Source organism: Pseudomonas sp. B1-22 (assembly GCF_050474425.1).
GTDB lineage: Bacteria > Pseudomonadota > Gammaproteobacteria > Pseudomonadales > Pseudomonadaceae > Pseudomonas.
This window is the reverse complement of the sequence record NZ_JBCHVH010000003.1, coordinates 281,109-338,779: the sequence shown is the minus strand read 5'-3', so window position 1 is coordinate 338,779 and position 57,671 is coordinate 281,109. Positions and strand designations below refer to the sequence as shown.

Here is a 57,671-nt window from a genome sequence, read left to right as displayed (position 1 = left end):
ACCGGCCTGTACTCGTCCACCGCGATCCTCGCCGCCCTCGCCCACCGCGACGTCAGCGGCATCGGCCAACACATCGACATGGCGCTGCTGGACGTGCAGGTCGCCTGCCTGGCCAACCAGACCCTGAACTACCTGACCACCGGCAACCCGCCGCGCCGGCTGGGCAACGCGCACCCGAACATCGTGCCGTACCAGGACTTCCCCACCGCCGACGGCGACTTCATCCTCACCGTCGGCAACGACGGGCAGTTCCGCAAGTTCGCCGAGCTGGCGGGCCACCCGGAGTGGGCCACCGACGAGCGCTTCGCCACCAACCAGGCGCGCGTGGCGCATCGCGATGTACTGATCCCGCTGATCCGCCAGTCCACCGTGATGCGCACCACCGCCGAGTGGATCGCCGTGCTGGAACAGGCCAGCGTGCCCTGCGGGCCGATCAATGACCTGTCGCAGGTCTTCGCCGACCCACAGGTGATCGCCCGTGGCCTACGCGTGGAGCTGCCACACCCCCTGGCCGGAACCGTGCCGCAGGTAGCCAGCCCGATCCGCCTGTCCGAAACGCCGGTTCAATATCGCAACGCCCCGCCGACCCTCGGCCAGCACACCCAGGAAATCCTCGAACGCGTGCTGGGCCTGGACTCGGCCGCCATCGGCAAGCTGCGCGACGGCGGCGTCATCTGACTTTCCCGCTCCACGGTAAAACGCCTACGACCGACCATCGGCGCCGGCTCCGGCGAGCGCCCAACGATCCCCGCAACGACGCCCGCGCCAGGGTTTTCACGGCCCCTGGCGCGGGCGCGACGGGGAGCCTGGGCGCGACCGATTGCGCGAACGCGACCAAAAGCCTTTGGCTTGTCATCCGCCATGGCTATAATCCGCAGGTTTCATTCACGGCCGGCGCAGCCCGGCCGTTCCCGCCACCCATCCGAGGGGCGCTGCAGCAGATCGATTCGCTTCGATTTGTCAGGCTCGGATGGGGCGCGTCACGGTCGGCATCCGCCGGTCGCCAAACGCATCAACGGCGCCCATTCGCAGACAACGAATGGAGAGTTACGCATGAGCGCTGTCATGACGCCTGCCGGTTTCACCGACTACAAAGTCGCCGACATTTCCCTGGCCGCCTGGGGCCGCCGTGAGCTGATCATCGCCGAATCCGAAATGCCGGCGCTGATGGGCCTGCGCCGCAAGTACGCCGCCAGCCAGCCGCTGAAAGGCGCGAAGATCCTCGGCTGCATCCACATGACCATCCAAACCGGCGTGCTGATCGAGACCCTGACCGCGCTGGGCGCCGAAGTGCGCTGGTCGTCCTGCAACATCTTCTCCACCCAGGACCAGGCCGCCGCTGCCATCGCCGCCGCCGGCATCCCGGTCTTCGCCTGGAAAGGCGAGACCGAGCAGGAATACGAGTGGTGCATCGAGCAGACCATCCTCAAGGACGGCAAGCCGTGGGACGCCAACATGGTGCTGGACGACGGCGGCGACCTGACCGAGATCCTGCACAAGAAATACCCGCAGATGCTCGAGCGCATCCATGGCATCACCGAAGAGACCACCACCGGCGTGCACCGCCTGCTCGACATGCTCAAGGCGGGCACCCTGAAAGTCCCGGCGATCAACGTCAACGACGCGGTCACCAAGAGCAAGAACGACAACAAGTACGGCTGCCGCCACAGCCTGAACGACGCCATCAAGCGCGGCACCGACCACCTGCTGTCGGGCAAGCAGGCCCTGGTGATCGGCTACGGCGACGTGGGCAAGGGCTCCGCCCAGTCCCTGCGCCAGGAAGGCATGATCGTGAAGGTTTCCGAAATCGACCCGATCTGCGCCATGCAGGCCTGCATGGACGGCTTCGAGCTGGTCTCCCCGTACAAGAACGGCCTGAACGATGGCACCGAAGCCAGCGTTGACGCCGCCCTGCTGGGCAAGATCGACCTGATCGTCACCACCACCGGCAACGTCAACGTCTGCGACGCCGGCATGCTCAAGGCGCTGAAGAAGCGCGCCGTGGTGTGCAACATCGGTCACTTCGACAACGAGATCGACACCGCCTTCATGCGCAAGAACTGGGCCTGGGAAGAGGTCAAGCCGCAGGTGCACAAGATCCACCGCACCGGCGCCGGCGCCTTCGACCCGGCCAACGACGACTACCTGATCCTGCTGGCCGAAGGTCGCCTGGTGAACCTGGGCAACGCCACCGGCCACCCGAGCCGCATCATGGACGGCTCCTTCGCCAACCAGGTACTGGCGCAGATCTTCCTGTTCGAGCAGAAGTACGCCGACCTCTCCGCCGAGAAGAAAGCCGAGCGCCTGACCGTCGAAGTACTGCCCAAGAAGCTGGACGAAGAAGTGGCGCTGGAGATGGTGAAAGGCTTCGGTGGTGTCGTCACCCAGCTGACCAAGCAGCAGGCCGACTACATCGGCGTAACCGTGGAAGGCCCGTTCAAGCCGGACACCTACCGTTACTGATCGCAGCCGCAAGCTGCAGGCCACGGACTGCCAGCGGATACCCGCTGGCAGTCCGCCGCTTGAAGTTTGCCGCTGAGAAGAGAGCCTTCTCCTATGTCTCAAGAACGCCGCTTCAGCTTCGAGTTCTTCCCCGCCAAGACCGAAGCCGGCCACGAAAAACTGCTGGCCACCGCGCGCCAGCTGGCCGCGTACAAGCCTGACTTCTTCTCCTGCACCTACGGCGCTGGCGGCTCGACCCGCGACCGCACCCTGAGCACCGTGCTGCAGCTCGACGGCGAAGTGCAGATCTCCACCGCCCCGCACCTGTCCTGCGTCGGCGACACCAAGGCCGAACTGCGCGCCCTGCTCGCCCACTACAAGGATGCCGGCATCCGTCGCATCGTCGCCCTGCGCGGCGACCTGCCCTCGGGCATGGGCATGGCCAGCGGCGAGCTGCGCTACGCCAACGAGCTGGTGGAGTTCATCCGCGCCGAAACCGGCGATCACTTCCACATCGAAGTTGCCGCCTATCCGGAAGTTCACCCACAAGCGCGCAATTTCGAGGATGATCTGGCGAATTTCGTGCGCAAGGTCAAGGCCGGCGCCGACTCTGCCATCACACAATACTTCTTCAACGCCGACAGCTACTTCCATTTTGTCGAGCGTGCGGAGAAACTCGGTGTCAGCATTCCGGTCGTACCGGGTATCATGCCAATCACCAACTACACCAAACTGGCCCGCTTCTCCGACGCCTGTGGCGCGGAAATCCCCCGCTGGATTCGCAAGCAACTGGAAGCCTACGGCGACGACATCGCCAGCATCCAGGCCTTTGGCGAGCAGGTGATCACCGAAATGTGCGAACGCCTCCTTGAAGGCGGCGCACCCGGACTGCATTTCTACACCCTGAACCAGGCTGAACCCAGCCTGGCGCTCTGGAACAACCTCAAGCTCCCCCGCTGAGGATCATTGCTCCGGGCTTACCGTCCGCGATCCCGGCCAGCGCAACGCCGGCGTATCGTGGGCGGAGTGCTTCCAGCCCCAGGCTGAGCGCTCGCCCCGAGCTTGAAATCACGCGCCCTCGAGCCGGCAGGTCGCCGGCCTACAGGAACCCCGCATGTCCTTTACTTCCCTCGGTCTCTCCGAGGCCCTGGTTGGCGCCGTCGAAGCCGCTGGCTACACGCGCCCCACTCCGGTTCAGGAACGCGCCATCCCCGCCGTCCTGCAAGGCCGCGACCTGATGGTTGCCGCCCAGACCGGCACCGGCAAGACCGGCGGCTTCGCCCTCCCGGTGCTCGAGCGCCTGTTCCCCGAAGGTCATCCTGACCGCGAACACCGCCACGGCCCGCGCCAGGCCCGTGTGCTGGTCCTGACACCGACCCGCGAGCTGGCCGCCCAGGTGCATGACAGCTTCAAGGTCTATGCCCGCGACCTTCCGCTCAAGAGCGCCTGCATCTTCGGCGGCGTCGGCATGAATCCCCAGGTCCAGGCCGTTTCCAAGGGCGTGGACATCCTGGTCGCCTGCCCCGGTCGCCTGCTCGACCTGGCCGGCCAGGGCAGCATCGACCTGTCTCACGTGGAAATCCTCGTTCTCGACGAGGCCGACCGCATGCTCGACATGGGCTTCATCCACGACGTGAAGAAGGTCCTCGCCAAGCTGCCGCCCAAGCGCCAGAACCTGCTGTTCTCGGCGACCTTCTCCAAAGACATCGTCGACCTCGCCAACAAGCTCCTGCACAACCCGGAGCGAATCGAGGTCACCCCGCCGAACACCACCGTCGAGCGCATCGAACAACGCGTGTTCCGCATCCCCGCCGTGCAGAAGCGCGTCCTGCTCGCGCACCTGGTGACCGTTGGCGCCTGGGAGCAGGTGCTGGTGTTCACCCGTACCAAGCACGGCGCCAACCGCCTCGCCGAGTACCTGACCAAGCACGGCCTGCCGGCCGCCGCGATCCACGGCAACAAGAGCCAGAACGCGCGCACCAAGGCCCTGGCCGACTTCAAGGCCAACGACGTGCGCATCCTGGTCGCCACCGACATCGCTGCCCGCGGCCTGGACATCGACCAGTTGCCCCATGTGGTCAACTACGAGCTGCCCAACGTCGAGGAAGACTACGTCCACCGCATCGGTCGTACCGGCCGCGCTGGCCGTACCGGTGAAGCCATCTCCCTGGTGGCTCCGGACGAAGACAAGCTGCTCAAGGCCATCGAACGCCTGACCAAGCAGCGCATCCCCGATGGCGACATGCAAGGTTTCGATCCTGACGTCGTGCTGCCGGAAGTCCAGCAGCCCGAGCCGAAGGAAGCTCCGCAGCGCCAGCCGCGCAAGGACAAGGCCAAGCGTGGCGAGCGCAAGGAGCGCAGCAAGGAAAAATCCCAGCAGCCGCAGGCCGAAGAGCAGCAGAACGCCGCTCCCGCTACCGGTGAAGCCGCTGAGGGCGATAAGCCCGCCGGCAAGCGCCGCCGTCGTGGCGGCCGTGGCAAGAAGAAGGGCGAAGGCCAGGGCGGCGACGCTCAGCCCAATGCCAACGCGCAACCGCGCCAGCCGCGTCAGCCCCGCCAGGAGCAGCAGGGCCAGGGTCGTCAGCAGCAGCCCAAGCCAGCTCGCGCGCCGCAAATCGACGGCAATCGCGATCCGGAAGAATTCCTCGACGACGACTTCGACAACTTCGGCAACCGCGCCGACTATGTCAGCCCGTTCCCGGACAAGGACCAGCAACGCGGCCAGCGCCGCCGTGGCGGCCAGGGTCAGGGACAAGGCCAGAATCAGGGCCAGCAGCGCTCCCGTGGTCAGGGTGGCCAGGGCGGCGGCCAAGGCAACGGTCAGAGCCGTGGCCAGGGTCAAGGTCAGGGCCAAGGCAAGGCCGCGAAGAAGCCTAACGGCGCTGGTCGCAGCCAGGGCCAGGGCGGCAACGGCCAGGGCAAGCAGGGCCAGCAACGCAAGCGCGGCGGCAAGGCTCCGGCCTCCCGCATGAACGACGCCCCGCTGCGCGAGCCGAGCGAGTACGGCGCCGCCAAACCGACCCGTCAGCCGGTGGTGATCAACAAGCGCGACCTGGTTCGCGGCGACCGCTTCCCTACTGCCGAGCAGCTGGAAGAGCTGGAACCGCGCCGCAAGACCGAGCGTCCGGCGCTGCTGACGCGCAACCGCGACTGACGCTGTACGCTGTACGCTGTAGAAGAAACCGCCCTTCGGGGCGGTTTCTTTTTGCGCGCGATTCCGGCAATGCCCAATCCTGTAGGAGCGCCCCATGGGCGCGATCGCGGGCATGGCCCGCTCCTACAATTCCCGTCGTCTCCAGTGCTATCGGTGAACGTAGGAGCGGACTTCGTCCGCGATCAGTTCCGCGCGAGGGATCATCGCGGACGAAGTCCGCTCCTACGAGAGCCAATCCAGCCCCGCCGATTAAGCACAAAAAAGCCGCCCGAAGGCGGCTCTTTCAGCGAGGCTGAGACCTCACAGCACCTGCCGCAGAAACGCCTGCGCGCGCGGATCCCTGGGCTGGGCGAAGAACTGCGCGGGCGATGCATCTTCCAGCAGTTTGCCGTGATCGAAGAACAGCACCCGGTCGGCCACTTCGCGGGCGAAGCCCATCTCGTGGGTCACGCAGACCATGGTCATGCCTTCCACGGCCAGGGTTTTCATCACGTCCAGCACCTCGCCGACCATCTCCGGGTCGAGCGCCGAGGTGGGCTCGTCAAACAGCATCACCTTCGGGTCCATGCACAGCGCACGGGCAATCGCCACGCGCTGCTGCTGGCCGCCCGAAAGGCGCGAGGGGTATTCGTTAGCCTTCTGGCCAATACCGACCTTCGCCAGCAGCGCCTTGGCCTTTTCCTCACGCTCGGCCTTGCCGCGCTTGCGCACAACCTTCTGCGCCAGGCACAGGTTCTCCAGCACCGTCATGTGCGGGAACAGGTTGAAGTGCTGGAACACCATGCCGACTTCACGGCGGTAGGCGTTGATGTCGGTCTTCGGGTTGGCCAGGTCGAGGCCGTCGATGCTCACCGAGCCGGAATCGAACTCCTCAAGGCCATTCAGGCAACGCAGGAAGGTGGACTTGCCGGAGCCGGACGGGCCCAGGACCACCAGCACTTCACCCTTGGCCACGGAGGTGCTCACATCGTCGACGGCACGGACGGTGTGACCACGGGTGTCGAAGACCTTGGTCAGGTTGCGAACTTCAATCACTTTGGCCGAGCCTCCGTTCCAGACGGCCTGCCAGGTGCGACAGCGGCAGGTTGATCACAAGGTAGAGCGCCGCGACGCAGAACCAGATTTCGAAGGTGGAGAACGAGGTGGTGATCGCCTCGCGGCCGCTCTTGGTGAGCTCGGTGATAGCGATCACCGAGACCAGCGAGGTGTCCTTGACCAGGCTGATGAACTGCCCGGCCAGCGGCGGCAGCACGCGCTTGAAGGCCTGCGGCAGGATAACGTGGCGCATCGACTGCGCGGCGTTCAGGCCCAGCGAACGGGCGGCTTCATCCTGGCCACGGGCGATGGACTGCACACCGGCACGGACGATCTCGGCGACGTAGGCACCGGTGAACAGCGCCAGTGCGGCCACACCGGCGAACTCGCGGGAGAGGTTCAGCACGGTGCCGATGAAGAAGTAGAAGATGAAGATCTGCACCAGCAGCGGCGTACCGCGCACCAGCTCGACGTAGACGGTCGACAGGTCGTGCAGGGTCGGGTTCTTCGACAGGCGGCAGAGACCGGCCAGCAATCCAATGAACAGGCCGACGGCACCGGAGATGAAGGAGATCCACAGGGTGGTCCACAGACCCCAGGCCAGCGGCCCGGCCGCCCAATGGCGCTGCATGCCGACCACATCGCCCTCGGCGACATCGTCGTTCTCGGCGAACTGCAGGCTGTCGGTGGCCACGCTCAGCACCTGCTGCTGGCCATCCTCGCCCTGCAGGGTGACGCGCGCGTCGTGCCCGCTCTGCTCGATCTTCTCCACCCGCGAGATGTTCTCGGCCCGCTGCGGCTCCTCCGCCTGGTAGGCGAAGTACTGCGGGACGCGATTCCAGCGCCACTCGTAGGAAATCAGCGAGGTGGAGTACCAAAGCCCGAAGCCGATCAGCAGGATGATCAGGCCGGTCAGCCCATGCCAGGGCCAGGTTGCGCGTTTCGTTCTAGCCACGAATCTCTACCGTGAAAATGCGAACGCGCAGGCCTGGGGCCTGCGCGTCGGGTGAACCAGCATCAGACGTGGATTATTCCATGTCCTTCAGCCAGTCGGTGCTCTTGAACCACTTGTCATGCAGACGATCGTAGGTGCCGTCTTCGTGGATTTGCTTGAGGAAGTTGTTGATGAAGTTGATCGAGTCGTAGTCACCCTTCTTCAGGCCGAAAGCCAGCGGCTCGTAGGTGAACGGCTGGTCCAGGAAGACCAGCTTGCCGGCGCCGAACTTGTTGACGGCCACGACGTTGTAGGGCGAGTCGTAGATGAAGGCGTCGGCCTTGCCGTTGACCACGTCCATGACCGCTTCGGGCTCGTTGTCGAAGCCGTGGTACTGGGCCTTGGACAGCTGCTTCTTGGCGACGAACTCGCCGGTGGTGCCGATCTTGGAGGTGATGCGGTACTTCGCATCGTTCAGGTCCTTGTAGGACTTGATGGTGCCTTCCAGGTCCTTGCGGATCAGCAGGGTCTGGCCGACCACGATGAAGGGATCGGAGAAGTTCAGGCGCAGGTTGCGTTCCTGGGTCAGGGTCATGCCCGAGCCGATCATGTCGAACTTGTCGGTCAGCAGGGCCGGGATGATGCCGTCATAGCTGGTGGAAACCAGTTCCAGCTTGACGTTCATGGCCTTGGCCATGGCCTTGAGCAGGTCCACTTCGAAACCCACGATCTGACCGCGCTTGTTGGTCATCTCGAACGGCATGTAGGTCGGGTCCATGCCCACGCGCAGGGTGCCGCGCTTGGCCGCTTCATCGATGGCGCCAGCCTGCGCCGAGGCCACGCCCACCAGGGCGCAGACGCCCATGACCAGCGATGCCAGGTACTTTTTCATCCCCAAACTCCCAAGCAAATAAAAGGTCTTCTTGTTGTTCCAGAAATCGAGTCGCGCATCCATGACGGCGGGCAATACGGCGCACTGTGCAGCACAAGGGTGCGAAGACTACCCCATGCGCCTGATTTCTCGATCATTTCTGGATAGCCGGCGCAGGGTACCAGCAGCGCCGCGCGGGGAAAACCAGGAAACTCGCCAACCGCCCTCGTCCACGTAGGGACGAGGGCGGGCGAGGATCAGGACTGCGCGGCGGGCAACGACAGCGGAGGCTGTTCGGCCACCGGCGCCAGCGGCACCGCCGGCGCGTGGCTGTCGGCCCGCAGCGACTGCTGCCATTGGCCGATCCACTGCTCCTTGTTGCCCTGCCAGAGCGCCAGGTGCAGGCGCGACAGCGCAACCGGGTCGCTCAGCAGCGCCAGGCGGCGGTTGCCGTCGAGCTGCTCGGGGTCGGCGTCCAGCGCCTTCTCGACCAGCGCGGTGCGGGTCGATTCGATGGCGGCGGAATGGCCGTGGCGGGCCGTGCCCATGGCGCAGGCCAGGGCGTTGAGCACAGGGTCCACGGCTGCACGGACGAAGCCGTCCTTCAGCGCCTGCCAGCGGTTCTGGTAGGTGTACTCGTCGGTGGCACGCAGCTCGCGCGGGGTGTCGTATTCCTCGGGAATCAGGAACAGCTTCTCGTCACGCGAGGCCAGGCCCAGCTTGACCCGGCTGCTGATCACCGAGACCGGGATCGACAGCATCAGGGCACCGACGATGGGCGACAGCCACCACAGGAAGCGCGGGTTCAGCCACGCCACCAGCAGCGCCCAGCACAGGCCCAGCAGGGTCTGCAGGCCGTGACGGCGGATCGCTTCGCTCCACGGGGTGTCGTCGTCGTCACGCTGCGGCGACTTCCACTGGGCCTCCCAGCCGAGGAACGCGGCCAGCACGAAGCGGGTGTGGAAAAGCATGCGCACCGGGGCGAGCAGCACCGAGAAGAACATCTCCAGCAGCATGCTCAGGGTCACCTTGATCACGCCACCGTACGCCTTGGCGCCCTTGGCCCAGATCAGCATGACGCTGAGCAGCTTGGGCAGGAACAGCAGGGTCAGGGTGGTGGAGAACAGGGCGATGGCCTTTTCCGGGTGCCACTGCGGCCAGATCGGGAACAGCTGGCGCGGCTCCAGGAAGTACTGCGGCTCCATCAGCTGGTGCACCGCCAGCAGCGCGGTGGACAGCACCAGGAAGAAGAACCACAGCGGCGCCGACAGGTAGGACATCACGCCGGTGAGGAACACCGCGCGGTGCACCGGGTGCATGCCCTTGACCAGGAACAGGCGGAAGTTCATCAGGTTGCCGTGGCACCAGCGGCGGTCGCGCTTGAGCTCGTCCAGCAGGTTGGGCGGCAATTCCTCGTAGCTGCCTTCCAGGTCGTAGGCGATCCACACGCCCCAGCCAGCGCGGCGCATCAGCGCGGCCTCGACGAAGTCGTGGGAGAGGATCGCACCGGCGAAGGAACCCTTGCCCGGCAGCGGCGCCAGGGCGCAGTGCTCGATGAAGGGTTTCACCCGGATGATCGCGTTGTGGCCCCAGTAGTGCGATTCGCCCAGTTGCCAGAAGTGCAGGCCGGCGGTGAACAGCGGGCCGTACACGCGGGTGGCGAACTGCTGCATGCGCGCATACAGGGTATCCATGCCCGACGCCTTGGGCGCGGTCTGGATGATGCCGGCCTCGGGATTGGCCTCCATCAGGCGCACCAGCTTGGTCAGGCAGTCGCCGCTCATCACGCTGTCGGCGTCCATGACGACCATGTACTTGTACTGGCCACCCCAGCGACGGCAGAAGTCGTCGATGTTGCCGCTCTTGCGCTTCACCCGGCGCCGGCGGCGACGGTAGAAGATGCGGCCGAAGCCCTTGGCTTCGTTGCACAGCTCGATCCAGGCCTTTTCCTCGGCCATCGCGATGTCCGGCTGGTTGGTGTCGCTGAGCACGAAGAAGTCGAAGCGATCCAGCTCGCCGCTGGCGGCGACCGACTCGTAGGTCGCCCGCAGGCCGGCGAAGACCCGCGGCACGTCCTCGTTGCAGATCGGCATGACGATCGCGGTGCGCGCCTCGGCGGCAATCGGCTCATTGCCGGCGCTGCTGCCGGAAATCCGGTAGCGGTCGCGGCCAGTGAGCAGCTCCCAGAAGCCCATCAGGGCGGTCCAGAAACCGGCCGACACCCAGCAGAACAGGATGGCGAACAATGTCAGCACACCGAACTGGATCAGGTACGGCAGCACCTGCACCAGGGTCTGCAGCCAGGTCTGGCGGTTGATCTCTTCCAGATCGACGAAGGCCCAGCCCTGATAGGGCAGGATGCCTTTCATGTAGTAGGTGGCGACGCTGGTCTGGCCCAGCATCAGCAGCACCAGGATGAAACGGCGCCAGGAGCCGACCCGCTGCCAGCGCGCCTTGGGTAGGTCGCGAACCGGCCTGGACGGGTTGCTGCGGCCGATCAGGCGGCGCCAGCCGCGAATCAGTGGGTTGGTGCGCCAGGGTTCGGGGATGACCTTGGTGCGCTGGATCGGCGGCGCGGCCTTGAGGTAGGTGCGGCCGTTATCGTCCATACCCAGCATCCGGGCATCGTCCAGTTCCTGACCATAGCCGTGGCGCAGGCGCGCCCCGACCGAGGCCAGCGCAACATCGTCGCTCTGGGCATCATCGCCAGCGAGCTGCTCGTGCAGCTCGCTGAAGGAACCGGCCCGGGCCAGACGCTCGCGCTCGGCCGCCGAAAGCGGCAGGTGCGCGAGGTAATCGGCCACCGGCGCGGTGGTAGCGGTGGAGTTATTCATCGGCAGGCAGCTGGTAGCTCCAGGTTTCGGAAATGGTCTGGCCGCCATTCACCAGCGCGGCGCGCATTTCCGTCGGCTTCTTCGGATCCTTGACCTTGACCCGCAAGGTCAGGCGCCAGCCCTGGGTCACCGGGTTGTAGCGCAGGTTGTTCTCCTTGACCTCGGCATTGTCGTCGGTGCTCACCTGAGTGCTCACCGGCGCATCACCGGCCAGCGCTTTCAGGGTCGGGCCGACGAAGTCGACGACCATGGCAATGCTGCCATCCGGCTGGCGGATCAGGTTCTTCTGCTTCACGTCACCCACCGAGCGCAGGGTCTGCATGACCCAGGAGGATTTCGGATCGTGCAGCGCCTCTTCGTCCTTGGTCCAGCGCATGCGGTAGGCGAAGTCCAGCGGCTCGCCGTTTTCCGGGCGCTTCTCGGGGTTCCAGAAGGCGACGATATTGTCGTTGGTTTCGTCCGGCGTGGGGATCTCCACCAGCTCGACGGTACCTTTGCCCCAGTCGCCCTGCGGCTCGACCCAGGCGGACGGACGCATGTCGTAGCGGTCGTCCAGGTCTTCGTAGCGGGAGAACTCGCGGCCGCGCTGCAGCAGGCCGAAGCCTTTCGGGTTCTCGACGCTGTAGGCGCTGACGGACAGGTGTTTCGGGTTGTTCAGCGGACGCCAGATCCACTCGTCGTTGCCGGCATGGATCTGCAGGCCGGTGGAGTCATGCAGCTCCGGACGGAAGTTGTGCTCGGCGGACGGCTGGTTGGAGCCGAACAGGAACATGCTGGTCAGCGGCGCCAGACCCAGCTTGGACACCTTGTCGCGCAGGTAGACGCGCGCCTTCACATCCACCACGGTGTCATTGCCCGGACGGATGATGAAGCGGTAGGCGCCGGTGGCACGCGGCGAATCCAGCAGGGCGAAGATCACCAGGTGCTTGTCGGTGGGCTTGGGATGCTCGATCCAGAACTCGCGGAAGCGCGGGAATTCCTCGCCAGACGGCAGCGCGGTGTCCAGCGCCAGGCCACGGGCGGACAGGCCCCACCACTGGTCCTTGCCGATGATGCGGAAGTAGCTGGCGCCAAGGAAGGTGCCGATCTCGTCCTGCTTGTCCGGGGTATTGATCGGATAGAGGATGCGGAAGCCGGCGTAGCCCAGGTCCTTGGTGGCATTGGCGTCGAACTTCAGCGAACCGAAATCGAAACGAGAGGGATCGTACTTGATCTCCTTGACGCTGGTGGAGGTCACTTCACTGATCTTCACCGGGGTGTCGAAGTGCATGCCCTGGTGGTAGAAGCTGATCTTGAACGGCGTCTTGTCGCCGGCCCAATAAGCCTTCTCGTTGCGGAAGCGGATCTGCTGGTAGTCAGCGAACTTCATTTCGCTGAATTCCGATGGCAGGTTGCTGGTCGGCGCGCTGTATTTTTCGCCCGCCAGCGTCTTGGCCTTCTCGGCCACGTCGTCAAGATTGAAAGCCCAGGCCGGACTGGTGCTCAACGCCAGGAGGGCGGAACCGACCAGTACGCGCAGGGATTTGCGAGAAAGAGGTTGTTGAACGGAACGGAAAATCACGAGTCCCCCTCGTCCGTGAACACAAAACTAATAAGGCCGGCAAAGGCGATGCCAATTTGCCGGCGATTGAATTCCGACCCCGGTGAGCCTGAATGATTCCCCGTTTTTTTCCACGGGTACCTGTAGCTCCCGGTGTCCCATTGTTCTAGGTGCATATGCCCTAACCATCATCCCACGGCGTTATGACAAGCTGCCGCGCGTTCAAGCCTCCAGAAGAAAGGTCACTGGCCCGTCATTGACCAGGTGAACCTGCATATTGGCGCCAAAACGGCCGGTGGCGACCACGGGATGACGGGCTCGTGCCTGCTCCACGAGTAGATCGAACAACGCGGCGCCCCTTTCGGGTGGCGCCGCGCTGGAAAAACTTGGCCGAAGCCCCTTTCGGGTATCCGCGGCCAGGGTGAACTGCGAAACCAGCAACAAACCGCCACCGACATCGCTCAATGAAAGGTTCATTTTACCTTCATCGTCGCCAAACACTCGATAGTTAAGCAGCTTGTGCAACAAACGATTTACCGACTCCTCGCTGTCTTGCGGTTCGACGCCCACCAGAACCAGCAGGCCGTGATCGATGGAGCCGACCACCTCACCCTCGACTTCGACGCGGGCGCCGCGCACCCGCTGGATCAAACCCTTCATTCAGCCTCCGGCGGGAGGTTCAGCAGGCGGCGGCCGATCTCATTGGTCGCCCGCACCAGCGCATCGGTGATTCCCGCCTCGCTGGCGGCGTGGCCGGCGTCGCGGACGATCTGCAGCTCACTGTTGGGCCAGGCCTTGTGCAGTGCCCAGGCATTGTCCAGCGGGCAGACCACGTCGTAGCGGCCGTGGACGATCACACCCGGCAGATGGGCGATCTTGTGCATGTCGCGCAGCAGCTGGTCCGGTTCCAGGAAGCCGTTGTTGACGAAGTAATGGTTCTCGATGCGGGCGATGGACAATGAACGGTGCGGATCGGAGAAGCGCTCCACCAACGCCGGGTTCGGCCGCAGCGAGGCGGTGCGCCCCTCCCAGGTGGACCAGGCACGGGCGGCGTGCATCTGGGCGATCTGGTCCGGTCCGGTCAGGCGGCGCTTGAAGGCGCTCACCAGGTCGTCCTGCTCGTCCGCCGGGATCGGTGCCAGGTAGTCCTCCCAGTAATCGGGGAACAGACGGCTCGCGCCCTCCTGGTAGAACCAGCGGATCTCCTGTGGGCGGCAGAGGAAGATGCCGCGCACGATCAGCGCCAGCACGCGCTCGGGATGGGTCTGGGCGTAAGCGAGCGACAGGGTCGAGCCCCAGGAGCCGCCGAACAGCACCCATTTGTCGATGCCCAGGTGCTCGCGGATGCGCTCGATGTCCTGCACCAGGTGCCAGGTGCTGTTGTTCTCCAGGCTCGCGAAGGGCGTGGAACGGCCACAGCCACGCTGGTCGAAGGTGACGATGCGGTAGATGTTGGGATCGAAGAAGCGCCGCGACATGGCATCGCAACCGGCACCCGGGCCGCCATGGATGAACAGAACCGGCAAACCGTCAGGCATACCGCTCTCGTCCACATAAAGGACATGCGGCTCCTCGACGGCCAGTTCATGGCGGGCGTAAGGCTTGATTTCCGGATACAAAGATTGCATGGCTCGCTCCTGGATCAGTGCGTACGGTCGTTCCCGGACCAGTAACCATCCTAGGGCCTGCACCGACTTGTCGAAAGTCGCGCTGGCGCTGTGCGACCTCTCTTGAGGGTCTTCGGCGCGCACGGTGTCGGGCATGATACTCGGGCCAGCGAAAAACCCATAAAGGAGTTCGTGCGCCATGCCACGGAAGTTGTTTCTTTCTCTGTTCCTGCTGCTACTGGCCTTGAGCGGCTGCGGCCGCGACGACCCTCGTGCGCAACTGGATGCCGCCGTCAAACAACTGCAGGACAACCTGGAAGCCAAGCATAGCGGGGCCGTGATGGAACAGTTGCACCGCGACTTCCGCGCCAATGGCGAATTCGACCGCGACTGGGCACGGCGCACCATGACGCTGATGTTCCTGCGCCACCAGCAGATCAAGGTGATCGTCCTCTCCAGCGACAGCCAGCTCGATCCGACCTACTCCAGCCGCGGCCACACCGAGGCCCAGGTCGCCCTGACCGGCGCCGAAAACCTGATCCCCGACAGCGCCGCGCACTACGCTGTGAAACTGGAATGGTGGCGCGACGGCTCCGAGTGGAAACTGGCGAGGCTCGACTGGCAATGACTTCCCCCCTGCAACACCGCATCCGCGCCGCCGGCCTGCTGCTGCGCGACGAGCACATCCTGCTGGTACGCCACGAGGTGGGCGGCGACCTCTACTGGATTCCGCCGGGCGGCGGCTTCGAGTCGGACAAGGACGAATCCACCCGCGACACGGTGCGTCGCGAGTGCTTCGAGGAGACGGGGCTGGCCGTGGAAGTCGGCCCGCTGGTCTACGTCCGCGAGTTCGCCGAGCCGCTGGCCGGACGCTTCCACATGGAACTGTTCTATCGCGTGGACGCCTGGAGCGGGAACGTCAGCCTGGACAACCTGCGCGGCCTGGGTGGCGACGAGTTCGATATCCGCGATGTGGCCTGGGTGCCGCGCGAAGAATTGCCACTCCTGCCCTCCTTCTACCCCGCCGAATTGCTCGACGACGTCTGGGGGCGCCTGGCCGAGGCGCAGCCGCTGATCCGCCACCTCGGCCTGCAACGCTAGCGGGCTTACTGCACCGGCTCGCTGGTGGGCTTGGCGATGATCGCCTGCAGCTCGGCGGTCATGGGGAATTCCAGGTTGAGGTTCTTCGGCGGGATCGGCTGCTCGAACCAGCGCTGGTAGATGCCCTTGATCTCGCCGGAGGCGTACAGGTCGGCCAGGGTCTGGTTGACCAGGGCGAGGAACTGCGGATCGTCGCGGCGCACCATGCAGGCGTAGATTTCCCGCGACTGCGGCTCGCCCACCACCACCCAGTGATGCGGGTCGCGGGCCTTGGCCTTCTCGCCATACAGCAGCGCATCATCCATGTAGAAGGCCACCGCGCGGCCGGACTGCAGCATCAGGAAGGCTTCGCCGTGGTCCTTGGCGCTGACCACGTTCATGCCCAGCTTGTGCTCGACGTTGTAGGCCTTGAGGTAGCGCTCGTTGGTGGTGCCGGCGGTGGTCACCACGTTCTTGCCCTTGAGATCGTCGAAGCCCTGGATACCGCTGTCCTTGGCGGTCAGCAACTGGCCCTTCACGTAGATGAAGCCGTAGGAGAAGGCCACCTGCTTCATGCGCTCGGCGGTAACGCCGGTGGAGCCGCACTCCAGGTCAACGGTGCCGTTCTGCACCAGCGGGATGCGCGTCTGCGAGGTCACCAGGTTGTACTTCACCGCAAGATCGGGCTTGTTCAGCTTCTGCTTGATGCGCTCGACCACCTTGCCGGCCAGCTCCACCGAGTAGCCCATGGGCTGGCCGCTGTTGTCGCCCAGGTAGGAAAACGGCACCGAGGCGTCGCGATAACCCAGGGTTATCGTGCCGCTATCAGCGACTTTCTTCAGCGTGCCTTCCAGCGCTTCGTTCGCCTGCGCCAGCGCACAGACCAGGCTGGACGCTGCCAGCATTCCCAGTGCAAATCGTTTCATGGGTTCGATCCCTCTTGTTGTTGTAAAGCAGGTTGAGGTTCAGGGCCGTGTGGCGATCACCGTGATCTCCACCAGCACGGACGGCCGCGCCAGCAGCGCCTGCACCGTGGTACGGGTCGGCGCGCAGCCCGCGGGCAGCCAGGCGGACCAGACGCCGTTCATGGCCTCGAAATCGGCGGCGATGTCCTTCAGGTAGATCGTGGCGCTCAAGATGTTCGCCTTGTCGGTGCCGGCCTCGGCCAGCAGCGCGTCGATCTTCGCCAGTACCTCGCGGGTCTGCCCCTGGATGTCGGTGGCCTGACCGGGCACCTGCCCGGAGAGGAACACCAGCGAGCCGAAGACCATAGCGCCGGAAAGGCGGTCGTTGGTGGCGATGCGTGTAAGTTGCATGGTGAGTCTCCCAATGCGAAGGAATCAGCCGGCCAGCCGCTCGGGCGTCAGGCCGCTGGTGTCGATGTCCGGGCGGCGCCCGGCGATCTGCGCGGCAATCAGTTGCGCGCTGCCACAGGCCAGGGTGAAACCCAGCGCACCATGGCCGAGGTTGAGCCACAGACCATGCGGCCCGCAGGCGCCCACCAGCGGCACGCCGGTGGGCGTGGCCGGGCGCATGCCGGCCCATTCGAGGGCGGCGCCATAGTCGCAGGCATTGGGCAGGGTGTCCGCCGCCTGCTGGCGGATCAGCGCCAGCCGCTTGGGCTCCAGGCGCGGGTCGAAGCCGACGATGTCGACCATGGCCGCGATACGCAGGCGGTCGCCGATGCGTGCATAGACCACTTTGCGGTCGTAGTCCGTCAGGCTGACCTCCGGCGCGTGGTCGCCGGCGCGGATCGGCGCGGTCAGGCTGTAGCCCTTGAGCGGATAGAGCGGCAGGCGCGGCCCGCCTGGCAGCAACGCGGCGCTACGGTAGCCGGCGGCGAGCACGACGTGATCGGCCGCGAAGCTTTCTCCTCCCGCCTCAACGCCCACGACAGCGCCATTGCGCAGGATCAGCCGGGAAGCCGGATAGCCGTGGAGGAGGCGACAGCGCCCGGACGCCTGGAGCCGCTCGGCCAGGCGCTGACAGAACAGGAAGCAGTCGGCGACCTCCTCGTCCGGCGTGTGGATGCCGCCGACGAAGGGCGCGCCCTCCAGCGCCGGGTCCAGTTCGCGGCACTGCTGGGCCGAGAGCACGAACTGCGCGGCGGGATCGGAGAGGTTCTGCCGCGCAGCCCGGAAGCTGCCTTCGTCACGGAAGGCCACCAGCTTGCCGTTGCGCCGCCACTCGAAGCCGTCCAACCCGTTCTCGCGCCACTGCGCCAGCGTGGCCTGGCTGAACAGGGCGAGGCGCAGCAGGTGTTGGGCATTGGCCTGGTTCACCGAGCGCCGGCAGGCCGCGGTGAACGCCATCAGCCAGCGCCATTGCGCCGGGTCCAGGCGCGGGCGCAGGCGCAGCGGCGAATCCCCGCGCAGCAGCCAGCCCAGCGCCTGCTGCGGCACACCGGCATCGGCCAGTGGAGCGACGTAGCGGTAGGACAGCTGGCCGCCGTTGGCGAAGCTGGTTTCCAGCCCGGCCTGATCCCGCGCTTCCAGCACGGTGACGTCGAAGCCTTCGAGGACCAGCGCGTGAGCGGTGGCCAGTCCGACCACGCCCGCGCCGATGATGCAAACCCGCTGTGCCATTGCCGCCTCACTGCCCATTCAATCCTGGCCTCGACCTTAGTGCCGGGTGACAGACGGCGAACAATGAATAAACATGGGCAACCCATAACCCTGGGTTATACGCGCACGTTATTCACACAAGGGGGACGCCATGCGCCTGCGCCATATCGAAGTGTTCCAGGCCATCCGCGAGACCGGCTCGGTCAGCGGCGCCGCCCTCTTGCTGCACGTCTCGCAGCCGGCGGTAACCAAGGTGCTGCAGCACGCCGAGCAGCAGCTGGGCTTCCCGCTCTTTCTCCGTGTCCGCGGAAAGTTGCAGCCCACGCCCGAAGCGCTGGAGCTGGAGCGCGAAGTGGCCAAGGTCAGCGAAAGCCTGCAGGGCGTGCGGCGTCTCGCGCAGAGCCTGCGCGGCCAGCCGGAGAACCGCCTGCGCGTGGGCGCCACGCCGGCCATGGCGCTGTCGCTGCTGCCGCCGGTGATCCGCGAATGGACCGACCGCTACCCGCAGAGCAGTTGCGAACTGGCCACCCAGCACTCGCGCGAACTGGTGCAGAACCTGCTGATGCGCGAACTCGACCTCGCCCTGACCCTGCAGCAGACCGACCACCCCGGCCTGCGCTCGCAACCCATCGCCAGCGGCCCGCTGGTGGCATTGGCGCCTCGCGGGCACTGGCCGGAAGAGCGCCTGGGCAAAGCGTTGACACTGGACGAACTGGCGGGCGAGCCGATGATCGGGCTGTCCACTTCCGACCCACTGTCCGCGCGCCTGGAAAGCCATCTGGCCAACATCGAACCGCCGCCGCGCGTGCGCATCGCGGTGCAGACCTATGCGCTGGCGCGCACGCTGGTGGAGGCCGGAACCGGGTTGGCGCTGGTCGATCCTTTCACCGCGCTGGGTGCGGACGAACGCCTGACGGTACAGCGAACCCTGTCACCTACCGTGAAGGTGACGCTCTACGCCCTGACCCGCGCCGACGAAACGCCGCCGCACACCCAGGCGCTGCTGCTGGAAATGCTGGTGCGGCACGCCGAGAGGCAACTGGCGCAGCACCGCTTCGAATGAAAAGACAGCCCCTGCCGCATCGGGAAGCGCCGCCGGGATGCGTGGTCCGGCGGCGCCGCGCCGACAGTCCCGGCGCAACAGGAGGCTGCGTAAAACTCAGCGGCCGTAGCGCTCGCGGCCCCAGGCGATGAAGGTTTCCAGCAACTTGCGGAGTACCTGGGCGGTGGGCGCGGCGAGGTCTTCGCGGTAGCCGAAGGGCACGCGCTCATCCATGTAGTTGCACTGTGCGAGTTCCAGCTGCACGGCATGCACGTTGTCCTGCGGCCGGCCGTAGTAACGGGTGATGTGCCCGCCCTTGAAGCGACCGTTGAGGATGTGGCTGTAACTGGGCGCCTCGGCGCACACCGCGACCAGCCGCTCGGCCAGCTGCGCATCGCAGCTCGCGCCGCTGTTGGTGCCGATGTTGAAGTCCGGCAGTTTGCCGTCGAACAGGTGCGGAATGTGCGAGCGGATCGAGTGCGCATCCCACAGCAGCGCGTAGCCGAACTCGGCCTTCAGGCGCGCCAGCTCGTCGGCCAGGGTCTGGTGATAAGGCGTCCAGACTTCGGCCAGGTAACGCGCGCGCTCTTCAGCGGAAGGCGTCTGGCCGTCCTTGAACAGCGGGCGGCCGTCGAACAGGGTGTCCGGGTAGAGGCCGGTGGTGGCGGTGCTGTACAGCGGTTTGTCGTCGGCCGGGCGATTCAGGTCGATGACGTAGCGCGAGTAGCCGGCGGCCAGGGTGCTGGCGCCCAGTTCCTCGGCGAAGGCGTAGAGCTTCGGAATATGCCAGTCGGTGTCGGCCAGCTCGCGGGCCTCGTCCACCAGGCCGTTTTCCACGGCCGGGGTCAGGCGGATGCCGGGATGCGGCATGCTGATCAGCAGCGGCACGCGGCCGCGTTTGAAGGTCAGGACGTTATCCACGGGCAGTGATCTCCTCTCCGTGACGAATGACGCGCTTGGGCAGGTCGCCGCCGAGCCAATAGGCCAGTTCGGCGGGGCGCTGGATGTCCCAGGCGATGAAATCGGCGACCTTGCCTGCCTCCAGGCTGCCGTGGCTGTCGGCCATGCCCAGCGCCCGCGCGGCGTTGAGGGTGACGCCGGCCAGCGCTTCTTCCGGCGTCATGCGGAACGCGGTGCAGGCCATGTTCATCATCAGGCGCAGGGACAGCGCGGGCGAGGTGCCGGGGTTGAGGTCGCTGGCGATGGCGATGGCCACGCCGTGCTTGCGCAGGGCGTCCATCGGCGGCAGCTGGGTTTCGCGCAGGACGAAGAAGGCGCCCGGCAGCAGCACCGCAACGGTGCCCGCCTCGGCCATGGCGATGGCGTCGCTTTCGTCCATGAACTCCAGGTGGTCGGCAGACAGCGCGCCGTAGCGCGCGGCCAGGGTGGAACCGTGCAGCGAGGACAACTGCTCGGCATGCAGCTTCACCGGCAGGCCCAGGCGCTGGGCGGTCTGGAACACCCGCTCGACCTGCGCCGGGGAAAACGCCAGGTGTTCGCAGAAGGCGTCCACCGCGTCCACCAACCCTTCCTCGGCCAGGGCCGGGAGGATGTGTGTGCAGATCTGCTCGATGTAGTCGTCGGCGCGACCGGCGTACTCGGGCGGCAGGGCGTGGGCGGACAGGCAGGTGGTGCGCACCGTCACCGGCAGCTCCTGCTCCAGGCGGCGGGCCACGCGCAGCATGCGGCGCTCGCTATCCAGGTCCAGGCCGTAGCCGGACTTCACTTCCAGCACGGTCACGCCATCGGCCAGCAGCGGCCGGGCGCGCTTGATGGCGCTGGCCAGCAGCTCGTCCTCGCTGGCCTCGCGGGTGGCGCGCACGGTGCTGGCGATGCCGCCACCGGCGGCGGCGATCTCGGCGTAGCTGACGCCGTTCAGGCGCTGCTCGAATTCGCCGCTGCGATCACCGCCGAACACCAGGTGGGTGTGGCAGTCGATGAGGCCCGGCGTGACCCAGGCGCCGCCCAGGTCGGTGCTCTGCACGGGGCGCTCGGGCAGCTCGGCACGCGGGCCGATCCAGGCGATGCGCTCGCCCTCGGTTATGATCGCGGCGTCCTCGATGATCGAATAGCGCCCGCCCTTCAGGGTCGCCGCGTGGCAGTGTTGCCAGAGGTGTTTCATTGCAGTCTCCCGATGCTCGCGCCGACGCTGTGCAGCGCCGCCGGGTCGGCCAGCAACTCGGCGGTGCGGGCAATGTCCGGCGCGAGCCAGCGGTCGCTGTCATAGGCCGGCACCTGCTCGCGCAGCAGGCTCCAGGCGCAGTCGGTGCCGCTGCCGAAGCGCTGCGGCTTGAGGAATTCGAAGGCCTGGGCGGCCAGCAGGTATTCGATGGCGAGGATGCGCCGGCTGTTGTCCAGGGCGCGGCCGAGCTTGAGCGCGGCGCTGGTGCCCAGGCTCAGGTGGTCTTCCTGCAGGCCGGAGGTGACGAAGTTGTCCACCACCGCCGGCTGCGCCAGTTGGCGGTTCTCGCCGGCCAGCGAGGCGGCGACGTACTGCACGATCATCATCCCCGAGTTGACCCCCGGCTTGCTGACCAGGAAGGCCGGCAGGCCGCTGACCAGCGGGTTGATCAGGCGGTCCAGGCGACGTTCGGAGACCCCTCCCAGCTCGGCCACGGCAATCGCCAGCAGGTCGGCGGCCATGGCCACCGATTCGCCGTGGGGGTTGGCCTGGGACACCACCCGGTAGTCGTCCGGCGTGCCCAGCACCAGCGGGTTGTCGGTGGCAGAGTTGAGTTCGGTCTCGATCTGCTTGGCCGCGTGCTCCAGCTGGTCGCGGCAGGCGCCATGGATCTGCGGCATGGAGCGGATGCTAAGGGCGTCCTGGGTACGAATGCCCTTGCTGCTGGCGATGACTTCGCTGCCTTCGAGCAGCGCGCGCAGGTTGGCGCCGACCTTCTGCATGCCCGGGTGCGGCTTGAGCGCGATGATCTCCGCGTCGAAGGCGTCGATCTGCCCGCGCAAGGCTTCGAAGCTCATGGCGCCGATCACGTCGGCCCACTGCGCGAGGCGGGTCGCCTCGTCGAGGGCGAGGCAGCTCAGGCCGGTCATGCACGGCGTGCCGTTGACCAGGCAGAGCCCGTCCTTGGCGCCCAGTTGCACCGGTTCCAGGCCCTCGGCGGCCAGCGCCTGGGCGGCGGGAACGATCTCGCCGCGGTAGCTCACCTCACCGATGCCCAGCAGGGCGACGCCGACGTGGGCCATGTGGGTCAGGTAACCGACCGAGCCCTGCGACGGTACGCGCGGGGTGATGCCATGGTTGAGCAGCGCGACCAGCGCTTCCACGACGCGGCGGTGCAGGCCGGACTTGCCATGACTGTAGTTGGTGATGGCCGCGCAGATGATCGCGCGGGTCTGTTCGTCCTTCAGCGGCTCGCCGACGCCACAGGCATGGCTGAGCAGGGTGTTGCGCGAGAGCTGCGCCAGTTGTTCGCCCTGCAGCACCACATTGCACAGCGCACCCAGCCCGGTGCTGATGCCATAGGCCCGTTCCCCGCGGCTGACGATACGCTCGACGATGCCATGGGCATTGTCGATGCGCGCCCAGGCCGCCGGCGCCAGTTGCAGGCGCGCGCCATGGCGAGCCACCGCGACCAGGTCCTGCCAGCGCAGCGGACCGTTGCCGAAGGTGATGGTGGAAGAGGACGACATGCGGAACTCCTGTAGGCGGGGAAGCCCCCTTCCCCGCCGGCGAATGGTGTTACAGCGCGGCCACGCGGCGCTGGACGAAGCGGTCGACGTACTCGTCGGCAGGCTTGTGCAGGATATCGGCGGGCGCGCCCACCTGGATCAGCTGGCCGTCCTTGAGGATGGCGATGCGGTTGCCGATGCGCACGGCTTCATCGAGGTCGTGGGTGATGAAGACGATGGTCTTGTGCAGGGTCTTCTGCAGCTCCAGCAACTGGTCCTGCATGTCCGCGCGGATCAGCGGGTCGAGGGCGCTGAAGGCTTCGTCCATGAGGATGATGTCGGTGTCCGCGGCCAGTGCGCGGGCCAGGCCGACGCGCTGGCGCATGCCGCCGGAGAGCTGGTGCGGGTAGGACTTCTCGTAGCCCTTCAGGCCCACGGTGGCGATCCAGTGCAGCGCGCGCTCCTGGCACAGGGCCTTGCTCTCGCCGCGGATCTTCAGGCCGTAAGCGACGTTGTCGAGCACGCTCTTGTGCGGCAGCAGGCCGAAGCTCTGGAACACCATGCTGATCTTGCGTCGGCGGAAGTTCTCCAGCGCGGCCGAGTCATAGGCGAGTACGTCCTCGCCATCCACCAGGATCTGCCCGCTGGTGGGGTCGATCAGACGGTTGAAGTGGCGCACCAGGGTCGACTTGCCGGAGCCGGACAGGCCCATGATGACGAAGATTTCCCCGGCCTCGATGGACAGCGAGAGGTCGTTGACACCAACCACGCACTCGGTGGCGGCCAGCACCTCGGCCTTGCTCTTGCCCTGGCGGATCATCGCCAGGGCGGTGTCGGCCTTGGCGCCGAAGATCTTGTAGACGTTCTTGACCTGGATCTTGCTCATTTGCTGGCCTCATGGTGGCGCGAGCGGCCGTAAGCCTGGGTGATGCGGTCGATGACCACGGCGAGGATGACAATGGCCAGGCCTGCTTCCAGGCCCTTGCCGACGTTGAGGGTCTGGATGCCCACCAGCACGTCCTCACCCAGGCCACGGGCACCGATCATCGAGGCGATGACGACCATCGACAGGGCCATCATGGTGGTCTGGTTGATGCCGGCCATGATGCTCGGCAGCGCCAGCGGCAGCTGCACGCCGAACAGTTGCTGGCGACGGTTGGCGCCGAAGGCGGTGATGGCTTCCATCACCTCGCGGTCGACCTGGCGGATGCCCAGGTCGGTCAGGCGGATCAGCGGCGGAGCGGCGTAGATCACGGTGGCGAAGATCGCCGGCACCTTGCCCAGGCCGAACAGCATCAGCACCGGGATCAGGTACACGAAGCTGGGCATGGTCTGCATGATATCCAGCATCGGCAGCAGCACGGCGCGGAAGCGGTCGCTGCGCGCGGCGACGATGCCCAGCGGGATGCCGATCAGCACCGAGATGATGGTGGCGACCATCATCAGCGCGAGGGTCTGCATCAGCTTGTCCCACAGGCCCACGGCGCCCACCAGGAACAGCAGCCCGACGATGACCACGGTCGGCAGGATGCGCCGGGTGGCGTGCCAGGCGATACCGGCGACGATGGCCAGCATCAGCCACCAGGGAGTGGCCCGCAGCACGCTCTCCAGGTTGACGATGGCCCACAGCAGGGTGTCGGAGATGTGGCGGAACACGTCGCCGTAGTTGGTGACCAGGGCATCGACCCAACCGTTGACCCAGTCGGCGATGGAGAAAGTGAAGCGTTCGGGAAACATGGCACGTACTCGTCAGGAGTGGGCATCACCGGAAGGAGCCATTGCTCCTTCCGGGTTCGGCGGCGTCAGAGCGCAGCCTGGACCTTCTTCGCAGCGTCCTCGCTGACCCAGGTGGTCCACACTTCCGGGTGCTCCTTGAGGAAGGCCTTGGCCAGCTGCTCGGAGGTGAGCTTTTCCTTGGCCATCTTCGCCAGGTTCTGGTTCAGCAGGTCGATGGGCAGGTTGACCTTCTCCAGCACGGCCACCAATTCCGGGGCCTGGTCGTGGAAGGTCTTGGACAGGCCGACCTGGATCTTCACGTCCTTGTTCACGCCCGGCTCATCCAGCTTCACCAGGTCGGCCTGGCCCATCAGCGGCGTCGGCGACCAGTAATAGAAGAGAATAGGCTCCTTGCGCTTGTAGCTCGACAGCACAGCGGCATCCAGGGCCGGGCCGGTGCCGGGGCGGAAGTTGGTGTACTTGTCCTCGAGGCCGTACTTCTTCAGCATCTCGGAGTTTTCCAGCTCGCAGGTCCAGCCGGCCGGGCAGTTGTAGAAGCGGCCCTTGCCCGGCTCTTCCGGATCGCGGAACAGTTCGGCGTACTGGCCCAGGTCGGTGACGGATTTCAGCTTCGGCGCCTTGGCTTCGATGTTGCGCGCCTTGTCGCCCTCGATCACGAAGCGCGGCACGTACCAGCCTTCGGTGGCGCCGACGATGGGCGCGCCCACGCCGACCACCTTGTTGGCAGCGGCGGCCTTGTTCCAGGCGTCGCTGCGGCCGACCCACTCTTCACTGAAGATCTGGATGTCGTTGTTCGCCAGCGCCTGCTCCATGGTGATGGAATTGCCCGGCAGGCTGTCGGTGTCACAGCCATAGCCGTTCTTCAGGATGATCTGCATGAGGTCGGTGAGCAGCATGCCGCTCTCCCAGTTCAACCCTGCGAATTTCACCGGCTTGCCGCTCTCGCACCAGCCAGCGGCCTGCGCCGAAGCCATGGTGCCGCCCAGCAGTCCGGCGGAAAGGAACAGGCCCAGCAGCGTCTTCTTGGTGTTGTTCATCTGATGCTCCTAAACGTGAATGAGGTTGGGGCAGTGCAAGGGCCGCGCCTGCTTGTGGCCGCGCGGCCGGGCCGGGTCTGTTCAGGTGCGGGCCGGCAGGATCAGCCGGTCCGGTACTGCCCGCGTGACGCGCCGGGCGACCAGGTAATAGAGAACGGCCGGAACCACGAGGCCGATGATCCAGGAGATATCCACGCCACCCAGGGCATCCACCAGCGGACCGGTGTAGAACTTGGTGGAAATGAACGGCAGCTGTACCAGCACACCGATCACATAGACGCTGATGCCGGGGATGTTCCAGCGACCATAGCGGCCATCGGGATCGGCCAGCGCCGGCACGTCGTAGTGCTCGCGGGTGATGCAGTAGTAGTCCACCAGGTTGACCGCACTCCACGGGGTGAAGAAGGCCAGCAGGAAGAGGATGAAGGACTTGAACGCGCCGAGGAACGAATGCTGGCCGAGCAGCGCGATCAGGGTCGCGGCACCGACGATCAGCAGGACGAACACCAGACGCTGCAGGCGGCTCACTTCCAGGTGACCGCGGAAGCCGCTGATCACCGTGGCGATGCACATGAAGCTGCCGTAGGAGTTCAGCGTCGAGATGGTGATCTTGCCGAAGGCGATGCTGAAGTAGAGCAGCGCGGCGATGGCGCCACTGCCGCTCAGGCCGACGATGTAGGCCACTTCATGGCCGGCGAACTGGCCGTTGGCCCCGGCCGCGGCGAACACGCCGAAGATCATCGCCACCTGCGCGCCGATCACCGAACCTGCACCCACGGCGAGGAAGGTCTTCAGCGAGGAGGTGCTGCTGGGCAGGTAGCGCGAGTAGTCGGCCACGTAGGGGCCGAAGGCGATCTGCCAGGACGCGGCCAGGGACACCGCGAGCAGGAAGCTGCTCCAGCTGAAGTGGCGGATCTGCAGCAGCGCGCCGACGTCGCTCTGGCTCATCAGCCGGCTGAACAGGTAGACGAAGGCGATCACCCCGATGACGCTGGCGATGCGGCCGATGACGTGGATCACCCGGTAGCCGAGCACGGTCACCAGCACGATGACGCTGGCGAACATCAGGATGCCGACGCTGTCGCTGACGCCGAACAACTGGCCCAGCGCCTGGCCGGACAGCACCGTGCCGGTGGCGGTGAAGCCCAGGTACATCAGGCACACCAGCACGATCGGGATGGCCGCGCCGTAGACGCCGAACTGCACGCGGCTTGAGATCATCTGCGGCAGGCCGAGCTTCGGCCCTTGCGCCGCGTGCAGCGCCATCACGCCGCCGCCGAGCAGTTGGCCGATGAGCAGGCCGATCAGCGACCAGAACACGTCGCCGCCCAGCACCACGGCCAGGGCGCCGGTGACGATGGCGGTGATCTGCAGGTTGGCGCCCAGCCACAGGGTGAACTGGCTGTAGAGCTTGCCGTGGCGCTCGGCCTCGGGGATGTAGTTGATCGAACGGACTTCGATCAGGGGTTTGGAGCTGTCACTGGCCTGGGACATCGTTATTGTTCTCCCGAAGGGAATTCTTTTCTGTCGATGTACTGCATCTTTACGGACCGGGCCGCCGCACCACGCCGTGCGGCGGCCCTCTCCCTGGTCCTGGTGGGTTTCCCGCCGTTTACTTGCCGGTGATCATCGGCAGGTTCAGGCCCTGCTCCTTGGCGCAGTCGATGGCGATCTGGTAGCCGGCGTCGGCATGGCGCATCACGCCGGTGCCTGGGTCGTTGGTCAGGACGCGGGCGATGCGCGCCGCCGCTTCATCAGTGCCGTCGCAGACGATCACCATGCCCGAGTGCTGGGAGAAGCCCATGCCCACGCCGCCGCCGTGGTGCAGCGACACCCAGGTGGCGCCGCTGGCAGTGTTCAGCAGGGCGTTGAGCAGCGGCCAGTCGGACACGGCGTCGGAGCCGTCGCGCATGGCTTCGGTCTCGCGGTTCGGGCTGGACACCGAGCCGGAGTCGAGGTGGTCGCGGCCGATCACGATCGGCGCTTTCAGCTCGCCGCTGCGGACCATCTCGTTGAACGCCAGGCCAAGCTTGGCACGCTGACCCAGGCCGACCCAGCAGATGCGTGCCGGCAGGCCCTGGAAGCTGATGCGTTCTTTGGCCATGTCCAGCCAGCGGTGCAGGTGGGCGTCATCGGGGATGAGCTCCTTCACCTTGGCGTCGGTCTTGTAGATGTCCTCGGCGTCGCCCGACAGCGCGGCCCAGCGGAACGGACCAACACCACGGCAGAACAGCGGGCGAATGTAGGCCGGGACGAAGCCGGGGAAATCGAAGGCGTTGTCCACGCCCTCTTCCTTGGCCATCTGGCGGATGTTGTTGCCGTAGTCGAAAGTCGGGATGCCCTGCTTCTGGAATTCCAGCATGGCGTTGACGTGCACGGCCATGGACTGCTTGGCGGCTTTCACCACGGCAGCCGGCTCGGTCTGCGCGCGGTCGCGGTACTCTTCCCAGGTCCAACCGGCCGGCAGGTAGCCGTTGAGCGGGTCGTGGGCGGAAGTCTGGTCGGTGACCATGTCCGGGCGCACGCCGCGCTTGAGCAGTTCCGGGAGGATTTCCGCGGCGTTGCCCAGCAGGGCGATGGAGATGGCCTTGCCTTCGGCGGTGTACTTCGCGATGCGCGCCAGGGCGTCGTCGAGGTCCTTGGCCTGCTCGTCGACGTAGCGGCTGGCCAGGCGGAAGTCGATGCGGCTCTGCTGGCACTCGATGTTCAGCGAGCAGGCGCCGGCCAGGGTCGCGGCCAGCGGCTGGGCGCCGCCCATGCCGCCCAGGCCGGCGGTGAGGACCCAGCGGCCCTTGAGGTTGCCGTCGTAGTGCTGGCGGCCGGCCTCGACGAAGGTTTCGTAGGTGCCCTGGACGATGCCTTGGCTGCCGATGTAGATCCACGAGCCTGCGGTCATCTGGCCGTACATGGCCAGCCCCTTGGCATCCAGTTCGTTGAAGTGTTCCCAGTTGGCCCAGTGCGGCACCAGGTTGGAGTTGGCGATCAGCACGCGCGGGGCGTTGGCGTGGGTCTTGAAGACGCCGACCGGCTTGCCGGACTGCACCAGCAGGGTTTCGTCGTCATTCAGCTCCTTCAGGGTCTCGACGATCTTGTCGTAGCACTCCCAGTTGCGCGCAGCGCGACCGATCCCGCCGTACACCACCAGCTCCTTCGGGTTCTCGGCGACTTCCGGATCGAGGTTGTTCATCAGCATGCGCAGCGGCGCTTCGGTCAGCCAGCTCTTGGCATTCAGTTGGGTGCCGCGCGGGGCACGGATTTCGACGTCGCGGAACTTGGTCACGGGAGACTCCTTCGATAGCTCGGTTTCGGGAAGCTCGGGGGCGCAGCTTCGGGCGGTTCGTTCGAAGGTTCCGAGCTGTCAGGCGAATCACTCAGAACCATCATGTCTATGCTTGTATGTACAAGTATAAGCAAACGAAAGGCCAACCTCGCTCTTACAGAATCTAAGAGCGCCAAATTTAGTTTCAACCAATTGATTAATAAGAATTTATTTTCTATGCCCTGTCAGGTCGCAATGATCTGACAGACGTTTCGGAATGACCGCACACGCACCAGAAAGGCGCCCATCCGCACCCTTTCGTAGCATTCGGTAACACCACCCGTTACGAAGGGACGCAGGTTGTATAGACAAGCAACTCACAGTGACTCCATGTGCCAGTGATTTACTTCAACGCAACATCGATCCTGCTGATCGCCTCCACCCGTCATGGCGCTACCGTCGCGACCGCCGGACTGGAAATGCCCCGGCCGGTGACATTCACTTGCCTGGAGAACGGCCGCACGCCGCACCGACCGACGCCGGCGCAAGTCCGACACCATGGCACGGCGATTGCTATACCTGTATATACAGGATACGACCACAGTAACACTTCACCGATTTCAGGAAGCTGACATGTCCGAAACCCTGCTCCTGACGCCCGGCCAGTTCGACCTCGACCAGCTGCGCGCCATCTATCAACACCAACCCGCCCTGCAGCTCGCCAATGAGTGCCGCGAGACCATACTGCGCAGTGCCCAGACGGTCAGCCAGATCATCGCCGACCAGCGCACCGTCTATGGCATCAATACCGGCTTCGGCCTGCTCGCCCGCACCTCGATCCCCGAGGACCAGTTGGCGACCCTGCAGCGCAACCTGATCCTCTCCCACTGCACCGGCACCGGCCCCCTGCTGGACGACGCCAGCGTGGCACTGATCATGGCGCTGAAGATCGGTTCCCTGGCGCGCGGTTTCTCCGGTGTCGGCCTGCCGGTGATCGAGACGCTGCTCAAGCTTTACCAGGCGCGGGTCTACCCCTGCATTCCGTCCCAGGGCTCGGTGGGCGCCTCGGGCGACCTGGCGCCGCTGGCGCACCTGTCCTCGGCGCTGATCGGCGTCGGCCAGGTCCGCCACGAAGGCCGCATCCTCGACGCTGCGGAGGGTCTGGCCCTTGCAGGCGCCACACCCCTGACCCTGGGTCCGAAGGAGGGCCTGGCGCTGATCAATGGCACCCAGGTCTCCACCGCACTGGCGCTGCGCGGGCTGTTCGCGGCGGAAAAGCTGTTCATTTCGGCAGTAGTCGCCGGCAGCCTGACCGTGGAAGCGCTGAAGGGCTCGTTCGTGCCATTCGACGCGCGCATCCAGGCCGTGCGCGGCCAGCCGGGGCAGATTGCGGTCGCCGCGCTGTACCGCGAACTGCTGCATGACAGCCCGATCAACCAGTCGCATATCGACTGCAAGCGCGTGCAGGACCCGTACTCCCTGCGCTGCCAGCCGCAGGTGATGGGCGCCTGCCTCGACCACCTGCGTTTCGCCGCCGGGGTATTCCTGCGCGAGGCCAACGCCGTCTCCGATAACCCGCTGGTATTCAGCGCCGACGGCGACGTGCTCTCCGGCGGCAACTTCCACGCCGAGCCGGTGGCCATGGCCTCCGATGTGCTGGCCCTGGCAATCTCGGAAATCGGTGCGCTGTCCGAGCGCCGTATCGCCCAGCTGGTTGACCCGGCGATGTCCGGCCTGCCGGCGTTCCTGGTCAAGGAAGGCGGCCTGAATTCCGGCTTCATGATCGCCCAGGTCACCTCGGCGGCGCTGGCCTCGGAGAACAAGACCTGGGCGCACCCGGCCTCGGTGGACAGCCTGCCGACCTCAGCCAACCAGGAAGACCACGTCTCCATGGCTACCTTCGCCGCCCGCCGACTGCTGGACATGGCCGGCAACAGCGCCGGGGTGGTCGCCATCGAACTGCTGGCCGCCGCGCAAGGCGTGGACTTCCACGCGCCATTGCAAAGCTCCCCGCAATTGCAGGAGGTACGCACGCTGATCCGCAGCCAGGTGCCGCACTACGAGCAGGACCGCTACTTCGCCCCGGACATCGCCGCCGCGCGGGCGTGGGTGGAGGATGGGGTAATGAGCCGCTGGATCGATTATTCGCGGCTGTACGGCTGACGAGATGTTCGATGGCGTTTTACGCCGTCGCGGGCATGGCCCGCTCCTACAATGGCAGAGCCCGCTACTCCCCCTGTAGGGGCGGGCCACGCCCGCGAACAGCGCCTGCAAGGCGCTTTTCACACAAACAGAAAGGGCGCCTCCCGGCGCCCTTTCTGTTCAGCGTGCTTCGAGTTCGATCACGCAGATATCCGCACTGCCCACCACCTTCAACCGCCACTCGCGCAACGCACCGTCGCCCTCGGCGATCAGCGTGTCATGCAGGCCCAGCACACCGCTGGCTACGCCGTTCTGGCTGACATGGATGCCCTCGCCCGCACTGAACAGCAGCACGGTCGAAGCGCTGCTGAAGAAGTGCGCCGCGCCATCGAGCTTCAGCCATTGCAGCCGCGCTTGGTAGCAAGTGGGCGAATAGATCAGGTTGAAGTCGCGAATCGCACCGCCCAGCAAGGTGCAATCCACTGCACTGGCGCCGTCGAAGGCGAAGGCATTGAGGGCGCGCAGATCACGGGAATCGACACCATCCACCTTCAGGCGCATGCCCTCGCCTTCCAGCACGCTGATCACACGCTGGTAGCCGGTGAACGCGGAGAACGGCCCCGGCGCGCCCACGTCGGCGATGGACACGCGCCAGCCGAAACCCTCCATCCCGTTGCCAGCATCGCGGACGATCTCGCGGGTAGTGCCCGCGCCGTTCTTCCAGGGCATCGCCGGATAGTCTGCGGCGCGCAAAAGCTTCACGTCGGTCATGAACTGAAACGTCCTTCCAGGCGGTAGCGCGACCCCGGATAGAGCAGGCGCGCGCTGGTCACGGTATTGCGTCCCGACCAGGTGCGCCGGCGAATCAGCAGGCACGGCTCGTGGCGGTCGACGGACAGCAGCTTGCATTCCTCGGGGGTGGGCAGCACCGCCTCGACCACGTGCTCACCCTCGCTCAGCGGAGCGACCTGGGTGAGGTAGGCGAACGGCGTCTGCCCGGTGAAATCCTGCTTCAGGTAATCCGGCGCCACGGCCGCGTTGACGTAGCGGTCCTCGATCTGCACCGGGATATCGTTCTCGTAGTGCACGATCACCGAGTGGAAGATGCGCTGGCCTTCGCGCACGTCCAGCGCCAGAGCGCGCTCGGCACTGGCCAGTTCCTCCACCAGGCTGATTACCACCAGATGGTGCTTGTGGCCGCGGGCAGTGATTTCCTCGGCGATGTTCTGCACCTGGAACAGCGCCGACTGACCCTTGGGTTCGGCGACGAAAGTACCTACGCCCTGCATGCGTACCAGCAGGCCGTCGTTGGTCAGCTCTCGTAGCGCGCGGTTGATGGTCATGCGACTGACACTCAGCTCGGCCACCAGCTCGGCTTCCGACGGCACGCGGTGATGCGGCGGCCAGGCGCCGGACTGGATCTGCTGGATGATCATCTGCTTGACCCGGGCGTACAGCGGAGCGGGAATTTCCCCCATCTGCGCGGCGAGCGACGAACCCTCGGCGGGCGAGGTAGGCGTGGGCGATGCGGGCACGGGAAACTCCTTGTCGTGGCGACAGTGCGGTGCGACTGCGGTCTGACTCCGGCATGTACCGGATTCGACTCGTGCAGACAAGTCTTCACGACCGTCGGGCTGTCGCGCAGTTTACGGTTTCGGCAAACGTCTGTATATGTATATACAAATTCCAAGAAACCTGCGAGGCCCGCGCATGTCCGTCCTGTTCGCCGAATCCGCCCTGCTGCCCGCCGGCTGGGCGCGCAATGTCCGCTTCGAGATCGATGCCGACGGCCTGCTCACCGCGATCACCCCGGATGCCAGCGCGGACGGCGCCGAGCGCCTGCGCGGCCCGGTGCTGGCCGGCATGCCGAACCTCCACTCGCACGCCTTCCAGCGCGCCATGGCGGGCCTGGCGGAAGTCGCCGGCAACCCCAACGACAGCTTCTGGACCTGGCGCGACCTGATGTACCGCCTGGTCGGCCGCCTGAAGCCCGAGCAGGTCGGGGTCATCGCCCGCCAACTCTACATCGAGATGCTCAAGGCCGGTTACACCGGCGTTGCCGAATTCCACTACGTGCACCACGACGCCGACGGCAAGCCCTACGCCAACCCGGCGGAACTGGCCCTGCGCGTCAGCCAGGCGGCGGCGGACGCCGGCATCGGCCTGACCCTGCTGCCGGTGCTCTACTCCCACGCCGGCTTCGGCGGCCAGGCGCCGAGCGAAGGCCAGCGCCGCTTCATCAACAGCACCGAAAGCTATCTGAAGCTGATCGACGGCCTGCGCGTACACCTGGCGACCCAGCCGCAGCAAAGCGTCGGCCTGTGCTTCCACTCCCTGCGCGCGGTCACCCCGCAGCAGATCGCCGAGGTGCTCGGTTCCGATTCCACCGGCTGCCCGGTGCACATCCACATCGCCGAACAGCAGAAGGAAGTCGACGACTGCCTGGCCTGGAGCGGCCGTCGTCCGTTGCAGTGGCTGTACGAGAACGTCGAGGTGAACGAGCGCTGGTGCCTGGTCCACGCCACCCATGCCGAGGCCGACGAAGTGACCTCCATGGCGCGCAGCGGCGCCGTGGCCGGCCTGTGCCTGACCACCGAGGCGAACCTGGGCGACGGCATCTTCCCGGCGGTGGACTACCTCGCCCAGGGCGGCCGCTACGGCATCGGCTCGGACAGCCACGTGTCCCTGAGCGTGGTCGAGGAACTGCGCTGGATGGAATACGGCCAGCGCCTGCGCGACCAGCGCCGCAACCGCCTGTATGGCGCCAACCAGCCGATGGTCGGCCGCACCCTGTTCGACGGCGCCCTCGCCGGCGGCGCCCAGGCCCTCGGCCAGCCCACCGGCGCATTGGCCGTCGGCAAGCGCGCCGACCTGCTGGTGCTCGATGGCAGCGATCCCTTCCTGCAGACCGCCAGCGGCGACGCGATCCTCAACCGCTGGCTGTTCGCCGGCGGCGACCGCCAGGTGCGCGACGTGATGGTCGCCGGCCAGTGGCGGGTGCGCGATGGCAGGCACGCGCTGGAAGAGCAGAGTGCGCGGGAGTTCACCGATGTGCTGCACGAGCTGCTGAACTGACGGATGCCCGCTACCTGCGAAAAACAAAACGCCCTTCGGGGCGTTTTTTTCGTCAGCGGCCGGGGTTCATGCGCCGGCATTGCCGGCGGATCGCGGACGGAGTCCGCTCCTACGTGGGCGCAATAGTCCGTGTTTACCTGTAACAGTAAATTCGTTCGCGATGGATTTCGCGGACAAGGGCTAGGCGCCCCCGTCTCTCCTACAAGAGCGCAGCTCCGCTCTGGCTCTCTAAGACTTCCAGAGAAATCTCCGCGCACTCCGAGCCGCCCCTTCAGGAGGCCGAGTGGAATCGGAGTTTCAGGGGTTGAGCGGCATGGATGCCGCGAGAGCGTCGTTGGGCCATGGATGGCCCGTCGACGCGTGCCCCTGAAACTCCGATGGAGCGAGGGAACCCCGGCGTAGCCGGGGCCGGATGATGGGGCAAGACCTTTTGGTTCCTTTTGTGTCGTTTGACAAAAGGGACTCGCCCGAGGGGGCGAAACAAGATCTCTCAGCACACGCCGAAGCGGCGCAGGAACACCCACAGCCAGAGCGGCGATAACAAGAGCACCCCAGGCATGGCACTGCGATCACCTTGCAACACCCAATAAAAAACGCCCCTCAGGGCGTTTTTCATTGGAATGCGCAGGCACGGCCGCATCCGACCCTGGCGCCAGCTCCCGCCGGCTTACTTCAGGCCCTGGGCGGAGAACAGCAGCACCTTGTCACCGGCGTACTGGATGCTGATGAAGGCCTTCTCATCACCCCAGGTGCAGCTGGAAACGCCCAACGCGCCGGAGCATTCGGTCGGCTTGCCAAGCAGGCTCTCGACCTCGGCCTTGGTCATGCCGGTTTTGATCTTGGAATAGTTTTCCTGGTTGATCTTGCTGCAGGCAGCCAGGACGACACAGAACGCGACGAGCGCAAGGCGGCGGAAGGACATCGACAACTCCATTGTTTGGGGGCGTGCCAACAATCTTGGCACAGGGCGACCGGATCGGCCGCCGTGTTGGAGTCAGAAACGTGAGCCGGGTTCCGTAAGGAAATGCGTTTCCTCGGCGCTGCATGGGCGCCCGAGAATGGCGTTGCGATGGGGGAAGCGGCCGAAGCGGGCAATCACCGCCTGGTGTTTGCGCGCATAGGCCAGATAGCCGGCGAACAGGACCTTTTCGGCGGCGCTGGATTCGGCCTGGAGTTCTTCATACCGGCGCACCGCCTCGTCCTGGCTGGCCAGGTCCTCGGCGTGCTCCAGCACGATATAGACGAACACCCGCTCGATGCGCTGCAACTGGCGATCCAGGCCGGCTTCCAGCCCCTGGCGCACCAGTCGCTGGGCGCGGGCGTCACCGGCATAGGCGCGCGGACTGTCGCGGAAGATCATCCGTGGCAGCTGGTCGAGCAGCAGGATCAGCGCCAGCCAACCCTGCGGCTCCCCGGCCCAGTCCTGCAGGCCGCCGTCCAGGGCCTGGCGCACCAGACCGCCGAAACGGTTCTCGGAATCCAGGTCCTGGCAGGCGCTCTTGCCGAACCACAGCGCACTGCGCTGCTCGGCCACCTCGACGGCGTCCAGCGCGCTGCCGAACCACCAGTCCAGCAGCGGCTGCCAGGGCGCAGCAGCCATCAGCCTTCCTTGTGGTAGGCGGTGGCGCGCTCGACTTCTTCCTTGGAGCCCAGGAACACCGCAACGCGCTGGTGCAGGTTCTCCGGCTGGATGTCGAGGATGCGCTGGTAACCGTTGGTGGCGGCGCCGCCGGCCTGCTCGATGATGAAGGACATCGGGTTGGCTTCGTACATCAGGCGCAGCTTGCCGGGCTTCTCCGGCTCGCGGGAGTCACGCGGGTACATGAACACGCCGCCGCGGGTCAGGATGCGGTGCACGTCGGCCACCATGGAGGCGATCCAGCGCATGTTGTAGTTCTTGCCCAGCGGGCCTTCCTTGCCGGCCAGCAGCTCGCTGACGTAACGCTTCACCGGGGCTTCCCAGTGGCGCTCGTTGGACATGTTGATGGCGAACTCGGCGGTGCTGGTCGGAACGGTGATGTTCTCGTGGGTCAGCACGAAGCTGCCCAGCTCGCGGTCCAGGGTGAAGCCCTTGACGCCGTTGCCCAGGGTCAGGATCAGCATGGTCTGCGGGCCGTAGATGGCGTAGCCGGCGGCGACCTGGGTGGTACCCGGCTGGAGGAAGGCTTCCTCGCGCAGGCTGTCGTTCTGGCTCAGGTATTCATGCGGGCAGCGCAGCACGGAGAAGATGGTGCCGACCGAGACGTTGACGTCGATGTTGGAGGAGCCGTCCAGCGGATCGAAGACCAGCAGGTAGGCACCCTTCGGGTACTTGCCGGGGATCTGGTAGGGATGGTCCATTTCCTCGGAGGCCATGCCGGCCAGGTTGCCGGCCCACTCGTTGGCTTCCAGCAGGATTTCGTTGGAAATCACGTCCAGCTTCTTCTGCACTTCGCCCTGCACGTTCTCGGTGCCCATGCTGCCCAGTACGCCGCCGAGGGCGCCCTTGGACACGGCATGGCTGATTTCCTTGCAGGCGCGCGCCACCACCTCGACGAGGAAGCGCAGGTCGGCCGGGGTGTTGTGACTGCGGGTCTGCTCGATCAGATAGCGGCTCAGGGTAACGCGGGACATGAAAGGCTCCAGGGGAGAAGGGGAAAATCAGGGCGCATTCTAGCGTGGAATCGGGCGCGACGCCTCCTGCGAGGTGGTCGCGCCGAATGCTTGGAACCCGCCAGTCATGGGCAGTTCCCCGACCCGAAGCCCAGCTGCGGCCTTCAGCCGCGTCCCAGCTCGCCGTTGAGCGAGGCCTGGACGATCTCCACCCAGTAACCATCGGGGTCGGCGATGAAGGCGACGTTCTTCATGCCCCGCGCGAGTGGCTTGACGAACGGTACGCCGAGGGCCTCGAAGCGCGCGCAGGCGGCGTGGATATCCGGCACCGAGAAGCAGATGTGGCCGAAGCCGCGCGGCTCGCCGTTGCCGTTGTGGTACTGGCTGTCGTCGGACTCGGTGCCCCAGTTGTGGGTCAGCTCCAGCACCGACTCGCGGCCGAAGGTGTAGCGCTGGCGCTCGCCGGTGTCGCCGGGCACCGCGTGCCCCTTGGTATGGGCGAGGAAGTACAGGGAGAAGCGGCCTTCCTCGAAGTCCAGCCGGCGCAGCAGGCGCATGCCCAGCACACGGGTATAGAAATCCAGCGACGGCTCCGGGTTCTTCACCCGCAGCATGGTGTGGTTGAACACGTAGTCCTGGGTGACGGCGTCCGGCTCGGCGCAGACGCCGGGTTGCAGTTCGGTGGTGAAGGTCATGGCGGGTCCTCGAAAAACGGACCGGCAGTCTAGCGGCGGGCAGAACGGGCGGGGTAACAGCGGGGTATTACGACGTCGGGTACGGGGAACCCGGCGCGCGCCGGGCTCCCCTTCCCTCTCAGGCGATCAGAAGTCCAGGCTCAACGCCAGGTTCACGCCCTGCTGCAGGTCGTCGCTGCTGTGATGCGCGCTGTAGCCGCCGCGCAAGGACAGCTCCGGCGTCAGCTTCTGCGCGAAGCCCAGCGACAGGCGCTGCATGTGGCTCTGCGGGGTGTAGCCCTCCAGGGTGAAGCCGTTGGCCGGCAGGCTGGTGAAGTTCATCCCGACGTTCTGGGTGTCATCGGCATACTCGCGCTCCACCGCCACTTCGCCGAACAGCTGGGTTTCGGCGGAGAGGTCGAGCTTGCCCTGCAGGCCGGCGCCGAGCCGCCGGGAGTAGCGGTCCTGCTCGTCGAAGGCCAACGAGGTGGAGTGACCGCCGTCCTCTTCGTAGCTGTCCACCTTCACTCGCGCCCAGTCGGCGCTGACGAAGGGCGACAGGTGCCAGTTCTCGCCGCCCTGGGCGATGTCGTAGCCGAGGCGGCCGCTGAAGGCGAGCAGGCTGCCGTTGGTATCGCCCTTTTCCTCGACGGTGCGGTCGACCAGGGCGAACTTGCGGTTGGCCTCGTCGTAGTCGAGGTGGCCGCCGGTCACCGCGGCGTCGGCCCACCAGCGGTTCTGCTGGTACTGCGCGAACAGGCTGCCCAGGTAGCTGTTGAGCTTGTAGTCGGAGTCCTCGGCGCCGGCTTCCAGCTTCTGCCGGTAGAAACCGGCAGCGGCGCCGATGCGCCAGGCGTCGTCCAGGCGGTAGCTGCCGCCCAGGGTCAGGTTGTAGCCGAAGCCATCGCCACTGGCGGCGCTGTCCTGGTCGTCGTAGTCCAGGTGCTGGCCGCCCCCGGAGATGAAGCCGCGCCACTGCCCCGTGGCCTGCCAGTTCTCCCAGTCCGCCAGCCATTGGCTGTGCAGCGTGTCCTGGAAGCCGTTGTAGGTCCCCAGCGCCATCTCCGGCAGCAAGGTGGTTTCCCAGGGCGCGGCGAGCACCGAATAGGCGTAGTCGGCGATCAGCCGCTGGCCGGCGATGGTCGGGTGCACGCCATCGTTGAAGATCAGCTTGGTCGGGTCGGGGGTCGCGCTGTGGCGGCCGTAGAGCGGGTTCTCCGGGCAACTGTTGCCGCTGAAGCAGGTACCCACCAGGTTGGTGCCGGTGGCCAGGCCGTAGGCGCCCGGATCGGCCAAGACTTCCTTGAGCAAGCCCGGAATGTTCAGCGGAATGACGTTGGCATCCGACGCGGCGAGCTGGCTGACCAGCTCCTGATTGAAGATGCCCGACAGCTGGGTGCCGAAGGACTGCAACGGGGTGCCGTTGGTGGCCGGAGTCAGGCCCAGGTCCGGCAGCAGCCAGACCATGATGTAGCGCGCGCCGGCATTGTGCAGCGCGTCCACGCTGTCCACCAGTTGCCCCGCCGCCGCGCGGGCGGTGGGTTCGTTGGTGATGCGCAGCTGGAGGAAATCGTTGCCGCCACCGGTGAGGTAGTACAGCGCGTTCGGGTCCGCCCGGCGCCCCACCAGATAGCCGTCACGGGTGCGGGTATTGCCGCCGGCGCTGACCACCGAGCCGTTCGGAGCGGTAATGGAGTCATAGATCTGGTCGGTACGGTAGCCGCCCACCGCCCAGTCGTTGCCGTCCACGGTACCGGGGACCAGCGAGGTCGACGGGTTGAGGTCGGCGGAGGAAATGCCCAGCTTGCCGCCGAGGATCATCGGCGCGGTGGGGCCGAACGCTTCGCCATGGCCTTCCAGGTAAGTCGGGCCGGTGCGGTTGGTGAAGCGCGTGGAGGCGCCGGCCGGGCCGCCGGCGTCGGGGAACTGGCCCGAATCGCTGAGGCTGTCGCCGAACACCACCATGGTCGAATAGGGGGAAGAGGCTGCCGAGGCCTGCGAGGCAATCGCCAATACGCAGGCAGCCGCCAACGGGGTGAGCGCCTGTCTGATCATCCTGCTACTCCGTGCTTGTTTTTATTGGGCTGACAGAACGCCCTCACAGTAGCAGAGTTTTCCCGGGCGACACCCCTATCTCGCGGCTATCTTCGTGAACCTTGCTCAGTTTTGCGGGCGACTGCTGCGCAACAGGCTCAACGCCATCAGCCCGAGCAGGCCGACGCCGGCCAGCAGCACAACCCACAGGCCGTAACGTTTCCAGCGGCCATCCGCCCTGGGTTGCGCGTCCTGAGTCTCGGCCACCGGGCTCTGCAGACCGCCTTTGAGATGGGCCTCGCCCATGGCGGACAGGCGCCCGGGCTCGAAGCCGGGCACCAGCGTCGACAGCGGCAGGCTGCCATCGGCCGCCGACGCACTGCCGACCGCCAACTGATAGGGCTGGCCACCGCGCGCGAGGAACACCACTTCGCTGGCGCGCACACCGATGCTCAGGTTCGCCGTCGAGCCGCCCAGGCCGCCACCACGGGCGTCCGGTTGCAGGCGCAGCTGGCTGACCGGATAGCCCGGCAGCTCCAGCTCCTCCTGGGTGATCTCGCCGCCCTCCCCCGGCAGGCGATAGAGCACGCCCCGCGCCAGCGGCGTCCACTGCACGTTGCCGTCGTGGCGGCCGGAGAGCGCCACCGGCGCCAGGGTATTGGCCTGCTCCAGCGGAATCCGCACACGTTCCACCGGCAGCGCCAGCGGCAGGCTCCAGCTGAATCCGCCGTTGGCATCGACCTTGGCCGCCAGCGGCGCGGACCACAGCATGGGGATCGGCCCGTTGCTGCTGCGGCTGCCACTCAAGGTGGCGCCGTTCAGTTGCGCGGCCTGCTGCGGCGACTCCCACCACAGGCGCAGGTAGCGCGCCGACTCGCCGGGCAGGGCGATGGCGTTCTGCTCGATGCGCTGGCCGTTGAAATCCAGCCGCGCCAGCTGTCCTTCGCCCAGGGAACGCCAGTGCTCCAGGTCGTCGCTGGCTTCGACGCGCAGGCGCTGGAAACCGTCGCTGTCCGTCGTCCAGTCCAGCTGCAGGCGGTCCAGCGGCAGGTCGCCGGAGCCGGTTTCCAGCAACCAGCCGCGCAGGACCTGCTGCGGGTCCTGGGCCGATGCGCTCGGGGTGATTTCCAGGATGGTGCCGGTGGTGCTGCGGACGATCTTCAGATTGTCGCCGGCCGCGCTGCCGGAGGCGCCACGCAGCGGGAAGATGCGCGCCTGCACTTCGCTGCGCACGCGGCTTTCGCTGGCGGCACTGGTACGCAGGCTGTAGGGCAGCGCCTCGCCCTCGGCGTTGAAGATGCGCACATCGCGCAGATCGCCGTGGCGGGCGGCGAACAGCACCTCGATCGGCAATTGCACGCGGTACCACGGGCCGTTGCCGGAGATCTCCAGCGGCACGCGATTGGCGAAGTCCGCCGGAGCGGGTGCCGCACTGGCGTGGTTGCCCAGCAGGCACGCAGCGGCGAGCAGGACGAGGGATTTCAGCTTCATGCGGAAGGTTGCTCCTGTTGCGGTTGCTCGTCGGGCGCGGGCCGGCGCGGCGGCAACGGCGCGAAGTAGCCGACGATCAGCATCAGCACGCCGACGCCGATGAAGGAAATGATGCGTTCCAGGCTGCCGCCGCTGGCGCGGTCGACGAGGAACAGCTTGACCACCACGACCACCAGCAGCGCCGCGCCGACCAGCCAGAAGTCGCGCCGGCCGCGCAGATGCCCGGCGATCATCAGGCCCAGGGCGATCAGCGCCCAGACGATGGACAGCCCGGCCTGCACCAGCATCGACTCGCGCAGGGCGAAGGCGTCGAACGGCACGCCGCCCCAATGGTGCGCGGCGCGGCAGACCGCCATGGTCAGCAGCGCGAACAGCGAGGCGCCCAGCACCGCCTGCACCGGCAGGCGCAGGGTGGATTCGGCCACGCCCAGCTGCGGCAGCCCCAGGCGCGTCCACTGGAACACCGCCGCCAGCACGATCAGCATGCCCAGCTCCAGCGGGTTCAACAGCGGCAGATACGGCAACGGCTCCGCCGAACCATCGCTGAACAGGTTGACCAGCCAGAACCAGCCCAGCAGCACCAGTGCCACCGGCACGGCGGCAACCGCCCGGTACTCGCGCTCGAAGGCCGCCACCGGCCACGGCAGGCGCCGCACGCCGCCCATCAGGATCAGGTAGATACTCGGCACCAGCGCCCAGCCCAGCCAGCGCCAGGCGTTGTAGTGCTCAGCCAGGGCGAAGAACAGGTAGCGCAGCTCCAGCGCCGCCACGGCGAGAATCAACCAGCAACCCAGCACATGGGCCGCCTGCGCCGCCAGACGCGGCAACAGCGCATCGAGCCGGCGCAGTACGAAGAAATGCACGACGAACAGCGCCAGCCATCCGAGCCAGCCCAACTGCGCCAGCGGGTGGTATTCCAGGTTCCAGGCACTGGCCAGCGCCACCACGCCCAGCGGCGACAACGCCAGGCAAAGCAACGCCAGCGCACGCCATTGTTCGCGCCGCGCCAGCAGCGACCCAAGCGCCACGCTGACGGCGGCAACCAGCAGCGCCACGTGCTCGCGCATTTCGGCCGGCACGAAGCGGGCGATCTCCCACAGCGCGGTCAGCGCCCACCAGCCAGCACCCCAGGTCAGCAGCAGTTGCGACAATTGCTCCAGGCCCAGCCCGCCCAGCGCCAGGCGACGCTCATGCTCGCTGGCCCGATGCAGGCGCCAGGCACCGACCAGTGCCGCCAGCGCCAGCACCGCCGGCGTCCAGAAGCCCATGTGCGCCAGCGGCTTCAAGCCTTCGCTGGGCAGATCGCCGAACAGCGCCGGGCCACCGAGCAGGAACGCGCCCGCGCCGATCACCTGCAGCACCAGGCCAAAGACGAAGGCCGCGCGCTGCTGCAGTTGCAGGCTCAGCCAGAGGATCAGCAGGCCGCTGCCAGCCCAGACGGCGGCCGCCGTACGCCACGGCAGCACGAACAACACCGCGAGGTTGATGAAGGCCAGTCCCAGCAGCAGGATCACGCTCAGGCCGAGCATCAGCCGGCGGTCGTCGCGCACCAGGGAATCGCGCGCGGCGATCAGCATGGCGGCGATCAGCGCGAGGCCGATCAGCGAAGCCGTCACCAGCCCGCGCCAGCCCGAGCCGAGCACGCCGCCCCCCGCCTCGGCCCCCTGCAGGTGCAGGAGGAAGATCGCGCCGCCCAGCAGCTGTACCGCGAAGGCGCAGGCCAGGAAGGTGCGCGAACGCAGGCGCAGCGCGGCCAGCAGCGTTACCAGACCGGCCACGGCCCAGGTCATGGCCGTGCCATCCGCACCCATCAGCAGCGGCGCGATCAAGTAGAGGAAGCCCAGGCCGAAGGTCGCCAGTACCGGGCGCACGTTCGGCTCCCAGCTGCGCAGCACTTGCGAATCGGCATTGCGCAGGTTCCAGAAGCTGAACAGCAGCGCCACGCCGAGCATCAGCGCGCCCAGCGGTGCGCCTTCGAGCAGATGCAGCGACAGTGGATCGGAACGCAGGTCGGCGAGGAAGGCCAGCGCCGCACCGATCTGCAGCAGCAAGGCGAAGATGCGCGCCAGCGGCCGCTGCTGGCGCAGGCCGAGCCAGTAGATGCCGGCGGCCTCTACCGCCCAGGCGGCGGAGGTCCAGCGTGCGTCCAGGCCCAGCGGGATCGCCAGGGTGCCGAACACCACGCCCAGCGCCAGGCAGGTCTCCACCAGCAGCAATGCGCGGCCGGCGGTGCGCCCGGCCAGCAGGCGCGCGAGGAGCATGTAGAACAGCCCCAGCGCCAACGCGCTGAATGCCGCGCCGAACTCCAGGTGCTGGATGACGCCGAATTGCAGGCCGAAGCCCACCAGCGGCGTGCCGAACAGCACGGTGCCGTCGACGTAGTCGGTCTGCCGCGCCGACCAGCGCAGCAGGGCGTCGCGGGAATCGTCCGGCGGCCCGCCAGCAGCCTCGCGCAGGCGGCGGCGGGCGAACAGCAGGCCGATGGCGACGTAGGTAAGGAAGAACAGGATCAGGAACGGCTCGGTGCTGGCGAACAGCTCCGGCTTATAGGAACGCAGCCCCCAGGCCAGGCCGATGCCGAAGGTGCCGAAGAAGCCGATCAGGTTGAGCATCCGCCAGGCCTTGAACCAGGCGATGGCGAAGATGCCGGCATTGAGCAGGGCGAAGTAGCTGAACAGCGCGACGTGATTGCCGCCGCCGGAAGACGCCAGGATCGGCGCGGCAAATCCACCCAGCGCGGCGGCGGCGGCGAGGCCGAGGGCGTCCTGCAGAATGGCGAGGATCGCCGAGAACAGGGTGACCGCCACCAGCAGCATGAAACCGGCCTGCGGCTCGATCAGCACCTCGCCGTGATTCATCGCCGGGTACAGCTTGATGCCGGCGAACACCGTCAGGTAAAGCACGGCGATGCCGGTGCCCTGCAGGACCAACGCATAGGCCGGGCGCCGCTGGCGCAGCCACCAGCCCAGGCCCAGCAGCGCCAGCGCGGCGCAGGCGGTGCCGATGTAGGGGCCTTGCGGCGGCATGACCATGCCTTCGGTGGCGTAGCGCAGGAGGAAGGCCAGGCCGAGGAACAGCAGCACCACGCCGACACGCAGCACAGTGTTGCCACCAAACAGCCAGTCGCGGGCGGCGCCAAAGGCGCGGTCGAACAGGGAAGGAACGGGCGGGGACGGTGGCACTGGAGGCGCGGCAGGTATCTGTTGCGGCTGAACCTCGGGCTCCTCGACGCGAGCCGGGGCCGCCGGCTTTTCCATCGGCTCAAGCACCAGGTCCGACCACTCGATGGGCGCGTCCACTCGCGCGGCGGCCGCAGGGGCCGGTGCCGGCTCGTCGGCGGGTAGTTCGATGTTCCAGTCCAGTTCGGTGGCAGCGGGTTCGCTGGCGGACGCGTCGACTTCGGACTCGGCTGGCGCAACAGGCATTTCCGGCGCGACATACTCGACGCTGGCCGGGGGCGCTGGCCGGGCGGCACTGCGCTCCACCTGCAACAGCCGCTCATAAAGGGCCTTGGTGCCCTGCTCGAAGCGCTCGCCGAAAACCTTCAGCTCACCGCGAAGGCTGGCGTTCTCCCGTTTCAGACTTTGCAGCGCGAAGGTCTGCCCCAGCGCGAGGCCGACCACCGCACCCAGCACCGCCCCGGTGATCGACTCGCCTGCAGCGGCGCCGATGACCAGGCCGACCAGCATGAAAATCCATTGCATGCTTTCGAATCCTTGAGGTTTTGTACGAATCCATCCCGAACCAGGCGGCAACGCCCGAAAGGCTGAGTATATCGGTCCGACTCCGTGACCGGTCTCCTACAGACTCACAGCCTTGAATATTCAGACGTCGCGACACCGCCTTTCAGCCACGCGAAGACGACGGCTTTTGGTAGGAGCGAGCTTGCTCGCGAACCGCCCAACACCGATACGGCCGGCTAATGCTGTTCGCGAGCAAGCTCGCTCCTACAGATGGGCCGACTACGGCGACAGGCAAAAAAAAAGCCGGGCATAAGCCCGGCTCTTTCGTACTGCTGGTCGATTTAGACCTTGCTGCGCTCGTAGCGCTTGCGGTCGTTCTCGTCGAGCAGCTTCTTGCGCAGACGGATCGACTTCGGCGTCACTTCCACCAGCTCGTCATCGGCGATGAATTCCAGAGCCTGCTCCAGGGTGAAGCGGATCGGCGGAACCAGGGCAATGACTTCGTCCTTGCCCGAAGCGCGCATGTTGTCGAGCTTCTTGCCCTTGGTGGGGTTGATCACCAGGTCGTTGTCGCGGCTGTTGATGCCGGCCAGCTGGCCTTCGTAGATCTCGTCGCCCGGGGCGAGGAACAGCTTGCCGCGGCTCTGCAGGGTTTCCAGCGAGTAGGTCAGCGCGGTGCCGGTGGCCATGGAGACCAGTACGCCGTTCTGACGGTTGGACACTTCGCCGGCCTTGATCGGGCCGTAATGGCTGAAGGTCGAGGTCAGGATGCCGGTGCCCGAGGTCAGGGTCAGGAAGTTGTTACGGAAGCCGATCAGGCCACGCGCCGGAATGGTGTACTCCAGGCGCACGCGGCCCTTGCCGTCGGGGATCATGTTGGTCAGATCGCCCTTGCGCAGGCCCATCTGCTCCATCACCGAGCCCTGGTGCTGCTCTTCGATGTCGATGGTGACGTTCTCGTAAGGCTCCTGCTTCTCGCCGTCCTTCTCGATGATCACCACTTCCGGACGGCCCACGGCCATCTCGAAGCCTTCACGGCGCATGGTTTCGATCAGAACCGAGAGGTGCAGTTCGCCACGGCCGGAAACCTTGAACTTCTCCGGGCTCTCGCCTTGCTCGACGCGCAGGGCCACGTTGTGCAGCAGCTCCTTGTCCAGACGCTCCTTGATGTTGCGGCTGGTGACGAACTTGCCTTCCTTGCCGGCGAACGGCGAGTCGTTGACCTGGAAGGTCATGCTCACGGTCGGCTGGTCGACGGTCAGCGGCGGACGGGCTTCGACGTGCTGCGGATCGCACAGGGTGTCGGAGATGAACAGCTCGTCCATGCCGGATACGCAGACGATGTCGCCGGCTTCGGCGTCAGCCACTTCAACGCGCTGCAGACCGGAGTGACCCATGATCTTCAGGATACGGCCGTTGCGCTTGGAGCCGTCGTCGCTGATGGCGACCACCGGGGTGTTGGCCTTGACACGGCCACGGGCGATACGGCCGATGCCGATCACGCCGAGGAAGCTGTTGTAGTCCAGCTGGGAGATCTGCATCTGGAACGGGCCGTCGACGTCCACTTGCGGAGCCGGGACGTGGTCGATGATCGCCTGGAACAGCGCGTCCATGTTGTCGTCCATCTTCTCGTGGTCCATGCCGGCGATGCCGTTCAGGGCACTGGCGTAGACGATCGGGAAGTCCAGCTGCTCGTCGGTGGCGCCGAGGTTGTCGAACAGGTCGAAGATCTGGTCGATGACCCAGTCAGGACGCGCGCCCGGACGGTCGATCTTGTTCACCACCACGATCGGACGCAGGCCGGCCTTGAACGCCTTCTGGGTCACGAAGCGGGTTTGCGGCATGGGGCCGTCCTGGGCGTCGACCACCAGCAGTACGGAGTCCACCATGGACATCACACGCTCTACCTCGCCGCCGAAGTCGGCGTGGCCGGGGGTGTCCACGATGTTGATGTTGTAGCCGTTCCACTTGATGGCGGTGTTCTTCGCCAGAATGGTAATGCCGCGTTCTTTTTCCTGGTCGTTGGAGTCCATCACGCGCTCGCTTTCCGCTTCTTTGCGGTCGAGGGTGCCGGACAGCTTCAGCAGCTTGTCAACGAGGGTGGTCTTGCCATGGTCGACGTGGGCGATGATGGCGATATTGCGCAGTTTTTCGATCACAGTGTCAGTCTCGAGAGTGAATCTTCGGCTGCCGTTTTCGGCAGCGGGGCCGCGCCGTGGCGCGGCGGTGCAAAAGGTCAGGGCGTGAGCCTACGCACCGAATGTGTCGGGAGGTCGGTGGCGGATGCTGCCGCCAAACAGACCGGGCTGGCGGCGTTGGTCCGCGCCTTTATTGCGGACGGTAAACACGCACATTGGTGTGCCCTTCGTTGACCAGGTGGTGGGCGTGCAGGCGACTCATGACGCCCTTGTCGCAGTAAAGAAGGTACTGGCGGTTGGGGTCCAGTTCCTTGAACTTGCTGTTGATCGCGTAGAACGGCATGGGCAGGACTTCGATGCCTTCGAGCGCCAGCGGTTCATCTTCCTGGGCATCCGGGTGACGGATGTCCACGACGATCTGGCCGGGCAGCACTTCGTCGACCATTTCCACCGGCAGGTCCTTGCCCAGTTCGTCGATCACCCGATCGACGGTCATCTGGGTGGAACGCTCCAGGGCACGATCGAGCACGGCCATGTCGAACTTGGACTCTTCGTGGTCGACGCGGTATGGCTTGGCCTGGGTGGTCGGGTTCACCGAGATCACGCCGCAGTATTCGGGCATGTGCTTGGCGAACTCGGCGGTGCCGATCTTCGTCGCGGTGTCGATGATGTCCTGCTTGTGGCTGACGATCAGCGGGCGCAGGACCAGCGTGTCGGTCACCCGGTCGATCACCGAGAGGTTCGGCAGGGTCTGGCTGGAGACCTGGGAAATCGCCTCGCCGGTCACCAGGGCATTCAGCTCCAGGCGCTCGGCCACGCGGCTCGCGGCGCGCAGCATCATGCGCTTCAGGGTCACGCCCATGTAGCTGTCGTCGACCTTGGTGAGAATCTCGCCGACAACTTCCTCGAAGGGCACGCTGACGAACAGCACGCGCTGGGAACGGCCGAACTTCTCCCATAGATAGTGGGCGACTTCCATCACGCCCAGTTCATGGGCACGACCACCGAGGTTGAAGAACACGAAGTGGCTGATCATGCCGCGGCGCATCATCTGGTAGGCCGCCACGGTGGAATCGAAGCCGCCGGACATCAGCACCAGCACCTGCTCCAGCGCACCCAGCGGATAACCGCCAAGGCCTTCGTGCTGGGCGTGGATGACGTACAGGCGGTCGTAGCGGATTTCCACCCGCACCTGCACTTCCGGGTTCTTCAGCGACACGCCCGCCGCGCCGCACTGCTGGCGCAGGCCGCCGCCGACGTAGCGCTCCACGTCGATGGAAGTGAAAGGGTGCTTGCCGGCGCGCTTGCAGCGCATGGAGAAGACCTTGCCCGGCAACTGGTCGGCGAAGTGCAGCTTGCACTTCTCCAGGATGTCGTCGAAGTCGCCCAGCGGGTACTCGTGCACTTCCAGGAAGTGGCCGATGCCCGGGGTACAGGTGAGGCGCTCGATCATCTCGCGCAGCACCTTGGGATCGGTGACCTTGGTCTCGACGTCCAGGTTGTCCCATTCGCCTTCGACCAGCAGCTCGGGGTCGAGGTCGCGGAGCACCGTGCGAATGTTCTTCGCCAGCTGGCGGATGAAGCGCTTGCGCACCGGCCGGCTCTTGATGGTGATTTCCTGGAAGACCTTGACGATGAGTTTCATGCGGACCGGGCGATTGCCATGGGACAGAAAAAAAGGGGCAAGATTATATCCGAAATTGCTCAAGACTTGAGCAGAATTCGGAGACTTTCTTTCAGGCGCACCAAAATGGACTTATGCACCATGACAAGGCACTAAAACGGTGCACAATTATCCCGCAATTCCTGGTTACGCTCGCCAGAGCCCCGTAAATCAGCGCTTCTGCACGATTGCGGGCACTGGCACGCAACTTGCTCTCTTGTGAGGCAGGTTGCCCTGGCGGACTATCCGGCCGGCATCACCCGATACTGGGGCATAGAAAGCTCCCAGCTCTAATCCCTCCTGGAGGACAGCATGTCGTACAAGTCGCAACAACTGATCAAAGATCATGACGTGAAGTGGGTTGACCTGCGCTTCACCGATACCAAAGGCAAGCAGCAGCACGTCACCATGCCCGCCCGCGACGCGCTGGACGATGACTTCTTCGAAGCCGGCAAGATGTTCGATGGCTCCTCCATCGAAGGCTGGAAGGGCATCGAAGCCTCCGACATGATCCTGCTGCCGGACGACAGCACCGCCGTGCTCGACCCGTTCACCGAAGAGCCGACCCTGATCATCGTCTGCGACATCATCGAGCCGAGCACCATGCAAGGCTACGAGCGTGACCCGCGCAACATCGCCAAGCGCGCCGAGGAATACCTGAAATCCACCGGTATCGGTGACACCGTATTCGTAGGCCCGGAGCCGGAGTTCTTCATCTTCGACGAAGTGAAGTTCAAGTCCGACATCTCCGGCTCGATGTTCAAGATCTTCTCCGAGCAGGCCTCCTGGAACACCGACGCTGACATCGAGTCGGGCAACAAGGGCCACCGCCCGGGCGTGAAAGGCGGCTACTTCCCGGTACCGCCGGTCGACCACGACCACGAAATCCGTACCGCCATGTGTAACGCCATGGAGGAAATGGGCCTGGTCATCGAGGTTCACCACCACGAAGTGGCCACCGCCGGCCAGAACGAGATCGGTGTGAAGTTCAACACCCTCGTTGCCAAGGCTGACGAAGTGCAGACCCTGAAGTACTGCATCCACAACGTCGCCGATGCCTACGGCAAGACCGTGACCTTCATGCCGAAACCGCTGTACGGCGACAACGGCTCGGGCATGCACGTTCACATGTCGATCTCCAAGGACGGCAAGAACACCTTCGCTGGCGAAGGCTATGCCGGCCTGTCCGATACCGCCCTGTACTTCATCGGCGGCATCATCAAGCACGGCAAGGCCCTGAACGGCTTCACCAACCCGGCCACCAACTCCTACAAGCGTCTGGTTCCGGGCTTCGAAGCCCCGGTGATGCTGGCTTACTCGGCTCGCAACCGTTCCGCCTCGATCCGTATCCCGTACGTATCCAGCCCGAAAGCCCGCCGCATCGAAGCGCGCTTCCCGGACCCGGCTGCCAACCCCTACCTGTGCTTCGCAGCCCTGCTGATGGCCGGTCTGGACGGCATCCAGAACAAGATTCACCCCGGCGATGCCGCCGACAAGAACCTGTACGACCTGCCGCCGGAAGAGGCGAAGGAAATCCCGCAGGTTTGCGGCAGCCTGAAAGAGGCGCTGGAAGAACTCGACAAGGGCCGTGCGTTCCTGACCAAGGGCGGCGTGTTCACCGACGAGTTCATCGATGCCTACATCGAGCTGAAGTCGGAAGAAGAAATCAAGGTGCGCACCTTCGTGCACCCGCTGGAATACGACCTGTACTACAGCGTCTGATCCACGAATACCTATAAATAGCGTCAGCATTAAGGCCTCCTTCGGGAGGCCTTTTTTATGGGCGCAGGAAAAGCGGTGGCACCTGCCATTGTAGGAGCGCGCCATGCGCGCGATCGCGGGCATGGCCCGCTCCTACAGGGAGCCCCACCTGCGCGGCGACTCGGCTCACGATGCCTCCTACGAAAAGCAGCGCCGCGTCTGATAGTGCGGCGCGAGCGGACTGCTTATCCTGCGGCGGTCACGGTCAATCCCGTGGCCAGGTTTGACAGCCTGGATCAGTAGGCGCGATGGCGCCGGAAGGTACATGCGAAAACGGCGTAAGTTTTTGCAGGCTCCCGCTCGCAAGCAGATAATCTGCCACCCTCAATGGTGAGTCGCGCGGGGAGATCTTCGGGTCTGCCGGGTCCTACTGCCGGTCTGTCAACCCCGCGCGATTCGCCTCCCTTCGATTGACAGCGAAGGGAGGCGGAATTTCTCGGACCAGTAGGAGTTCCACAATGGAAGATATCTACGTACCAACCCACTTCATCCGCTTCAACCGCCCACTACGCGCCATCCTGATCGACGATGAACCCTGGTTCGTCGCCCGCGACTTCGGCCTGCTGATGGGGCGCACCAAACCCGAAGGCATCCTCCACCTGCTCGACGAAGACCAACGCGCCCTGGTGACTTTGCGCCAGGGCGACTGCTACGAAACGCAGGAAGTCATCAGCGAGTCGGCCACCTACGCCGCCTACTACCGATACCGCCACCCGGAAAATCGCCAGGTGCGCCGCTGGCTGACCCAGGAGGTGATCCCGACCCTGCGCGACCAGACGGCCACCGCCGCCTGGAAGCCCAGGCGCGTGCTGATGGCCTGGGAAGGCCAGCGGGTCAGCCTGCTGGAGTGGCAGGGTGGCCTGTGGGTGCCGCTGGAGGAATTGCCGCGCTTCAGCCCACTGACCGACGGGCTGCGCCGCCGCAGCACACTGCTGGGGCGCTGGTGGCGATAGCAGAAACGTAGGGCGTATAACGTTCGACGTTATACGCCGTTTAACCTTGGGCCCAGACCAGACCAGGTCTGGCTTCGGAGCTGCCGCTTCAGGGCGGCTCCGGGCTCACCGTGGCGCCAACGTTGAACACGGTGTATCGGCGTACAACCGCGAACGGTTGTACGCCCTACGACAGTCAGGCCCGCAGGACTCAGATACCGCGCTCCATCGAATCGCCATCCTCCTCACGCTGTGCAGTGCGCATCCGCGAGAGCTGCACGTTCAGGCGCGGCATCGACAGCTCCAGGCCGGCCTTGTCCAGCCTCTGGCGCAGGCGCAGGTTGAAGGCGCGCTGCACCTCCCACTGGCGAATCGGCGCGGTCTTCAGGCGGAAGCGTAGGATCGCCTGGCCGTTGTCGAAACTCTCCACGCCCTGCATCTCCAGGGCCGACCACATGGCGCGGCTGATGGTGCGGTCGCCGCGCAGGTCGCGGGTGACTTCGTGGACCAGCGTCACCGCATCGTCGATCGGCATGCTGGCCGGCACCGGCCAGCGGAACATCGCGTAGCCGAATTCCCGCGAGTAGTTCTTGATGCTCTTGATCTCGCTGAAGGGGATGGTGTGCACCACGCCGTCCAGGTCGCGCAGGCGCACGGTGCGGATGGTCAGGCCCTCGACGGTGCCCAGGTGGCCGCCGACGTCCACGTAGTCGTCGATGGACAGCGAGTCCTCGATGATGATGAACAGGCCGGTGATCAGGTCCGCCACCAGCGACTGCGCGCCGAAACCGATGGCCAGGCCGATGACGCCCGCGCCCGCCAGCAGCGGCGTGACGTTCATGCCCATGTTGGCCAGGGCGACGATCAGCGCGATCACCGCGATGGTCACGAAGAGCACGTTGCGGATCAGCGGCAGCATGGTCAGCGCACGGGTATTGGTGCGGTTCTTGCCGCCCAGCCCGAGGCTGTGCTGGACCGCCGTGTCGGCGAGAATCCACACCAGCCAGGCCACCAGCAGGGTGGTGCTGAAGCTGATCAGCTTGAGGCTGATGGCCGAGCCGTCGCCCTCGGTGAAGCGGATCAGCGACATGCCCCAGACGCGCAGGCCGATCTCGAGGAACACCAGGAGGTTGGCGATGTGCAGCAGGGTGTAGGCGAAGTTCTGAAGTTGCTCGACATAGGGCGCGCTGCGCCGGCTGCCATGCCGCGAGGAGCGCAGGTGGGCGCGGCGGATCAGGCCATTGACGGTCATCGCCACCACCGCGACCAGCGCGCACAGCAGCGCACGGCGCAGGGCGTAGGTGCTGTCGCCGGCGGTGACCACGGTGGCGAACAGGGAAATACCCACCAGCACCAGTACCGGCAGGAACCACAGCGAGCCCACCAGCTCGACCAGATCATGCAGACCGCGACGCTTGATCCGGCGCTCCAGCGGCTGGTTGCGGATCAGGTGGGCGATCGGCCGGCGGAACTGCAGGACGAACAACGCGGTGCACAGGGCCGCGAAGATGTTCGCCAGCGAGCCGACGCACAGTGCCGTGCTCTGGCCCAGGCTTTCCACCACGCGCGGGTCATGCATGATCTCGCCCAGCGAGGCCAGGCTGCCGATCAGCCACAACGGGCGGAAGGCGCGGCGCCGCAGGATGTCCAGCGCACGCATGCGGTGCGGGCCGCTGAGCAGCGACAGGGAGATCACGCACAAGGCGGAGAACAGCGTGCCGCAGACCAGCACGTAGGCCATCACCATCGCCAGCAGCTTGCCCAGGGAGCTGGGCAGCACCACCGACAGGTACAAGGTGATCAGGAACGCCACCAGCCAGGGGCCGAGCTTGCGCAGGGCGAACAGCAGCAGGTCGCGGGTCTTGGGATGCTGCGGCAGCTCGTTGGCCAGGCCGAAGCGCTCCTGCATGCGCTTCGCCACCCAGCGTAGCCCCAGGGCCACGCAGGCCCAGAGCAGGGTCACGAGGAAGAAGTCGAAGAGCATTCCCGACCACTCCTGCCAGGACGGGATGCGGGTTTCCAGCTCGTCGCGGGCCTGGCCGAACAGAGACGTCCAGCGCAGCACCGGGCTGTTCTCGCCTTCGAACTGCTTCTCCAGGCTGCCCAGGGTGTCGCCGATCAGGCCCAGTACGCCGCCCTGCTCGTCCGCACTTTTCTTGCTCGCATCGCGCAGCTGCTTGAGCTTCTTCAGCAGATCGGCCCGCTGCTGGTCGTTCTCCAGCGTCTTGATGACCTGGTCCAGCGACTGCTGCAGTTGCGCATCGCTGACCTTGTCGCCGCCGCCCGTCACGCTGGCCAGCGGCCCCGGCAGCGCCGCCTGCGCAGGCACCGCGAGCAGGCCGGAGCCCAGGCAGCACAGCAGCAGGCACAGGCGGAAACAGGAACGCAGCAGGTCAGTCACGGGCACACCCCAGGGCAGATAAAGGAACGCTCGCCGGCATCATACAGAGGACTCAGAGCCTGTTTACGATCTTGCGAGCTAGGGTAGAACAAGGCGCAACGACCAACGGGAGTAACAGCCGAAGGCTGGCCCGAAGGGTGAGCGCCAGCGAATCAAACAGGCGAGGACGCGGAGTTTACGAGCTGTAAATGAGCAGTACTCGCTTCGCTCGCCCCTGCGGGGCCGCACTGAAGTGCGTTAGCCGCAAGCGGCTTCCGAGCCTGTTTTTAACGCAGTTATACCGACGCGCAGCAGATCGTAAACAGGCTCTCGGCCGGCAATGGACTGCGGCGCTACATGAAAGGTCCGTCGGCGAGCGACAGCGCACATTCTGAGCTGCCATGCTGAATCACAATAGGCAACTTGCCAGCCGTCGTCGGCAATGCAAGGCTTGGCATGACCATCCGGAGATCGCCCATGCGCCTGATCCTCACCGCCCTGTTGCTCGCCGCCGCGCTGCCGGCCAGTGCGCAGATCTACAAGTACACCGATGCCAACGGCAATACGGTATTCACCAACCAGCCGCCGGGCAACGTCGGCGCGCAGCCGGTCGAGCTGCCCCCGACCAATACCGTCGCCCCGCAGGCGCCGGTGAATACCGACACCGGGAACAGCGACGGCAACACCGCCCAGGAGCAGAACGCCTACACCATCCTGGCGCTGAGCAACCTGCCCAACGACGAAGCCCTGCGCGTCAACAACGGCACCTTCGTCGTCGATGTCGTGGTGCAGCCGGCACTGGCCATGGACCACCAGCTGCAGCTGCTGCTCGACGGCCAGCCCTACGGTGCACCGACCCAGAACACCAGCATCACCCTGGAAAACCTCGAACGTGGCGATCACACGCTCGCCGTCGAAGTCGTGCAGGGCAGCCGGGTGATCCAGACCAGCGCAACGGCCAGCTTCACCCTGCAGCGCATCAGCACCAACAGCCCGCAACGGCCCCAGGTCTCTCCCAGGACGGGCGGCTGAGCATGCGTCAGCTGGCGTCCCTCGTATTATCGGCCCTGCTGTCGGCGCTGGCCTGCCTGCCGGCCAGCGCCGAGGTCTACACCTACATCGACAAGGACGGCAACCGCGTCTTCACCGACCAGCCCGCGCGCGGCAACGCGCAGAAACTGCAGCTCGCGCCGCCCAACGCCATGCCCAACCAGCCCGGCGTACGCATGCCGCCCCCGCTCTATGCGCCCACCACGCCCGCCTTGCCTCCGGGGCCGCCGGCGTACCAGCTGCTGCGCATCCTGGTACCGGAGCCCGATTCCACCATCCGCGCCAATGACGGAGCCCTGATCGTATCCGCCACCAGCGACCCCGCCCTGCTGCCCGGGCACCTGTACCGTCTGCTGCTCGACGGCAAGCCGGTGGGCGAGCCAGGCCGCAGCCCAGTGTTCCCGCTGTACAACGTCGAGCGCGGCACGCACCAGCTGTCGGTGGAGATCATCGATACCCTGGGTCGCACCATCGAACAGACACCGAACCAGCCCTTCCATATGTTCCGCGTTTCGGTAGCCGAATCGGCGCCGCTGGACACCACTCACCCGCTCAGCGCCGCCAGCCATTGACGGCGGCGGGCACCCCGGCACAAATGCACCATATCGGTGCGCCAGGCTGCACCACTTTCTATACTCTCCCCATTTCAGGTCACTCCCGCCGGCTGGACTGACCCTCTGCGCCGTGCAAACCGGCGCCAGGCGCCGAAATACGCGACCTTCCGCGGCCTGGTTTGTTTCTTGCATTTTCCCGCACAGTCTTGGGACATCTCTTACACCATGCCTACAGAAACCCAGCTCCGCCTGTTGCTCGACAACCTCACCACGGCAGTGATCCTGCTCAATGCCGAGTTGCGCCTGGAGTACATGAACCCGGCGGCGGAGATGCTCCTTGCGGTCAGCGGACAACGCAGCCATGGCCAGTTCATCAGCGAGCTGTTCACCGAATCCCCCGAGGCGCTGCACTCGCTGCGCCAGGCGGTGGAAGAGGCGCACCCCTTCACCAAGCGCGAAGCGACCCTGACCTCGCTGACCGGCCAGAGCATCACCGTGGACTACGCGGTGACGCCGATCCTCAATCGCCGCGAGACCCTGCTGCTGCTGGAGGTCCATCCGCGCGACCGATTGATGCGCATCACCAAGGAAGAGGCTCAGCTGTCCAAGCAGGAGACCACCAAACTGTTGGTGCGCGGCCTGGCCCATGAGATCAAGAATCCGCTGGGCGGAATTCGCGGCGCGGCGCAGCTGCTTTCCCGGGAGCTGCCGGACGAATCGCTCAAGGACTACACCAACGTCATCATCGAAGAGGCCGACCGCCTGCGGAACCTGGTGGACCGCATGCTCGGCTCGAACAAGCTGCCGCAGCTCTCGGTCACCAACGTCCACGAAATACTGGAGCGCGTCTGCAGCCTGGTGGAAGCCGAAACCCAGGGCAGCATCCCACTGGTGCGCGACTACGACCCGAGCATCCCCGACCTGCTGCTCGACAAGGAGCAGATGATCCAGGCGGTGCTCAACATCGTGCGCAACGCCATGCAGGCGATCGCCTCGCAGAATGAACTCAAGCTGGGCCGCATCACCCTGCGCACCCGCACCCTGCGCCAGTTCACCATCGGCCACACCCGTCATCGCCTGGTGTGCAAGGTGGAGATCATCGACAACGGTCCGGGCATTCCGGCCGAACTGCAGGACACCATCTTCTATCCCATGGTCAGCGGCCGTGCCGACGGCACCGGGCTTGGCCTGGCCATCACCCAGAACATCATCAGCCAGCACCAGGGCTTGATCGAATGCGAGAGCCACCCCGGCCACACCGTATTCAGTCTGTTCCTGCCCCTGGAACGAGGAGTCCATTGACCATGAGCCGATCTGAGACCGTCTGGATCGTCGACGACGACCGCTCCATCCGCTGGGTGCTGGAAAAAGCCCTGCAACAGGAAGGCATGACCACCGTCAGCTTCGACAGCGCCGACAGCGTGATGAGCCGCCTCGGCCGCCAGCAGCCGGACGTGATCATCTCCGACATCCGCATGCCCGGCGCCAGCGGCCTGGACCTGCTGGCGCAGATCCGCGAGGCGCATCCGCGTCTGCCGGTGATCATCATGACCGCGCATTCGGACCTGGACAGCGCGGTGGCCTCCTACCAGGGCGGCGCCTTCGAATACCTGCCCAAGCCGTTCGACGTCGACGAGGCCGTCTCCCTGGTCAAGCGCGCCAACCAGCACGCCCAGGAGCAACAGGGCCTGGAAGCACCGGCCAACCAGGCGCGCACCCCGGAGATCATCGGCGAGGCGCCGGCGATGCAGGAGGTGTTCCGCGCCATCGGCCGCCTCTCCCACTCCAACATCACCGTGCTGATCAACGGCGAATCGGGCACCGGCAAGGAACTGGTCGCCCACGCCCTGCACCGCCACAGCCCGCGCGCGGCGTCGCCGTTCATCGCGCTGAACATGGCGGCGATTCCGAAGGACCTGATGGAATCCGAGCTGTTCGGCCACGAGAAAGGTGCCTTCACCGGCGCGGCCAACCAGCGCCGCGGCCGCTTCGAGCAGGCCGACGGCGGCACCCTGTTCCTCGACGAGATCGGCGACATGCCGGCCGACACCCAGACCCGCCTGCTGCGCGTACTGGCGGACGGCGAGTTCTACCGCGTCGGCGGCCACACCCCGGTGAAGGTGGACGTGCGGATCATCGCCGCGACCCACCAGAACCTGGAAAACCTGGTGCGGGAGGGCAAGTTCCGCGAGGACCTGTTCCATCGCCTGAACGTCATCCGCATCCATATCCCGCGCCTGGCCGACCGCCGCGAGGACATTCCGGCACTGGCCCGGCACTTCCTCGCCCGCGCCGCGCAGGAGCTGGCGGTGGAGCCCAAGCTGCTCAAGCCGGAAACCGAGGAATACCTGCGCAACCTCGGCTGGCCGGGCAACGTGCGCCAGCTGGAGAACACCTGCCGCTGGATCACCGTCATGGCCTCCGGCCGCGAGGTACATACCGACGACCTGCCGCCGGAGCTGCTGACCCAGCCGCAGGACAACCTGCCGGCCGCCAACTGGGAACAGGCCCTGCGCCATTGGGCCGACCAGGCGCTGGGGCGTGGCCAGTCGAACCTGCTTGATACCGCCGTGCCGGCTTTCGAGCGGATCATGATCGAGACCGCGCTCAAGCACACCGCCGGCCGCCGCCGCGACGCCGCCGTGCTGCTGGGTTGGGGCCGCAATACCCTGACGCGCAAGATCAAGGAGCTGGGCATGAAGATCGACGGCCCGGACGATGAGGGCGAGGACTGAG

General features: G+C 65.9%; 45 protein-coding genes and 1 riboswitch (1 of these 46 only partly in view). Of the genes, 15 read left to right on the top strand and 30 right to left on the bottom strand.

Translation table 11 applies throughout. The annotated features are described in order from the left end of the window. The 4 genes from ACQ5BL_RS13545 to ACQ5BL_RS13530 all read left to right on the top strand — a co-directional run. Positions 1 to 678, top strand: the 3' portion of a protein-coding gene (locus ACQ5BL_RS13545) for a CaiB/BaiF CoA transferase family protein (protein WP_243804210.1). It extends 546 nt beyond the left edge of the window; the window shows 678 of its 1,224 coding nt (coding positions 547-1,224); its start codon lies beyond the left edge, outside the window; its stop codon occupies positions 676 to 678. A gap of 240 nt (positions 679 to 918) precedes the next feature. Next, a riboswitch (S-adenosyl-L-homocysteine riboswitch) is annotated at positions 919 to 1,031 on the top strand. A 22-nt stretch (positions 1,032 to 1,053) separates the two neighbouring features. Continuing rightward, entirely contained in the window at positions 1,054 to 2,463 is a 1,410-nt protein-coding gene (ahcY, locus tag ACQ5BL_RS13540; protein WP_243804209.1) for an adenosylhomocysteinase, read from the top strand. Between the two features lie 93 nt (positions 2,464 to 2,556). Beyond that, complete coding sequence (gene metF, locus ACQ5BL_RS13535) at positions 2,557 to 3,402, top strand: methylenetetrahydrofolate reductase [NAD(P)H] (protein ID WP_207882072.1); 846 nt, start codon at positions 2,557 to 2,559, stop codon at positions 3,400 to 3,402. A 154-nt stretch (positions 3,403 to 3,556) separates the two neighbouring features. Then, positions 3,557 to 5,596 (top strand): DEAD/DEAH box helicase, encoded by a 2,040-nt coding sequence (locus ACQ5BL_RS13530; protein ID WP_207882071.1) that lies wholly within the window; start codon positions 3,557 to 3,559, stop codon positions 5,594 to 5,596. A 300-nt stretch (positions 5,597 to 5,896) separates the two neighbouring features. On the opposite strand, the gene ACQ5BL_RS13525 is transcribed toward ACQ5BL_RS13530, so the two are convergent. The 7 genes from ACQ5BL_RS13525 to pip form a co-directional block, all read right to left on the bottom strand. Further along, on the bottom strand, positions 5,897 to 6,631 hold the full coding sequence (locus ACQ5BL_RS13525) for an amino acid ABC transporter ATP-binding protein (protein ID WP_243804207.1): 735 nt from the start codon (positions 6,629 to 6,631) through the stop codon (positions 5,897 to 5,899). Beyond that, positions 6,624 to 7,586, bottom strand: a complete 963-nt coding sequence (locus ACQ5BL_RS13520; protein WP_243804205.1) for an amino acid ABC transporter permease — start codon at positions 7,584 to 7,586, stop codon at positions 6,624 to 6,626. Before ACQ5BL_RS13520 ends, ACQ5BL_RS13525 begins: the two co-directional genes overlap by 8 nt. A gap of 73 nt (positions 7,587 to 7,659) precedes the next feature. Then, entirely contained in the window at positions 7,660 to 8,457 is a 798-nt protein-coding gene (locus ACQ5BL_RS13515; RefSeq protein ID WP_207882066.1) for a transporter substrate-binding domain-containing protein, read from the bottom strand. Between the two features lie 236 nt (positions 8,458 to 8,693). Beyond that, positions 8,694 to 11,270, bottom strand: a complete 2,577-nt coding sequence (gene mdoH / locus ACQ5BL_RS13510) for a glucans biosynthesis glucosyltransferase MdoH (RefSeq protein ID WP_243804202.1) — start codon at positions 11,268 to 11,270, stop codon at positions 8,694 to 8,696. Next, the gene (locus ACQ5BL_RS13505) at positions 11,263 to 12,831 is read right to left on the bottom strand and encodes a glucan biosynthesis protein G (protein ID WP_243804201.1); all 1,569 of its coding nucleotides are present in this window, start codon (positions 12,829 to 12,831) and stop codon (positions 11,263 to 11,265) included. The genes mdoH and ACQ5BL_RS13505 overlap by 8 nt, the downstream gene beginning before the upstream one ends. 201 nt (positions 12,832 to 13,032) lie before the next feature. After that, entirely contained in the window at positions 13,033 to 13,470 is a 438-nt protein-coding gene (dtd, locus tag ACQ5BL_RS13500) for a D-aminoacyl-tRNA deacylase (RefSeq protein ID WP_243804199.1), read from the bottom strand. Next, positions 13,467 to 14,438: a prolyl aminopeptidase gene (pip, locus tag ACQ5BL_RS13495; protein ID WP_243804197.1), complete on the bottom strand. Its 972-nt coding sequence runs from the start codon at positions 14,436 to 14,438 to the stop codon at positions 13,467 to 13,469. Before pip ends, dtd begins: the two co-directional genes overlap by 4 nt. 178 nt (positions 14,439 to 14,616) lie before the next feature. Between pip and ACQ5BL_RS13490 the strand changes: the two genes are divergently transcribed. Continuing rightward, a complete protein-coding gene (locus ACQ5BL_RS13490; RefSeq protein WP_243804195.1) occupies positions 14,617 to 15,045 on the top strand; it encodes a hypothetical protein in 429 nt (142 codons plus the stop codon). After that, positions 15,042 to 15,518 carry an NUDIX domain-containing protein gene (locus tag ACQ5BL_RS13485; RefSeq protein WP_243804193.1) on the top strand — a complete coding sequence of 159 codons (477 nt, stop codon included), beginning with the start codon at positions 15,042 to 15,044 and terminating at the stop codon, positions 15,516 to 15,518. The genes ACQ5BL_RS13490 and ACQ5BL_RS13485 overlap by 4 nt, the downstream gene beginning before the upstream one ends. A 5-nt stretch (positions 15,519 to 15,523) precedes the next feature. Here ACQ5BL_RS13485 and ACQ5BL_RS13480 read toward each other — a convergent pair whose 3' ends face one another. From ACQ5BL_RS13480 to ACQ5BL_RS13470, 3 genes are read right to left on the bottom strand one after another with little or no spacing between them, the layout of a single operon-like run. Further along, positions 15,524 to 16,423: a transporter substrate-binding domain-containing protein gene (locus tag ACQ5BL_RS13480; protein ID WP_243804191.1), complete on the bottom strand. Its 900-nt coding sequence runs from the start codon at positions 16,421 to 16,423 to the stop codon at positions 15,524 to 15,526. A 39-nt stretch (positions 16,424 to 16,462) separates the two neighbouring features. Further along, positions 16,463 to 16,813, bottom strand: coding sequence for a RidA family protein (locus ACQ5BL_RS13475; RefSeq protein WP_243804189.1), 351 nt, complete (start codon positions 16,811 to 16,813; stop codon positions 16,463 to 16,465). 24 nt (positions 16,814 to 16,837) lie between these two features. Next, complete coding sequence (locus ACQ5BL_RS13470) at positions 16,838 to 18,082, bottom strand: D-amino acid dehydrogenase (RefSeq protein ID WP_243804187.1); 1,245 nt, start codon at positions 18,080 to 18,082, stop codon at positions 16,838 to 16,840. A 130-nt stretch (positions 18,083 to 18,212) separates the two neighbouring features. On the opposite strand from ACQ5BL_RS13470, the gene ACQ5BL_RS13465 reads away from it, so the two are divergent. Beyond that, positions 18,213 to 19,124 carry a LysR family transcriptional regulator gene (locus ACQ5BL_RS13465; protein WP_243804185.1) on the top strand — a complete coding sequence of 304 codons (912 nt, stop codon included), beginning with the start codon at positions 18,213 to 18,215 and terminating at the stop codon, positions 19,122 to 19,124. A 96-nt stretch (positions 19,125 to 19,220) separates the two neighbouring features. Here the strand turns inward: ACQ5BL_RS13465 and hutG are convergent, their stop codons facing one another. The 8 genes from hutG to hutU all read right to left on the bottom strand — a co-directional run bounded on the left by hutG (position 19,221) and on the right by hutU (position 28,787). Beyond that, entirely contained in the window at positions 19,221 to 20,024 is an 804-nt protein-coding gene (hutG, locus tag ACQ5BL_RS13460; RefSeq protein ID WP_243804183.1) for an N-formylglutamate deformylase, read from the bottom strand. Further along, positions 20,017 to 21,225 (bottom strand): imidazolonepropionase, encoded by a 1,209-nt coding sequence (gene hutI, locus ACQ5BL_RS13455; protein ID WP_243804180.1) that lies wholly within the window; start codon positions 21,223 to 21,225, stop codon positions 20,017 to 20,019. The genes hutG and hutI overlap by 8 nt, the downstream gene beginning before the upstream one ends. Beyond that, positions 21,222 to 22,754, bottom strand: coding sequence for a histidine ammonia-lyase (gene hutH, locus ACQ5BL_RS13450; RefSeq protein ID WP_243804178.1), 1,533 nt, complete (start codon positions 22,752 to 22,754; stop codon positions 21,222 to 21,224). The genes hutI and hutH (ACQ5BL_RS13450) overlap by 4 nt, the downstream gene beginning before the upstream one ends. A gap of 49 nt (positions 22,755 to 22,803) precedes the next feature. Beyond that, on the bottom strand, positions 22,804 to 23,619 hold the full coding sequence (locus ACQ5BL_RS13445) for a quaternary amine ABC transporter ATP-binding protein (protein WP_243804176.1): 816 nt from the start codon (positions 23,617 to 23,619) through the stop codon (positions 22,804 to 22,806). Then, entirely contained in the window at positions 23,616 to 24,470 is an 855-nt protein-coding gene (locus ACQ5BL_RS13440; RefSeq protein ID WP_045215843.1) for an ABC transporter permease, read from the bottom strand. The genes ACQ5BL_RS13445 and ACQ5BL_RS13440 overlap by 4 nt, the downstream gene beginning before the upstream one ends. A 65-nt stretch (positions 24,471 to 24,535) precedes the next feature. Beyond that, a complete protein-coding gene (locus ACQ5BL_RS13435; RefSeq protein WP_430293181.1) occupies positions 24,536 to 25,444 on the bottom strand; it encodes an ABC transporter substrate-binding protein in 909 nt (302 codons plus the stop codon). A 144-nt stretch (positions 25,445 to 25,588) separates the two neighbouring features. Further along, complete coding sequence (locus ACQ5BL_RS13430) at positions 25,589 to 27,001, bottom strand: purine-cytosine permease family protein (RefSeq protein WP_243804172.1); 1,413 nt, start codon at positions 26,999 to 27,001, stop codon at positions 25,589 to 25,591. Between the two features lie 118 nt (positions 27,002 to 27,119). Continuing rightward, entirely contained in the window at positions 27,120 to 28,787 is a 1,668-nt protein-coding gene (hutU, locus tag ACQ5BL_RS13425) for a urocanate hydratase (protein WP_243804170.1), read from the bottom strand. A 612-nt stretch (positions 28,788 to 29,399) separates the two neighbouring features. Here hutU and hutH (ACQ5BL_RS13420) point away from each other — a divergent pair. After that, complete coding sequence (gene hutH / locus ACQ5BL_RS13420) at positions 29,400 to 30,929, top strand: histidine ammonia-lyase (protein WP_243804168.1); 1,530 nt, start codon at positions 29,400 to 29,402, stop codon at positions 30,927 to 30,929. 159 nt (positions 30,930 to 31,088) lie between these two features. Here the strand turns inward: hutH (ACQ5BL_RS13420) and ACQ5BL_RS13415 are convergent, their stop codons facing one another. Together ACQ5BL_RS13415 and hutC are read right to left on the bottom strand one after the other, a co-directional pair. Then, a complete protein-coding gene (locus ACQ5BL_RS13415) occupies positions 31,089 to 31,679 on the bottom strand; it encodes a HutD/Ves family protein (RefSeq protein WP_243804166.1) in 591 nt (196 codons plus the stop codon). After that, on the bottom strand, positions 31,676 to 32,386 hold the full coding sequence (gene hutC / locus ACQ5BL_RS13410; RefSeq protein WP_243804668.1) for a histidine utilization repressor: 711 nt from the start codon (positions 32,384 to 32,386) through the stop codon (positions 31,676 to 31,678). The genes ACQ5BL_RS13415 and hutC overlap by 4 nt, the downstream gene beginning before the upstream one ends. Before the next feature lie 232 nt (positions 32,387 to 32,618). Between hutC and ACQ5BL_RS13405 the strand changes: the two genes are divergently transcribed. Next, entirely contained in the window at positions 32,619 to 33,983 is a 1,365-nt protein-coding gene (locus ACQ5BL_RS13405; RefSeq protein WP_243804164.1) for a formimidoylglutamate deiminase, read from the top strand. A gap of 667 nt (positions 33,984 to 34,650) precedes the next feature. Here ACQ5BL_RS13405 and bamE read toward each other — a convergent pair. From bamE to thiI, 9 genes are all read right to left on the bottom strand, one after another. Next, entirely contained in the window at positions 34,651 to 34,905 is a 255-nt protein-coding gene (bamE, locus tag ACQ5BL_RS13400) for an outer membrane protein assembly factor BamE domain-containing protein (protein ID WP_243804161.1), read from the bottom strand. A gap of 72 nt (positions 34,906 to 34,977) precedes the next feature. Beyond that, positions 34,978 to 35,583, bottom strand: a complete 606-nt coding sequence (locus tag ACQ5BL_RS13395; protein WP_243804159.1) for a DUF924 family protein — start codon at positions 35,581 to 35,583, stop codon at positions 34,978 to 34,980. Beyond that, positions 35,583 to 36,596, bottom strand: coding sequence for a class 1 fructose-bisphosphatase (locus ACQ5BL_RS13390; RefSeq protein ID WP_243804157.1), 1,014 nt, complete (start codon positions 36,594 to 36,596; stop codon positions 35,583 to 35,585). The genes ACQ5BL_RS13395 and ACQ5BL_RS13390 overlap by 1 nt, the downstream gene beginning before the upstream one ends. Positions 36,597 to 36,739: 143 nt before the next feature. Continuing rightward, positions 36,740 to 37,270, bottom strand: a complete 531-nt coding sequence (gloA, locus tag ACQ5BL_RS13385) for a lactoylglutathione lyase (protein ID WP_207886273.1) — start codon at positions 37,268 to 37,270, stop codon at positions 36,740 to 36,742. Positions 37,271 to 37,396: 126 nt separating this feature from the next. Beyond that, complete coding sequence (gene estP, locus ACQ5BL_RS13380; RefSeq protein ID WP_243804155.1) at positions 37,397 to 39,304, bottom strand: esterase EstP; 1,908 nt, start codon at positions 39,302 to 39,304, stop codon at positions 37,397 to 37,399. Positions 39,305 to 39,409: 105 nt separating this feature from the next. Then, positions 39,410 to 40,774 carry a DUF3999 domain-containing protein gene (locus ACQ5BL_RS13375; RefSeq protein ID WP_243804153.1) on the bottom strand — a complete coding sequence of 455 codons (1,365 nt, stop codon included), beginning with the start codon at positions 40,772 to 40,774 and terminating at the stop codon, positions 39,410 to 39,412. Further along, the gene (locus tag ACQ5BL_RS13370) at positions 40,771 to 44,478 is read right to left on the bottom strand and encodes a DUF2339 domain-containing protein (RefSeq protein WP_430293168.1); all 3,708 of its coding nucleotides are present in this window, start codon (positions 44,476 to 44,478) and stop codon (positions 40,771 to 40,773) included. Before ACQ5BL_RS13370 ends, ACQ5BL_RS13375 begins: the two co-directional genes overlap by 4 nt. Before the next feature lie 320 nt (positions 44,479 to 44,798). After that, positions 44,799 to 46,616, bottom strand: a complete 1,818-nt coding sequence (gene typA / locus ACQ5BL_RS13365; RefSeq protein ID WP_207886277.1) for a translational GTPase TypA — start codon at positions 46,614 to 46,616, stop codon at positions 44,799 to 44,801. Positions 46,617 to 46,785: 169 nt separating this feature from the next. Next, on the bottom strand, positions 46,786 to 48,240 hold the full coding sequence (gene thiI, locus ACQ5BL_RS13360) for a tRNA uracil 4-sulfurtransferase ThiI (RefSeq protein ID WP_243804148.1): 1,455 nt from the start codon (positions 48,238 to 48,240) through the stop codon (positions 46,786 to 46,788). A 330-nt stretch (positions 48,241 to 48,570) separates the two neighbouring features. Between thiI and glnA the strand changes: the two genes are divergently transcribed. Together glnA and ACQ5BL_RS13350 are read left to right on the top strand one after the other, a co-directional pair. Continuing rightward, on the top strand, positions 48,571 to 49,980 hold the full coding sequence (glnA, locus tag ACQ5BL_RS13355; RefSeq protein ID WP_207886279.1) for a glutamate--ammonia ligase: 1,410 nt from the start codon (positions 48,571 to 48,573) through the stop codon (positions 49,978 to 49,980). Between the two features lie 497 nt (positions 49,981 to 50,477). After that, a complete protein-coding gene (locus ACQ5BL_RS13350; protein ID WP_243804146.1) occupies positions 50,478 to 50,972 on the top strand; it encodes a BRO-N domain-containing protein in 495 nt (164 codons plus the stop codon). Positions 50,973 to 51,162: 190 nt separating this feature from the next. On the opposite strand, the gene ACQ5BL_RS13345 is transcribed toward ACQ5BL_RS13350, so the two are convergent. Then, a complete protein-coding gene (locus ACQ5BL_RS13345) occupies positions 51,163 to 53,358 on the bottom strand; it encodes a mechanosensitive ion channel family protein (protein ID WP_430293167.1) in 2,196 nt (731 codons plus the stop codon). A 450-nt stretch (positions 53,359 to 53,808) separates the two neighbouring features. Between ACQ5BL_RS13345 and ACQ5BL_RS13340 the strand changes: the two genes are divergently transcribed. From ACQ5BL_RS13340 to ntrC, 4 genes are all read left to right on the top strand, one after another. Further along, a complete protein-coding gene (locus ACQ5BL_RS13340; protein ID WP_243804144.1) occupies positions 53,809 to 54,363 on the top strand; it encodes a DUF4124 domain-containing protein in 555 nt (184 codons plus the stop codon). Between the two features lie 11 nt (positions 54,364 to 54,374). Further along, entirely contained in the window at positions 54,375 to 54,953 is a 579-nt protein-coding gene (locus ACQ5BL_RS13335) for a DUF4124 domain-containing protein (RefSeq protein ID WP_243804665.1), read from the top strand. 207 nt (positions 54,954 to 55,160) lie between these two features. Beyond that, the gene (gene glnL, locus ACQ5BL_RS13330) at positions 55,161 to 56,237 is read left to right on the top strand and encodes a nitrogen regulation protein NR(II) (RefSeq protein WP_207886283.1); all 1,077 of its coding nucleotides are present in this window, start codon (positions 55,161 to 55,163) and stop codon (positions 56,235 to 56,237) included. A gap of 2 nt (positions 56,238 to 56,239) precedes the next feature. After that, positions 56,240 to 57,670 carry a two-component system response regulator NtrC gene (gene ntrC, locus ACQ5BL_RS13325; RefSeq protein ID WP_207886284.1) on the top strand — a complete coding sequence of 477 codons (1,431 nt, stop codon included), beginning with the start codon at positions 56,240 to 56,242 and terminating at the stop codon, positions 57,668 to 57,670. Position 57,671 lies beyond the last annotated feature (1 nt).

Excerpts from the sequence above, each read along its gene's own strand:
- ahcY (WP_243804209.1), top strand. The coding sequence starts at position 1,054 with ATGAGCGCTGTCATGACGCCTGCCGGTTTCACCGACTACAAAGTCGCC.
- metF (WP_207882072.1), top strand. The coding sequence starts at position 2,557 with ATGTCTCAAGAACGCCGCTTCAGCTTCGAGTTCTTCCCCGCCAAGACC.
- ACQ5BL_RS13530 (WP_207882071.1), top strand. The coding sequence starts at position 3,557 with ATGTCCTTTACTTCCCTCGGTCTCTCCGAGGCCCTGGTTGGCGCCGTC.
- ACQ5BL_RS13515 (WP_207882066.1), bottom strand. The coding sequence starts at position 8,457 with ATGAAAAAGTACCTGGCATCGCTGGTCATGGGCGTCTGCGCCCTGGTG.
- mdoH (WP_243804202.1), bottom strand. The coding sequence starts at position 11,270 with ATGAATAACTCCACCGCTACCACCGCGCCGGTGGCCGATTACCTCGCG.
- dtd (WP_243804199.1), bottom strand. The coding sequence starts at position 13,470 with ATGAAGGGTTTGATCCAGCGGGTGCGCGGCGCCCGCGTCGAAGTCGAG.
- pip (WP_243804197.1), bottom strand. The coding sequence starts at position 14,438 with ATGCAATCTTTGTATCCGGAAATCAAGCCTTACGCCCGCCATGAACTG.
- ACQ5BL_RS13490 (WP_243804195.1), top strand. The coding sequence starts at position 14,617 with ATGCCACGGAAGTTGTTTCTTTCTCTGTTCCTGCTGCTACTGGCCTTG.
- ACQ5BL_RS13485 (WP_243804193.1), top strand. The coding sequence starts at position 15,042 with ATGACTTCCCCCCTGCAACACCGCATCCGCGCCGCCGGCCTGCTGCTG.
- ACQ5BL_RS13480 (WP_243804191.1), bottom strand. The coding sequence starts at position 16,423 with ATGAAACGATTTGCACTGGGAATGCTGGCAGCGTCCAGCCTGGTCTGT.
- ACQ5BL_RS13475 (WP_243804189.1), bottom strand. The coding sequence starts at position 16,813 with ATGCAACTTACACGCATCGCCACCAACGACCGCCTTTCCGGCGCTATG.
- ACQ5BL_RS13470 (WP_243804187.1), bottom strand. The coding sequence starts at position 18,082 with ATGGCACAGCGGGTTTGCATCATCGGCGCGGGCGTGGTCGGACTGGCC.
- ACQ5BL_RS13465 (WP_243804185.1), top strand. The coding sequence starts at position 18,213 with ATGCGCCTGCGCCATATCGAAGTGTTCCAGGCCATCCGCGAGACCGGC.
- hutI (WP_243804180.1), bottom strand. The coding sequence starts at position 21,225 with ATGAAACACCTCTGGCAACACTGCCACGCGGCGACCCTGAAGGGCGGG.
- hutH (WP_243804178.1), bottom strand. The coding sequence starts at position 22,754 with ATGTCGTCCTCTTCCACCATCACCTTCGGCAACGGTCCGCTGCGCTGG.
- ACQ5BL_RS13445 (WP_243804176.1), bottom strand. The coding sequence starts at position 23,619 with ATGAGCAAGATCCAGGTCAAGAACGTCTACAAGATCTTCGGCGCCAAG.
- ACQ5BL_RS13440 (WP_045215843.1), bottom strand. The coding sequence starts at position 24,470 with ATGTTTCCCGAACGCTTCACTTTCTCCATCGCCGACTGGGTCAACGGT.
- ACQ5BL_RS13435 (WP_430293181.1), bottom strand. The coding sequence starts at position 25,444 with ATGGCTTCGGCGCAGGCCGCTGGCTGGTGCGAGAGCGGCAAGCCGGTG.
- ACQ5BL_RS13430 (WP_243804172.1), bottom strand. The coding sequence starts at position 27,001 with ATGTCCCAGGCCAGTGACAGCTCCAAACCCCTGATCGAAGTCCGTTCG.
- hutH (WP_243804168.1), top strand. The coding sequence starts at position 29,400 with ATGTCCGAAACCCTGCTCCTGACGCCCGGCCAGTTCGACCTCGACCAG.
- ACQ5BL_RS13415 (WP_243804166.1), bottom strand. The coding sequence starts at position 31,679 with ATGACCGACGTGAAGCTTTTGCGCGCCGCAGACTATCCGGCGATGCCC.
- hutC (WP_243804668.1), bottom strand. The coding sequence starts at position 32,386 with ATGGGGGAAATTCCCGCTCCGCTGTACGCCCGGGTCAAGCAGATGATC.
- ACQ5BL_RS13405 (WP_243804164.1), top strand. The coding sequence starts at position 32,619 with ATGTCCGTCCTGTTCGCCGAATCCGCCCTGCTGCCCGCCGGCTGGGCG.
- bamE (WP_243804161.1), bottom strand. The coding sequence starts at position 34,905 with ATGTCCTTCCGCCGCCTTGCGCTCGTCGCGTTCTGTGTCGTCCTGGCT.
- ACQ5BL_RS13395 (WP_243804159.1), bottom strand. The coding sequence starts at position 35,583 with ATGGCTGCTGCGCCCTGGCAGCCGCTGCTGGACTGGTGGTTCGGCAGC.
- ACQ5BL_RS13390 (WP_243804157.1), bottom strand. The coding sequence starts at position 36,596 with ATGTCCCGCGTTACCCTGAGCCGCTATCTGATCGAGCAGACCCGCAGT.
- gloA (WP_207886273.1), bottom strand. The coding sequence starts at position 37,270 with ATGACCTTCACCACCGAACTGCAACCCGGCGTCTGCGCCGAGCCGGAC.
- estP (WP_243804155.1), bottom strand. The coding sequence starts at position 39,304 with ATGATCAGACAGGCGCTCACCCCGTTGGCGGCTGCCTGCGTATTGGCG.
- ACQ5BL_RS13375 (WP_243804153.1), bottom strand. The coding sequence starts at position 40,774 with ATGAAGCTGAAATCCCTCGTCCTGCTCGCCGCTGCGTGCCTGCTGGGC.
- ACQ5BL_RS13370 (WP_430293168.1), bottom strand. The coding sequence starts at position 44,478 with ATGCAATGGATTTTCATGCTGGTCGGCCTGGTCATCGGCGCCGCTGCA.
- thiI (WP_243804148.1), bottom strand. The coding sequence starts at position 48,240 with ATGAAACTCATCGTCAAGGTCTTCCAGGAAATCACCATCAAGAGCCGG.
- glnA (WP_207886279.1), top strand. The coding sequence starts at position 48,571 with ATGTCGTACAAGTCGCAACAACTGATCAAAGATCATGACGTGAAGTGG.
- ACQ5BL_RS13350 (WP_243804146.1), top strand. The coding sequence starts at position 50,478 with ATGGAAGATATCTACGTACCAACCCACTTCATCCGCTTCAACCGCCCA.
- ACQ5BL_RS13340 (WP_243804144.1), top strand. The coding sequence starts at position 53,809 with ATGCGCCTGATCCTCACCGCCCTGTTGCTCGCCGCCGCGCTGCCGGCC.
- glnL (WP_207886283.1), top strand. The coding sequence starts at position 55,161 with ATGCCTACAGAAACCCAGCTCCGCCTGTTGCTCGACAACCTCACCACG.
- ntrC (WP_207886284.1), top strand. The coding sequence starts at position 56,240 with ATGAGCCGATCTGAGACCGTCTGGATCGTCGACGACGACCGCTCCATC.